This window comes from sulfur-oxidizing endosymbiont of Gigantopelta aegis, from assembly GCF_016097415.1.
Classification (GTDB): Bacteria; Pseudomonadota; Gammaproteobacteria; order GRL18; family GRL18; genus GRL18.
In genome coordinates, this window is record NZ_JAEHGE010000001.1 from 4,146,629 (window position 1) to 4,204,299 (window position 57,671).

The window sequence follows — 57,671 nt, forward strand, 5'->3', positions numbered from 1 at the left end:
TCAATTTCATTATGTGTTTCAAGACGTTCCGATAGTGTCACCACATCGCAGGGCTTGCCCTCTTCGATTTGCTCACGAATAGCCTTAAAGATAATGCGGTGATCACGGCGATAAAAATCATCTTCATTAACGATACTGGCAATGTGATCCCAGGATTCATTATTGATCAGCAAACCGCCTAAAATAGATTGTTCTGCATCAATGGAGTGAGGGGGTAACTTAAGGGCGTCTGTTAATTGATCCATGTTTTACTCTAAAATCTTCAAATCCAGTCATAGCCTGCCAAGCACTTACAAAAACCATTCACGCAAACTATTCACGTACACTATTTACGCATAAAAAGAGGCAGCTAAATCCAAACGATGAAAAATTGAAAAGTTCTATTATCGGTTACTCAGACATTTTTACAAGAAATTTTACGGACGAGTTGATATAATCAGACAAAAATAATCCTAAAATAATCAGTTGAATCGTAGCGAGAGCGACTTAGGTGCTAAAGATTAAGGGTTTTACAGGTTATTTTGGCTTTATTCGTAGTCACCCTACGGGTGAAGTCAAAATGTTCTGGAAAATCCTTAAGATTCAGTGCATAAGGCGGTCGCAGTAGGTTCAACTGATTTTTTTAGGATAATACAACATAGAGTAAAGCTCTTCTATTTGATTTAGATTACTGGCTATTAACCCATTGAAAATAAAATATTTATTCAAAAACAACAAAGGACGTGATTTCGTCTTTGGCGATCTACATGGTTGTTTTGGGCTATTGGAAAAAAAGCTCGCAGAGGTTAATCTTGATAGCGCTCAGGATCGGCTATTCAGCGTCGGCGATATCATTGATCGCGGTCCAGAATCAACCAGAGCACTGGACTATCTGAATAGTAGCTGGTTCTATTGTATTCGTGGCAATCATGAGCAAATGTTTCTTGACTGGTGCTCTGAAAACACCCCCATTTATCGCAATGATGCTTTCCGCTTTCACATGCACAATGGCGGGCTCTGGGTGGCCAATTATCTGGGTATACACATCCAAAAACTAGCCGATGACATTCAACACGAAGACCCCATTACTGAAATTTATCCCGCCTTAAAACGCTGGGTAAATGCCATTGAAAAACTGCCCTATGCCATTGAGATTAAATCACCGACAAAAACCATTGGCATCGTACACGCTGAAATCCCTGAGCAAGTAAAATGGCCCTCATTGGAAGCCGAATTAAACAAAACCAATGTGTTATATAGTATTCTATTCTCACGCAAGTATATTTTTTCATCCAAGCGCAAAAAATACCGCATCGATGGTGTCGATGAAATCTATTGTGGTCATACCATTGTCGATATGCCGCAAAAAAAAGGCAATATCAATTACATTGACACCGGTGCTTATTCGCATCAAAATTTGACCTTGATAGAATTACCTTCTTAAAATAAACGGGCACGGAAGCATGAAGATAAATAGTCAGTATTTAAAAAAATTCATCATTAGCACGCTCAGCCTCTTTTTTCTCCTACCGAGTATCAATATGGCCGAAATACATCACCAAAAAACAGCCTCACCACCCTCATTAGACCAACAACTCCCCCCCTGTCCAGACAAACCTAATTGCATTAATAGTGAATACCCTGATGATAAAGCGCATTATCTTGCTCCTCTAAATTATCCTGAAGCAAACAAGGCGCAAGTCATGACCTTGGCAGAAACCATCATCAAAAAAATGGGTGGCGAAATTGTTTTTGCAGATCAGCATTATCTTAAAGCCCTGTTTAGCTCACGCATATTCGGCTTTATTGATGACTTTGAACTCCGCTTAGAGAGTGCTAGCAAACAAGTGCATATACGCTCTGCATCACGCACAGGCTATAGTGATTTTGGTGTCAACAAACGTCGCGTCAAAGAATTTTCTCAACAGTTTAAGCAACAAATAACCCCATAAGAGCCCTATCTCATGAATAAAAAAAGCATCCAGGAAACCATTGAAACAGTCATTAATCTCATGGCGGCCTCAGCCATGACTGCGCCCAAAACTGGCGGCAAAGACTGTCTGGAAATTGTTGCTCTCACTGATCCCGATGACTTAAAACGTGTCGCTGATGAAATGCGCAACTATGCTCACAATAGTTCCAAAGAGAATTATTGGCATCGTGATGCAGCCAATACTGAAAATGCTCAAGGGGTTTTATTAATTGGCCTTGCTGGCCCTGTGACGGCCGGATATGACTGTGGTGGTTGCGGCTTTCGCACTTGCAAAGAGTTTGAAAATGAACGCGAGTTAAAAGAATTTGAAATGGGTTATACCGGCCCGCACTGCATTATGCGCATGATGGATATTGGTGTTGCTCTGGCCTCTGCCGCCAAACAAGCCAGCCTGTTCAATGTTGACAATCGCGTACAACAACGCGTGGGTGCAGCAGCCCGTGCTTTGGGCTATATTGATTGCGAAGTTGCCATGGGTATTCCTGTCAGCATCAGTGGCAAAAGTATTTTCTATGATCGTAAAACCCTCAGCAAGAAAAACCTAGCTGATATGAAAGCAAATGCTTAATTATTCTTAACCCTAAACTCCATAACCCCATAACAGCCCATGCACAATCCACTGAAACGGCCTATTCTTGACTTGCTCAAAGCATCATCGGCACCGGTCAAGGAATATGAATTACATAGTCTGCTCAAGGCCGGTGAACAAGGCTCAGCCTTTGCCCAGTTTATCACCAATTGCAGTAATGAATTACGCCTGTTTCGACAACACTTTCTGGTCATGAATGCTCTTTATCAATTGCATGATGAACTCTTAAGTGAGGGCTTTTATTTACAAATATCCGCCTTGGAAATCCAACTACAAGCCCTGCCTGAAAACACCACACAGGCAAATGAGATCAGTAAGGAGAGTGGATTTCAAAAACTCAGTGCTTATTATCAAGACTGGCAACACTTTAATCGCACTGATGATCAGGAAGTTGCCAATTTATTACAGCAATTCTGGACAAAATATCTGGCCAATGATGAAAAATCCCAGGCACTAGCCTGTCTTGACTTAGCAGAGGATAGCAGCTGGCCTGAGATTCAAAAAAAATATCGCCAGCTCTGCCAACAACACCATCCCGATAAAGGTGGCGATAGTCTTTATTTTTTATCCATTCGTCAGGCTTATGATAATCTCAAGTGCTTATTTAATGGCTTATAAAGACTCTTTATTGATGCACTTCGTGCCTCAATCATACCCTGAAAATGACACTCCAAGTAGGATGCTGCTGAGGCACGAAGCACATCAATTCCATTAATTATTAGCACCAAAATGAGCTAAGAAATGACTACAATAGAACAACCCTTGCAACAATCTCTAAAACAATCCCTACAAGAGCACTTTGGCTTCACATCACTACGCCCCGGACAACAGGAAGTCATTCAGGCCATAATGAAGGGTCAATCAGCCGCCGCTATTTTTCCAACGGGTTCAGGCAAGTCATTATGCTATCAACTGCCCGCATTAATGCTACCCAAGCTAACGCTGGTTATTTCCCCCTTACTGGCACTTATGAAAGATCAAATTGAATTTTTAAAAGCACATAATATCAATGCTGCCAGCATCGATTCATCACAAAATCGGGAAGATGCTAATCAGATCATGCAGGGCGTGCGTAATGGACAAGTAAAAATACTCATGATTTCTGTCGAGCGGCTCAAAAATGAGCGCTTTAGAGAGTTCATTAAACACATTCCAATTTCATTACTCGTCATTGACGAAGCACATTGTATTTCCGAATGGGGTCATAACTTTCGGCCAGACTACATGAAGTTACCCATTTATCAAAAAGAATTTAACATCCCTCAAGTGTTACTATTGACCGCCACAGCAACCACCCATGTGATCGAAGACATGTCACGTGAATTTCAAATTTCTCCCGACAATATTATCAGCACCGGCTTTTATCGCAATAATCTCAAGCTACTGGTGCAGCCCTGTGAGCAACAAGATAAACTCAAATTTTTGGCACAATACCTCAATCAACATCAGGGCGAAGCCAGTATTGTTTATGTCACCTTACAAAAAACAGCCGAAGATATCAGTCAATGGCTCAAGCAACAGAACATCAATGCCGAAGCTTATCATGCAGGCTTGAAAAGTGATGTGCGCGAAAACATTCAAGAACGTTTTATGCAGTCTTCTGAACAACAAACAGGACAATGCATTATTGCCACCATCGCCTTTGGCATGGGTATTGATAAAAATAATATACGCCATATTATTCATTATGACTTACCTAAATCCATCGAAAATTATGCCCAGGAAATCGGTCGTGCAGGACGTGATGGTCAGCCTGCCAATTGTCTTTTATTAGGTAATTTAAGCGGCCTGAATATTCTGGAAAATTTTGTTTATGGCGATACGCCCGAGCTAGCCGGTATCAAAGTTATTCTTCATGACATCCAGCAAGCCGACCAACAAACACCCGGGGTATGGGAAGTCCTAGCCTATCCCCTTTCAGGGCAAAGTAATATTCGCCAATTGGCTTTAAAAACACTGATTGTGTATTTAGAAATTGCCGGAATTCTTAAAGCAAAATACAGTTTTTTTGCTGAGTATAAATTTAAATTACTCCTCCCCGAAGAACAATTATTAGACCAGTTCAAAGGTGAACGGCAAACTTTTTTACAAGCGATTTTAAACAATAGTCAACATTCAAGAGTCTGGTCAACATTGGACTTAGAAAAACTACAAAGCAATTATCCAAGCGATAGGCAACGGGTGATTGTCGCCTTGGATTATTTGCATGAAAAAGGCTGGCTTGAACTAGAAAGCAAGCAAATGACCGATGTTTATCAAATTTTAAATAGTCAGTTTGATATCAATGAATTAGCCGAACAATTAAGCCAAAAGTTCAAACAAAAAGAACAGAATCAGATACACCGCCTTAAGGAAATGCTGGCACTTTTTCAGTCATCTCAATGTATCAGTCAACAATTGGCCGTCTATTTTTCTGATCAACAACTCAGCCAGCCCTGTGGACATTGCTCAGTTTGTCTTGGCCAACATCAGCCCTGGCCTGAAGCCGCAGCATTACCTGAACTAGCCATTGAACAATTACAAAGCATCGCTAAGGATCTGAATCATCTCGTACAGGAACACTTCAAACAGGATGCTTCAATTGATTTGCTCAGCCGCTATCTCTGTGGCATCACCGTCCCTTGGCTGACGAAAATAAAAGCACGTAAGCTGGGGTATTTTGGTCGTTATGAACAGTATTCGTATGAAGCTATTCGTGCCAGCCTGAACCAACTTGAGCGTTTATGATGCTTTGAGCCATCCATTATACTTGGAAATAGCCATACGCCCCATAACCCCTGCCACCTCTTTTAATTGGTAACGTTGTTTCATATTGCAGTCATTGCATAGCTCTGGACGCAAGACCATTTTTTCACGTTGAGCTAACACCTCATCAATGGATAAATCATTAATGTGACCAATCGCATGTTGATGAGTAATATTATTATAGCAATAAAGATACTCACCACTGGAGCTGATAAACAAATCACTATTTCGCGGAATACATTTGAATTTATTTTTCACATATTGCTTGGCAATGTCTTTGATCGAAGGTACAAAGTCCAACTCCTGTGAGTGCAATGAATATTGCTTGATGAGTTGACGTAAACGCTGGCTATCTTGCTGATGTTCGACATGATCATCTTCAGCACGATTGTAGAGTGTAGGCGACATGGTTAATAATTTAACCCCCTGCGCTTTTAACCATGCGATGGTTTCCGGCAAGGTGTCCAAACATTCACTCATTGGGGTCAGGCTAATGCCTAGTTGAGTTTTTTTAAAGGTTTTTTGAGCAAGCGTAATATTCGCTTTCACCCGTTCATGATCGAGCTTGGCATGCACACGGTTATAAACCTCTTTATTGATACTTGAAAAAGAAATGACCAACAACTCAATGCGACCATCAAGGTGTTTTAAACGGGCTTCATCTAATTGCTGACCATTAGAGACCATATCAAAGCGGCCGGGATGTTCACCTATCTGAGTAACAAAATGCATAAACTCTGGATGTGTCGTTGGCTCACCATAACCGGCAATCACCGTACGAAACACTCTGTCTGGTGATATTCGCCTCAACGCCTGAGCGAAGTTCTCACGCGTCATGAGCTGAGGGTGTGCAATTAAATGTTGTGGACACATTAAACAACGCGCATTACACTTGCTGGTCCACTCCATATTCACAGCCAATTGATAAGGCTTCACAATTAATCTCCTATTCCATCAGATACTATGCCGATATAGCTTTAATATTTAGCATTGTAAATAGTGTACTGGGCAAAGATTAAAATAACCTTAAATAAACTGGGAATTTAACAAAAAAAGTAACTATTTGGTATAAACCCGTATCCGGTCGAGCTGTTTGTCTTTACTGGGTCGCTCAAGCACATCCATGTGACGCTTTAAGAAAACATCCTGTTTTCAAAACCCTGTAAAGACAAACAGCTCAACCGGATACTCTATACATGCTTTAAAATTTACTGAATAGTTACCAAAAATATTTACTCAGGTAAAAATCGATGTTTTAAATGAGCAATATAATATTGAGAATTTAACTTTTCGCCCGTTGCATGCACCATCAAGCCATCAATATCAAAAAAACTTCCCTGCGACCAGATCTTATCTTGCTGCCATTGATTCAAGGTAGTAAATTTTCCTGCCGCGATGTTTTGGCTTAAATCCGGTATTGCCTTATCAGCCGCTGCATACATTTGTGCGGCATTCATTGCCCCTAAGGTATAAGAGGGAAAATATCCCAAGCTACCATCCGTCCAATGAATATCCTGCATACAGCCATCCTTATCATTACCTGCTGTTGAGATACCGAGGTAATGTTGCATTTTTTCATCCCAGATCTCCGGTAATTCTTTCACCGTGAGCGTTTCATTGATCAAAGCCTTTTCAATCTCATAACGCAAAATAACATGTAGCGGATAAGTCACTTCATCTGCATTCACTCGAATAAAATCAGGCTTCACACGATTGTTCAGTTTAAATAAATTCTCCGCAGTCCAACATTGCTTATCGCCTTGCTCATGGGCAAGAAACTGTTGAATAATCGGCGCAGCAAACTGTAAAAACGGCTGACTTCGGGCAATTTGCATTTCTTGAAACAAACTCTGGCTTTCATGAATGCCCATGCCTCTGGCAGCACCCACAGGCTGATTAAGCCATTGCTTGGGTAAGCCCTGTTCATATTTCGCATGACCCGTCTCATGTAATACGCCCATTAAACTTTCACTGAAATCAGTTTCACAATAGCGGGTGGTAATACGCACGTCTTCTGGCACACCACCACAAAAAGGGTGATGGCTCACATCCAGTCGTCCATGGTCGAAGTTAAACCCCACTTCTGACATTAATCTCAAGCCCAGTTTGCGCTGTGACTCAATGGAAAATGAACCATCGATTTGAATCAGTGGCTCATCCGCCTGCCTAGCCACGACCTGTTGAATAAAATCCGGTAGAAAGTCCACCAGTTCAGAAAAAATCAGATCAATTGCTGCGCTACGTTGTCCCGGCTCATATAAATCCAGCAGCGCATCATAGGGTGATAATGAAGTGGCTGCCGCCCGTTGCTGTGACTCCTCTATTGTGAGGCGAATAACGGCTTGCAAGAGTGGTTGAAAATCCTGCCAGTTATTTTCGCCACGCAAACTACGCCATGCCTGTTCACATTCTGACCCCGCCAATGCTTTTGCCTTAACCAAATCACTGCTGATGCTGGTGGCATTGAGCCATAAACGGTGCATCTCGCGTAAATTGGCCTGTTGCCAGTCAGACAAAGCCGTTTGTTGTTCCTGTGCCAGATGAATAAGATCACCGGTACGAGATTCACTGAGCAACTCATTCATCATGACACTGACTTCTGCTAGGGCTTCGCCACGTGCCTGACTACCACCCGCAGGCATCATTGCCGCCATATCCCAATGAGCTATAGAGGCCAGATGTTGTAATTGATAAATGCGGTTAAATAAATGTTCTAATTGTGTATAAGGTAATTGACTCATATTCTGTGCTCTGGTCATTTTGTGAACGGATATTTCTTAATGAAAACATCATAACATACACTACTCATTTTGATGATATTTTTAAATCATATTGAAAACCATCCAACATTTCGCTATGATTGAACTTAAACCGATATTGCTTTTTTGTAGGATGTGGTGAGGCACGAACCGCATCGGAGAAGTCTGTTTAAAGCCATTGATGCGGTTCGTGCCTCACCACATCCTACATTTTAAGTATAAAACCAATTTTATCTGTCCCAAATTTTAAAGCAAACAAAATTAGATGAACAAAAAACAACAAGAACAAGCACTCTCTGAACTGAGCCAGATCCAAAAAGAACGCTTATCCCATATTGATTTTCGCTTGATGTTTCTGGGGGTGATGCAACGCAGTGATCTCATCCAGCGTTTTGGTATGAAAGAAGCGGCAGCTACTCGCGACATAGCCCTGTATCGTAAACTGGCTGAAGACAATATCACCTATGTCACCAAACAACGTTCCTATTTTTATAATCCCGACTTCAGACCTTTGTTTGCCTATACACCTGAGCGAGCATTGGCAGCATTATCCAGTGGCTTTGGTGATGATTATGTGGGTGAACAGGGCAAGTCAATGCTCACCTGTGATACTCCCACACAATTAAACCAGACTCAACTGACCACCTTAGCGGTGTTAACCCGTGCCATTCACCAGCAACAAGTCGTAAAAATAACGTATTATTCGCTCTCCAGTGGCGCTTCAAAACGAGAAATAATCCCTTTTGCCCTAGTGGACAATGGGCTGCGCTGGCATATTCGAGCTTATGATCGCAAGCATAATCGCTTTGCCGATTTTGTGGTGAATAGAATCAAGAATCCCACCATCATAGCATCAGTGATTGAAGAGTCGGAAAAACAAGCAGCCGACAATCAGTGGAATCGTATTGTCGAATTAGCCATTGTGCCTCATCCTTCACTGGCACATCCGGAAACCATTGCAATGGATTATTGCATGTCATCAGATGATACATTGAGCATCAATGTCCGCGCCGCAGTGGCCGGTTATTTATTACGCCGCTGGAACATTGACTGTTCTGAAAAACATTCTCTCAAAGGCAATGAATACCATTTATGGCTAAAAAATTACCCGACCCTCTATGGCGTTGAGAATATTGTTATTGCTCCGGGCTATTCTTCGCCTCAGCACTAAACAATTCACCTGAGCCTGCACCACAGGCAATGACCGTGCGCATGGCTGAATCCAAAGGCACATCAGGACAGAGTGTCACCTGAGAAGGTAGCACATGATAAATATTACCCGATGTCGGATTAGGCCCCGTAGGCATAAAAACCGTATAGCGACCATCGGGATGTTGATCAGTGACTAAGGCCGTCACCTCAGTAGGACAGTCTTCGCCAAAAATCCGCACCTTGGCAACTTGCCCATTGGCAAAGGGTGAATTTTCAGACTGCCCGAAAATCTGCACCACCACTTCTTTGACCATACGATAACCCGGTGCGAGTTTTGATAACATATCATCAAACAAATTATGCAAAAAATTGCCGATGGAAGTCTGCACCATAAAACCGACCACAAAGCAGGTCAGGATAATAAGCGTCACCACCAATAAGTCTGCTACAATTTCTGGAAGCTGATATGTCGTCAGAGCATAGTGGCTCAATGGCTGTATTAAATTGGTAATCATTTTAAATAGCCACTTTAGAAAGAAAGCAAAAATAGCCACTGGCAAAATCACCACAATGCCACCAAACAAAGCGGCTTTAAAAAATTTCTTTAGACTGAAAGCTTCAATCATTTATGGTTTTCCTTAGATTTTGAGCGACAATAATCAACTCACACATTCAATGTTTTAAAACTAAAATCCCGGCCATCAAATAAGCCCTTATCACTTAATTTTAATTCCGGTATCACCAACAAGGCCAAAAAAGACAGTGTCATAAAAGGTGCTGTCAGTGTAAAGCCCAGCGATTTGGCTAAATGATCAATCTGCTCATACTCCCTAGCCACATTTTCACCCGTATCCAATGACATCAAACCGGCAACTGGCAAAGCTAAGGTATGCACCCGTTCTTTATCAACCACACAAATCCCGCCTTTTATATCAATCAGCGTATTAATGGCTTTTTGAATCGCAACAATATCACAACCAATGGCAATGATATTGTGTGAATCATGCGCAACCGTTGATGCTATAGCCCCCGATTGAATCCCCGTGCCCGTGACAAAAGCATTTGCCGGCAGTGCATTTTCTTGATAACGGTTTAACACGGTTAATTGCGCAATATCGTTATCAGGCTTGGCACTTAAAATAAGCTTATCCGGGGTCACTATCTGTTGCTTAAAATCATCACTATGGCATAATTTTTCCTGAGTAAAAAGTTTGCCTTCACAGACATCAATGACGCGAATTTGACCTATAGATGCGGTGATTTCCAGTGTCTCCAAAGCAACCTTTTTTGCCTTAAAGCAATTGGGGGCGCTTTCACTGACAGATGCTAATAGCGTCTGCCCCTGCTGTGCCACTTTTTCACCACCAAGCCAGGTGCTTTTGACAGTAAAATCCTTTAAATTATCCACTAGCACCGCATCCATAGCCTGCCCTGTCTGCAAGCAAGCTAAGGGCAATTGATAATGCTCAACGGGGGTAATACAAGCACAAGTGAGCACATCAAACACATTATGTCCCAATGCAACTGCCGCAATGACTAATTCATTAATATGCCCATGATAAAGTTGATCAGGATGTTTATCATCACTGCAAAACATGACCTTGTCTGGATATTCACTGATCAGGGGATGCAAAGTAGTAAAATCTCTGGCCGCCGATCCCTCACGAATCAGGATTTTCATCCCTGCAGCAATTTTGTCTCGCGCTTCAGCTAAGCTGGTACATTCATGATCAGTGGAAATACCCGCCTGTGCATATTGAGCAGCCTTATCTGACACTAAGCCCGGCGCATGACCATCAATGGGAAAACCATATTTTTTCGCCAGTGCCAGCTTCGCCATGACCTCTGGCGAAGACGACAGGACACCGGGGAAATTCATCATTTCGGATAAATATTTCACCTTTGAAGATGCGAAGAGTGTTTCAATATCAGCCAATGAAATTTCTGCACCCGCCGTTTCAAACGGTGTGGCTGGCACACAAGAAGGCGCACCAAAAAACACGTTAAAGGGTGTTTTATCTGCGTTGGACAACATAAATTCCACCCCTTGAATGCCCAGCACATTGGCAATTTCATGAGGGTCAGACACCGTGGCAATCGTGCCATGACGTACAGCCAGCCTAGCAAACTCTGACGGCAATAACATCGAACTTTCGATATGCACATGAGCATCGATAAAGCCGGGCAAGAGATAATCCAAACCTGGGTCTTCAGCGCCTAAAGTCTCAATATGGCTAATAATTCCCTGTTGCCAGGACAACTTATTAGATGAGATAGTTCTAGACGAAAAATCCAATAAATTAACTTTTAATTCAAATACTTGTTCATTTGGCATTATTACAACTCATGGTATTCAGTGAGGGCAGAATTTTTGTGATCGCTCATGGTACATTTTATATAAATCTTAGAATTAAAATATCATAATTTTCCATGAATTGATTGAAAAACATCTATAAGTTTCCTATCCTAAGTTAACGATATTAATATTTTAGGATACAGGAATATGTCCTCCCTCAAATTCACTTTTCACTATTCATTCTTTTTTATCCTGTTTATCAACCTTATAAACAGCTCCGCATGGGCTGAACCCGTCATTGTTTTTTCATCGGGCAAGGCTGATCCTTTTGTGACTACCGCACATGATGGTTTCTATGACTTAATTTTAAAAGAAATGTTTCAGCGCATTGGCTTATCTGCAAAAGCAGAGCTACAGCCATCCGAACGTTCACTCATTAATGCCAACTCAGGCATTAATGATGGCAATGTAGCACGAATTATTGGCCTGGAGAAAAAATATAAAAACTTAATTCGAGTCCCCGAAAAGATGGTTGACTATGAATTTGTTGCTTTCACAAAAAATAAAAATATCACGATTAAAAACTGGGATAGTCTTGAAGCTTACAATATCGCCTATATCACTGGCTGGAAAATTTTTGAAAAAAACGTCAAACACTATAAGTCATTAGTCAGAACACAAAATATTGAGCAACTTTTTCAATTACTTGAAAAAAATAGAATTGATATCGCCTTATATGACCGCTGGAGTGGTGCTTGGAAAGTGAAACAGCTAAAAAGTGATATTTTTCACCTTCAACCACCCATTGTTAGTAAAAAAATGTATCTTTATGTCCATAAAAAACATAAGGCTCTAATCCCGTCACTGACTAAAAGTCTGCAATCAATGAAAGAAGACGGTACCTATCAACAAATCTTCAAAAAAACATTACATCATTAACCTGAAACCATTAATCTAGAACAGGTAATATCAATGGCAATTAAAGCCGCCATCTACAAAGTTAAGCTGGCAATCAGTGACTGTGATAGGAATTATTTCCAGAGCCATGAATTAACCCTTTCCTGCCACCCTTCTGAAACTGAATCACGCATGATGGTACGTCTATTGGCTTTTGCTTTATATGCCAGTGATGAACTAACTTTCACCAAGGGCCTATGTGCTGACGATGAACCTGACTTGTGGAATAAAAACCTCAGTGGTGAAATTGAACAATGGATCAGTTTAGGACAAATTGACGAAAAACAGTTGAGAAAATCACTGGGGCGTTCAAAGCAAGTCATTATTGTGACTTATAACGGCCATAAGTCATCTCTTTGGTGGGAAAAAAATCAGTCCAAATACCAACAATTAAATCACTTACAAATCATTAATATCAACGCAGATGAAGTCGCTGCAATGCTAGATTTAGTCTCTAGAAATATGGATTTACAGGTGACCATTCAGGATAGTATCCTTTGGTTGAGTGACTCTAAAAATATTGATAGCCAAACACTTATCATCGAACCGGAAGTTTGGTTAAGAAGCAAATAAAAAAAGATTAAAACTACAATTTGGCAACCAAATATTTTTATTTTATCGATATGCGGGCACAATCGGGCATCAAATACCTTTCAGATATCTGTTGTTAAGCACACAATCAACTACCCAGAATATCCTTTTTTACACTTGCTAGAGCACTCTCAATCGCAGCAAAGATAATCTTATCTGACTTTTTATTATCATTTTCAGGGATATCCCAATCCATTGCCCGGCGATATTTTTCAATCAATTGTTTGACGTCGTCTACTATTTCACTATGGTAACGATTAATTTCTATGTGCTGCATATCGCTCATATATTTCTCCTGAAATAAAGAAACCTAACAGATGATAATAAACCATCTATTATCATAAAAAAGTGGTTATATACTACTAGGACTGAATATAACATAAGAAGTTCTGTATAAACTAAATTAATTATTAATCAGTGATTTATTGTGGGTTAATAGTGGACAACAATATTACTATTTTTTATTCTTGATCTATATTTTAAAAACTATACTTTGAGTAATACCAGAGCATCCATAGATTGATATTCCGCTGAAGTGTCAGTATATTCTATGGTAGCATTAGATAATATTTTACTGGCGGCAAAGGAACTAATATTGGCATTACAACAGAATAACTCAGGAAACAAATATTCCGAACCGAAAAAACCTGATAGCAATAACCTTGCTCTGGATAGAACGGTCCTAGCCAATGAAAGAACCTATCAGGCCTGGATTCGAACTGGTCTGGCAGCTCTAATTTCCGCTTTGGGTATTGAAAAATTTATGAATGATGTAGAGCCTGTCTGGCCACTTATGATGGTAACTATTATACTGCTTATCTTCAGTGCGGCCGCATTTTTGTTATCAGCCTGGCGTTATGAACATCTGCATGTAAAAATATCGCATCTTGAAGTCGATTTACTACCCGTCAAAATTGTCAAAGTGTTAAGTATATTACTGGCCAGTTGTTCTGTGCTTGCCATTATTGATTTATTAATAACAACATCCAAATAAAACATTAGCAGGATAGATACCCTATGGAGCAGACAAAAATAGAGATTAGAATTATTGCGAGCAGTCTGGTTTATGGAGTTTAAAAAAAAACCACTTAAAGGCATTCAGTCAATATGGGTACCCGTTTCTTTATTAAGCGGCTTATTACTGCTGTCACTTATTATTCAACTGACATTATCCTGGTTGTCCTATAACCGCATCACTCCGGTAAATCAGCATGCTGAACAGCTGGGGGAAATTCAGGCTTTTTTGTATCAAGTAGAAACCACCTTAGCCAGTCAACTACCGGCAAATGAACGCTTAAAAGATACAGAGCGAATTGCTCTGAAAAATTATTTACAAAGCCTGCTGGATCAAAAAAATAATGGCTCTTCTCCGCTTTGATGAGTGAACAACTTATCCATTTCAGCCTATAGAGCTCATCTTTATTTGGCTGAGCAACATAAGCAAGGTTATGTGTATAGGTAAAACTATAAAAAGCCTTCTTGATAAGAAAAGTTTTTATGTATCAATGCTTAACAGGGTTTTGAATGTGAATTTACACTCATCAAAGCGGAGAAGAACCAAAATATAAAAAAGAGTAAAAAAACAGCTATATTTAAGCATTTAAGTTGAACTATTAGGCGTTCAAATGATCAGATCAAGTAGACCAATACTTATAGCGAACTGATCAAATGAACAAAATCTATATTAAACAACTTGGAAATAAATGCAAAAAGTTTTTTTCAGAAAAGACATTAAATGATTTGGGGAAATCCTTAAAACTGGCATCACGCTGTAGGCAAATAACACCTTACCGATTGGGCATGGCTTTTATAACGGTTCTTTCACAACATGAGATAAAAACAATAGCAGATCTTCATCGAGGATTTAATAATCTGTTTGGGATCAATATTGCTTATAAGCCATTTCATAACCAACTACGAAAGAAGCAATTCCCTGTTTTTATGCGTCATATGTTAGAACATTTACTCAATGAGTTTGCCTATCAATCACTGGCATTTAACAAAGGTAGTCCATTTGAAATATTTAAGAAAATCCTATTACAGGATGGTTCTTCTTTTGCTGTTAATCCCAAATTAAAAGACAAGCTTCCTGGTCGTTTCAGCCACTATAACCCAGCGGCAGTTGAGTTGCATGTTGCATTGGATTTATATTCAGAAACACCTGAGACGATTATATTAACTCCCGACACAAATGCTGAAGCCCAATATTTACCAAAGCCTGAGCAATTAGAAGACACTTTAATTATGGGAGACAGAGGCTATTTTAAAAAGGATTACATGTATCGTGTATTACAACAAAGCAGTGTTTATTGCATCATTAAAGCGACTTCAGCAATAAACCCTAATGTTAAAAAAGTACTGATCGATGATAAACAGCTTAAGAAATTTTCAAATAAAAAGCTCAAAGACATAAAAGAAAAATTATCTAAAACTGATGTAATTGATATGGATATTCAATGGGAAGAAAAAGATAAAATAATTAATTGCCGAATGATTGTTAGTTGGAACCCCGTGGCCAATTACTTTCAATATTTAACGACAAATTTGCCACGAGATACATTTTCACCAGAACATATTATTGAAGCGTACCGACTTCGCTGGCAAATTGAGTTGATGTTTAAAGAATGGAAATCATTTGCCAATCTGAGGACATTTGTCACTGAAAAAGAAGCCATTGTTGAGGGGCTGATTTGGGCTTCCTTATGTGCGGCCATTTTAAAAGGTTTATTGCCCATGTTGCTCAAAAGGCGACAGGCGTTGCCATTTCAACACACAAAGTGGCTAAATCTGCTTGTTACTTTATGGGTGATATTATGAATTCAATAATACATGACCCCGATAAAATCAGAATGGCTCTTGAAAAAGCGATTCTATTTTTAAAAAACAATACTCGGCGTGATAGTATAAAGCGAGATAAAAAATCTGGGCGATCAAAACTGGGGCTAAACCCTCTATATGGAGCGTAAATTTATGATGTTAAAAATTCATAATTCCTTAAGGTCCAGCCTATGAGAAAATATTAAATTTTAAAATATAGCAGAAAGAAGTCAGTCATTATCAGAATACACCTAATTTCTTAACCAATAATTAAATCTATAGAGTTTAATCAATAATTCTTTAATTGATTCAAATTCTTCTGCTCTAATCGACTCATCATTGGAAAGGTTAAAGCTAAGTTTATTTAATCGTTTAGATATCTGCCAAGATAACGAATCCCCTTTTGATTCAACCCATGCATCAAGTGATTGTTTGTGATCCATGTCCAATAATAGATGTCGTAACACATGAGGTTGCTTGCTTAACTTTATTTTTTGACAAAACCGTATCCATTCATTGATTTTTTTTATTCCAATAAATAATATCAATATCATCAGTAAGCACAGAATTAATAAAATAACATAGAATAAATATTGCCAATTTTGTGGAATGTAAGTTGCAGTAGGTAAACGTTTACTCAATAATTTCATTTTTCCTTCCTGCACATCAAAATATTGCAATTCAATTACTGGAGACTGCTTTAAACTCCACGCTGGTACTGGAAATCGGAAAACTTGCTTATTATCATACTTACTTACTTAGTTGAATGTCAGCTAATAATACACCCATTTTTTTGGCTATTTGTGTACGTATGCCATAGACTTCTTCCATTAGTAAGCTAGAGTTTTTAATTTCAACTAACCAAAATGGCCGATTGTTTTTGTCATCAAGGTAAGCACTAAGACTAAGATGACCAACAGGTACCGTGGGTGGTATATAGCTTGGTAATGGTTTAACATTGATAGTAATATAAGGTAAATGAAAACGCCATCGCCCCCTACCACGTTGTATGATTTTTGGGGGTTCGAGTGATATAAATCCTGATTTCTGTGCAGTTAATAACCACCGAATTTTTACTTCATCCGGAGTTTTTTCTTGTGCTAAACTTTTCACAACAAAACTAGGGAAGTTTACTTTTTCAACAGTCACTTGATTAGAGGTCTGAAGTAGTTTCTGAACAATACTAATTTGTATTGTTTCACCCTGCCATATAGGTTTATCCGGTACGCCCTGCCAGATAGGCGTACCATTAATTCCTTTTCTAATGGCATCTGTGACTTTAATGCTAATAGGACGTGCAATTGCACCACCTAAGGCTAACGCATGCAGTACAAGATTGCCACTGCGCCTTGGATATAGATGTACAATTTCGGTTTGTTTTAGTAAGCCATTAGTCAAGTTTTCATCATCAATACTTTGATGATTAACAAAAAATTCGCGATACCAGCCTTGAAGATTTGCTTTTCCAGGAAGTTCATCACCGGTATAAACAAGTTTAACTGATAGGAATTTGCCCATTTCAATCGTTGTTTTAGAGGGTATGATTTTAAAATTGGAATTGCTTGCACTATAACAGGGAGATATCATTGATAACAATAACAATAATAGAGAGAGATTAAAAAAAAATTTCACCATGGTCGAACACCTTCAATGATGATAGGCTCATCCGGTAGATAATGAATTCCTGCTTCAATAGGCATTAATTGATTTAATAATTGCGCGGTTTGATAAGGTGAATTAAGCTGTTTGGAAGAAACCCAAAAATCTTTACTTTTAGACTCATAATCTCCAATGTTTCCATTTAAAGAATTGTTATACCGTTTCAAACCACGTTCTAATAATTGGCTAAACATTTTTTGTTGTTCAGCACCTTTAAAACTAGCAATGAAATTTTGTTTAAGCTTTGTTTGTTTTAAATAGAGACCATCCGCTATTAATTCATTAAATTCCTCAGGTATTTTTCGTGCCGCAGCAAACCATTCAGCCCGTTGCTGCGTTTTAGTAATGTCTGCAATACGACGATGTACTGCAATGCTCATACTATCAGAAAAGCTTTTGTTTAAGCGTGTTTTATTCTTATCGACACCTAATAATTGTGCATCATTAAAAAGTATAGTAATCTTCATCTATTTAAAGTTAACATGAGAAACTAAAATGATAGGAAATACAAAATGACAAAAATCACTTGAAACAGCCAAAAAAATATTTAGAAAACTGTCCGGAAAAGTGTTGACACATCATTTTTTGAGCGAGCAATTGGTAAAGAGGTACGTACACATGCGGCATAAGTTGTGGAAAAGAGTAAGACAATTAGCATGTTTATTAAAAAAAGTTTGTTTATCATGTTGTCTTTTCTTGTTTAGGTCTGCGAATGGTGCTAATTAAAAAGATTTGATATTTTTACACCTGTTTTTTGAAAATCATTAACATTTCTTGTCACCAATGTTAATTCATTTATAATTGCAGTCGCTGAAATCTGCTTATCAAGTACATGTTCATGGTGTGGTACTCTAAGTTTACACCAAAGTTGAGCGATTTCTTCATCTATATTTAATTGGTTACCCTGGTATTCATCTAAAATTAAATTTAGCCATTCTTCTAACTGATACGCTTTTTAATATCACTACGATGAAAAAGACGCTTAATACCTCTGTGGATCTCACTAATCACATTGATATCAATTAAATACATCATTTCCTTCAGAGTCAAAATATTTTATCGACAATTAATCGGTCACGTACTTATGACTTAAGCTCAGGCTTCAGTCATATTTTAATTTCATCGTGAGTCAGATGAGTTACCTCAGCAATAAAGTTGATGGCAGCGCCTGCCTGGTACATATTTAGGGCGTTTTTTTACCTCCAACGCCCTTTATCCTAAAAAAATCAGTTGAACCTACTGCGACGTAACTTCTCAATAAGTCTGTGCATTTAAACAGCACAAACTTTACCTTTCAGCAACTCAGGCAGATATGGGATCAAATTTCTCTTGCTGATCCGGTCATTAATAAAATCCCAGAATGAAATTCCTTGTTTCAAACAAGTTTTCTTTAAACTGACAAAGGTATCTCTGCAAAGTTGCCCATCCTTTGAGCGTGTACTACCACTAATTTTACGCTTAATAACATATTCTCGAATATCATTTTCACTCAAATTATTATGAAGAGGAATATCAGGCCGTTCCAATACCAGCAGTAATTCTGTTTTATTTCTTGCCAATCGTTTCAGTGCCTGATTCAACGTTTCAAAGCTTGTTTTAGTCCGGCACAATTCATCAAAATGTTCAGCAATCGCTGACTTCAACGGATCATCTGGCTCAAGTTTATATTGTTTGAGATCATAAAATAGTTCCCAAATCTGAGTATGTACCCAGTTCAGTTCTTTATCATGTCGCTCATTGAGTGGTAGTATCCGCTGAAACACTCTGTCTGCATGTATCCAACATAATGCGTGCAACAAAATATCAAATTGTCCTGCATCATCACTCACAATCACCAAATCACTTGGAAAGCCACTGTTAATTAATGCCCCCAGTAAAGCGCCTTCTGTGGCAATGCGAACATGCCGTTGTGTTATGATACTATTGTTCTGCAGATAGTATTTCCAGGCTTCTTCATTATCAAAGCAAGTCTGATGACTTTGTTCAATAACGCTCAATGGCTTGTGAGGTAATTTTTCTGCTCTCATATAATCAAGTGCTGCATCGTTGAGCGTATAATCAACAGCAGCACCTCGTAACAATTAAATTAATCCGGCTCTTATATCGAGTACTTGAAAACCAGGCAAAGGTTTCATTGCCAACGTGAGTACAATAACCATTCTTTCCATCATGACGACTACCCGTATCATCAACATGGATATAAGTACTATTGTTGATACCGGCAGTTAGCAATGTATTTTTTTCAGTATGAAAATGGTCTTTGTCATGGATTAAAATCTCATTGATCTGACCCGTTGAAATATCAAAACCTAATTCTGTTAATTGTTGTATTATCAATGGCTGAGTCACTCTCTGGTGATAATATTGATAAACGATATAACTCTGTAATGTATGGCCAAAAATGTCCTATATGTGTATCAAAGCTCAATTTTCCTATACAGGTATCACCATCGGGTGTTTTATAGCGAGCCAATCGATAACGAGTATTGAAAGGCTTAATCAGCAGCTCCTGAACAAAATAATCCTGATACCCTAAAAAACGTGAATGTTCTGGCAGGTTATCTGGTTTGATAACGGTGGTTTTATGAATAGCCAATTTCTTCTTTCGTTTACGACTTTTACTAGTCCCATTTCCTGAGTTGTTTTTCTTGCTTCCTGAATGACCTGTCGGATTATCATTGTCATCATCCTTTGGCAATTTACTGGCTCTTATTTTAGGCTTTGGAGGTAGCTTTTTAAGCTTAGCAACTTCTGTTTTAAGGGCATCGATTTCAACCTGTTGGTTTTGAATGATTTCCTGTTGTTGCTCCATGAAAGCAAGGAGTAATCGGACTACCGGTGTCTTTTCTTCTTCAGGTATCTCTGGAATTGGAGGTAATTTTTTCACTATAATCAATACAGGTTGTTTTCAATAAAACAATTGTATCATGGCTTTTAAGGCTCTTTAGTTTGCCCTGTGTTGATCAAACTCCTCTCAGTTAAGATAATATTCAAAAATATTCTATTTCGATCTGAGACAGATCGACAGGATCATTTATAGGGATAAATTACATGGGGCAGTGAAAATGCAATTTTTGTCCTAAATGCTGTCAAGACTTTTTTTGTTTTTATTTCAAGTTTTGCACAGACTTATTGAGAAGTTACACTGCGACCGCCTTATGCATTGAATCTTAAGGATTTTCCAGAACATTTTGACTTCACCCGTAGGGTGACTACGAATAAAGCCCAAATAACCTGTAAAACCCTTAATTTTCAGCACCTAAGTCGCTCTCGCTACGATTCAACTGATTATTTTAGGTTTATTGTTATATATTTTTCATCATGATATTATGTGTATATATTACATAAATATACACCTGAGGTATCAAATGAGAACTAATATTGTTATTGATGACCAGCTAATGGAAGATGCTTTGAAGGCTACAGGCTTAGGCACAAAGAAAGAAGCTGTTGAACTTGGGCTTAAAATGCTAGTAAGACTCAATAAACAACAAGAAATCCGGAAACTTCGAGGGGAACTTAAATGGGAAGGTGACTTGAACGAAATGAGAGGCGGAAAGTGATACTGGTTGACACCAGTATTTGGATTGATTATTTCAATGGTATTGAGAGTAAAGAAACCAACATCCTAGATCTTGCGCTCATCGATGGCATGGTAGTTATCGGCGATATAATAGCAATGGAAATACTTCAAGGATTTAGAAGTGATACAGATTATAATAAAGCAAAAAGTCACTAGCAACTTTGGAACAGTATGAAATGTTTGGTCAAAGTATGAGTATTAAATGTGCGGATAATTATCGTGCATTGAGAAAGAAAGGAGTCACCATTAGAAAAACTGCAGATGTGATTATTGCTAGTTTTTGCATTGAAAATAAAATCCCTTGCTCTTTTCAGATAGAGATTTTATGCCATTCGTTACACACCTCAACTTACTTTCAGTGTCAGACTAGTTGCGCCTCTAAATTTTAACCTAAAATAATCAGTTGAATCGTAGCGAGAGCGACTTAGGTGCTGAAGATTAAGGGTTTTACAGGTTATTTTGGCTTTATTCGTAGTCACCCTACGGGTGAAGTCAAATGTTCTGGAAAATCCTTAAGATTCAGTGCATAAGGCGGTCGCAGTAGGTTCAACTGATTTTTTAGGTTTAATCATTAGAAGCAAAAAATGAAGACTGTGCTCGCCAGTTTGTATGCTGTCTGCCCCACTTATACACTATTAGCCCGAATATAAGGCTTCAAATTGCGCCAGCATTTGTTGCACTTCAAAGTGCTCTAAAAACGCTGTTGTCCTGCTCGGCCATAGCGTTTTCGGCATGGTTCGTCGGCGATTAATGTTTCACAGGCTTGGCTTAATGCGACTTGATCTTCATTCGGAATAACGATGCCTGTTTCACCATCAATGACGATTTCGGGATTGCCGCCCACTGCCGTGACGATACAGGGTTTTGAGAAGGACATTGCTTCAAGCAAGGTCATGGAGGTACCTTCGCTCAATGAGGGCAGTAAAAAATATCCATGATACTTAAATATTGCTGTGGTTCAATGATAAAACCGGTAAAAATAACTTGTTCTGTGATCTGTAGTGTCTGGCACTGCGTTCTTAATGTTTCATTGAGGGGGCCATCACCAACAATGAGTAGGCGGGCATTGGGAAAACGAGCAACAATGTCTTTAAATGCCGCCAATATCATTGAGTGATTTTTGATGGGATCAAAGCGTGAAATAGTGCCTAACACAATCGCGTCATCGGCTAATTGTAATGCTGCACGCAGTTTTTTTCATCCTTTTTGAGTCATAGTCCCGTGTGCTTATGATGTGTCAACACTTTTCCGGACAGTTTTCTAAATATTTTTTGGCTGTTTCAAGTGATTTTTGTCATTTTGTATTTCCTATCATTTTAGTTTCTCATGTTAACTTTAAACAGATGAAGAGAAAGGGCTTTGCCCTCTGGAACGATAGAGCCGTTCCATTCACCCAAGGTATTTTCACAACGGTAATGATCCTGTTACAATATCTTCACGGCACAGGCTGAGGAGCCGATGGCCGTCAACGGTAATGGGCGGCATTTATGTCGCCTTTTACCCCTCTTCAATCAATCGATTTAAGCTATTTCCTGCTGTATTTCATAATCGACTGGTGACAAATAATCATTAGCCGAATGAAGTCGCTCCCGATTATAAAATACCTCAATATATTCAAATGTTGCCTGCTTTGCTTCTACTCTGGTTTTGAATCGACAATGGTGCGTCAATTCAGTTTTCAAACTATGAAAGAAGCTCTGATACAGCATTGTCCCAGCAATTTCCTTTGCGGCTCATAGACTGAATTATGTTATGATCCGACAATATTTTTCTATGACTATCAGAGGCATATTGGCTACCTCGGTCAGTATGCCAAAGCAATCCATCCATTGGTTTACGCTTCCATATGGCCATCAGTAAAGCATCATTGACTAGCTTGGCTTTCATTCGCTCATCCATCGACCAGCCAACAATTTGCCTAGAGAATAAGTCAATGACAACCGCTAAATATAACCAGCCTTCCTTGGTGGCAATATAGGTAATATCACCCACATATAGTAGCGATCAGGTTGAGAGACAGTAAACTCTCTTTCCAGTAAATTTGGAGATATACGCTTATTATGCTTGGAATTAGTCGTCGCTTTAAAGCGTCTCTTCGTTTTACAAAACAAACCGGCTTTTTTCATTAATCGACCAATTCTCCGGCGGCTTATATGAACGCCTTTTTCAGCCAGTTTTCTTTTTAAGACGACGGGTTCCATAAGTCTTGCGACTGTCTTCAAACAGTTTTTTAGCTGCTCAGTAAGCGCTTCATTTTCTTTCTCTCTATCCGTTTTAGGAGAGCTAACCCAATCATAATAGCAACTACGGGAAACATCCATAAAACGGCACAGAATCGTTACCGGGTAATCTTTAGCCTGATCAGTTATCCATGCGTACTTCACAAAGTTTCCCTTGCAAAGTACGCTGTGGCCTTTTTAATAAATCACGCTCCTGAATCACTTTTGCCAATTCTTTTTTCAGACGTTTTACTTCATCATAAATGTGTTCATCACAACAGGTTGATCCGTCTCATTAGCTAATTTGACAGCTGATTCTTTAAATTCTGATGTATAGCTTTTATTCGGTTTTTTTGTTTGATCATTCATTTTAGGTCACACTTTTTATCTTTTAGTTATTTTAAGTTGTGTGTCCGGTTAAGTATAGCCACATTAAGTTTGTGCTGTTTAAATGCACAGACTTATTGAGAAGTTACCAACTCTTAGCCCTTTTTTACTCTCGTTTGCCAGACTCCACCCCGTAATAAAAACAAAAAAAGCAACCCCTATTTGTTTAGTATAAACTGGCTGTGATATTAAATTGAATATATTGAGTGGGTTACCGACCACATGGCCATAGACAATTAAAAACATGCCTAATGCTTTCATCCAATCGACAAAATGTTGATGTTTTACAGGGGGCGTCATAGTAGCATCTTAATCAAGTATTATTATCATCGAGTTTTTTCACAAACCGCGCGGGATTTCCCGCCATAATCACATGTGAGCAAATATTCGTGGTTACGACAGAACCTGCCCCTACCATACTCCCCTCTCCAACATCTGCCGCAATAATAGCACCCTCTCCAATCCAAACATTGTCTGCTAATTTTACCTGACTCAAGCGATCAGCGGAATAGGGCGTCCACGTACCATCATCTCCCCGTACATGTAATGCTTTACCGCTTAATATGCTTACACGGCTTCCAATTAAACAATGATCACCTAATTCAGACGAGCCAATGATTGAATAGCTACCAATATAGACATGCTTGCCCACTTTGCTATAACGATGGGAAAAAATAGTACCAAAACCAATATGACAATGCGCTGAGCATTCGTCCAAAATAAGAGAATAAAATCCTCGACGCAAAAAAGCCCCCGGAACGCCTGGTTGTAAGGCTAGAATATGCGTACAAATATTAAAAATGAATTCCACGTCTTTAGAGAATAATATTTCTTCCAGTTTACAAAGAGCAACCAGAGGAAACACAAGCAACTGGGATAACAGATTTAATAAATATTTTAAGCTTTGTTTTATCATATTATTTAGTCCAGTTCTTTTTTTATACGTCTCATACGCTTAAAACGCTCATTGTAGATAGTTTCATCCGTTATAATGATTTTACCCGGCACTTTATACGATTGGAGTTTACTTCTACAAAAAACCAACATACGTGCCTTCAGTTCCCTTAAGGTTTCAGGAGTCAGTAATTTAATCTTGGCAACAACTATTTTTCCTGTCAGCATATGATCCTGGCCAAACACAACCACATCTTCAACATTTTCCATTTCTAACAACACACTTTCAACTTCGGCTGGAAAAACTTTATAGCCACCGACATTGATAATCTCGCTGGCACGACCCAGGATGCGAATCCAGTCACCGTCTTGTTCGACCAAGTCTCCAGTATCTAAAAAGCCCTCTTCATCAAATGGGTTGGGGGCATTGAGGTAACCTAACATAGCAGAATCTGATTTGATCCATAATGTATCATTGACAATTTTCGTGGTAAATTCTTCACCGCCTACTTTTAACCAAAGTGAGTCAGATGAGCGTGATTTTGAACGAAGTATGCCTACTTCTGAAAGTCCATAGGTTTGCTGTAATATCGTACCCGGTAAAATACTTGTTAACCTTTTCAGAGTACTTTCCTGCATAGGCTCGGTACCATAAGTGATCAATTTCAATGATGACAAATCATAGTCTTGGTAAACTTTAGAGAGCATCAGCAAATTTAAGAAGGTAGGCGACGTAGGCAAAAGCTCGGCTTTAAAAGCTTCAACCGCTCGACAAACACCTGCTGAACTTCTGTCATCCGACACAATAATCATGCCATTGTTCGCTAACGAATAAAGCAATGAATTAATGCCGCCAATATGATCTAATTGTAGAAAAATAAGCATTCTAAGTGATTTTCTGGGCGTAGTAAATTTACCCATCAGTTTATTAAGATCTTGAACGATGGCTTTACTCTTGCCGGTTGAACCTGATGAAAATAACACTAAGCCAGGATGTTGCTGCTCTCTCAATTTTTGGTATATTGAATGGTCTGCTATTCTTTGTGTTTTGCTCAATACGGGTTGTCCATTTTCCAATGAGATGTCATATTCTGTACTGGCAATATCCCTAAACTCACTAAAATGATTTTTTGAATCTAATGACAAAGGAACGATAATATTGTTATTTTTTATCAATGATAAAAACAGTGCAATGGACAAGGGCGAATAATCACCATCAAAGGAGACAACGGCACCAGGAAGAATGTTTTTTTCTTTAATCCAAAGAGAAAACTTTTCAAAAGACTCCAGTAAACCTTGATATGTTGCTGAAAATTGAAACGAAACTAAAGCCTGATGCGCTGGAGTATCTCGCATTTTTTGCAAAAAAAAGTCAATCATTAGGATACGCCACCAAGATAAATAACCTGGCTGCTAATCATTTTGCTTTCTGGACGCAGGTAAAAATCTGCCAGATTAATAATATCATCTGGTGTAGCCATTTTTTGCACTGCTTGACGCTTTATCAGTTCAACAATTTTCTCTTTTGCCACACCTTTAATAAGAGCTGTATCAATGGGTGATGGACCAATAGTATTACAGGTAATACCAAAACTACCATACTCTTTGGCAATGATTCGAGTTAAGGTTTCAACTGCACTTTTACTCGCAGCATAGGTTGCTTCGCCCTCTAGTTGCAATGGCACTGCAACGGTAGACATATTGATGATTCTAGGATTGGCGGCTCTTTTCAAAAGTCCAAAGGCTTTTTGACAGAATAAAAATGTACCCTGTACATTAATATCAAATATTTTTTGATAGGATTCTATTGGTGTTAGAGCAAAGGCATTCATACTTGCCACACCGGCATTATTGATAAGTACGTCTAATAATTTCGCCTCGTTGTAAAAAGTGCTCCGATAATTTTTACCTAATCCTCGGCTAGTCCCCGTTATCAGAATGTTTCTTGATGAGCTCATATCAGCACCCTAAACTAAATCTTCGATATAAGTAGTAAGAGATGCTACATTTTTAAATGGACTGTTTGATTGTGACATTGCACGCTCATCACTCAGTGAGATGTTAACATCTTGATCCATCATAGATTCTTCAATATCAATAAGAAAAGCGACCAAGCCCATTGAATCTAAATAACCATTTTTGCCATAGAGCTCTGTCTCATTTGACACAGGAATTTTCTCACTCTCTTCTTTGGAATTATTAACCATCTCCAAAGCATCAAATATAACTTGTTGAATATCATTTTTTTTCATAAAAATTACTTCCTTTTTGATTCAAGGTAAAGCTTAATTTTTAATTGCTGAGAATCTCAACTTAAACCATCTGATTTCTTTTTTAATAGATAGTTTTAATAAACGTTTTCCTAAATCGGTGCCTAACTGATAAAATATTCCGCCTAATGTGTAATGTTCGGGTTCACCATAAGTCATTTTTTCCTGCTGATAAGCTTGTTTTCTATGCAAAGCCTGAAAAAAACCTGTCTGTTCAAGGTCGATTTGATTTTGCATTAAAAGAACCAAAATACGTGTATAGGTACGTGTCTCTTCATCCTTTAAATTATCAATTACATAGGACATATAAAAGTAACTTCTCAATAAGTCTGTGCAAAACTTGAAATAAAAACAAAAAAAGTCTTGACAGCATTTTAGAGGACAAAAATTGCATTTTCACTGCCCCATGTAATTTATCCCTATAAATGATCCTGTCGATCTGTCTCAGATCGAAATAGAATATTTTTGAATATTATCTTAACTGAGAGGGAGTTTGATCAACACAGGAACTAAAAAGAGCCTTAAAAAGCCATGATACAATTGTTTTATTGAAAACAACCTGTATTGATTATAGTGAAAAAATTACCTCCAATTCCAGAGATACCTGAAGAAGAAAAGACACCGGTAGTCCGATTACTCCTTGCTTTCATGGAGCAACAACAGGAAATCATTCAAAACCAACAGGTTGAAATCGATGCCCTTAAAACAGAAGTTGCTAAGCTTAAAAAGCTACCTCCAAAGCCTAAAATAAGAGCCAGTAAATTGCCAAAGGATGATGACAATGATAATCCGACAGGTCATTCAGGAAGCAAGAAAAACAACTCAGGAAATGGGACTAGTAAAAGTCGTAAACGAAAGAAGAAATTGGCTATTCATAAAACCACCGTTATCAAACCAGATAACCTGCCAGAACATTCACGTTTTTTAGGGTATCAGGATTATTTTGTTCAGGAGCTGCTGATTAAGCCTTTCAATACTCGTTATCGATTGGCTCGCTATAAAACACCCGATGGTGGTGATACCTGTATAGGAAAATTGAGCTTTGATACACATATAGGACATTTTGGCCATACATTACAGAGTTATATCGTTTATCAATATTATCACCAGAGAGTGACTCAGCCATTGATAATACAACAATTAACAGAATTAGGTTTTGATATTTCAACGGGTCAGATCAATGAGATTTTAATCCATGACAAAGACCATTTTCATACTGAAAAAATACATTGCTAACTGCCGGTATCAACAATAGTACTTATATCCATGTTGATGATACGGGTAGTCGTCATGATGGAAAGAATGGTTATTGTACTCACGTTGGCAATGAAACCTTTGCCTGGTTTTCAAGTGCTCGATATAAGAGCCGGATTAATTTTCTACAATTGTTACGAGGTGCTGCTGTTGATTATACGCTCAACGATGCAGCACTTGATTATATGAGAGCAGAAAAATTACCTCACAAGCCATTGAGCGTTATTGAACAAAGTCATCAGACTTGCTTTGATAATGAAGAAGCCTGGAAATACTATCTGCAGAACAATAGTATCATAACACAACGGCATGTTCGCATTGCCACAGAAGGCGCTTTACTGGGGGCATTAATTAACAGTGGCTTTCCAAGTGATTTGGTGATTGTGATGTGTCAACACTTTTCCGGACAGTTTTCTAAATATTTTTTTGGCTGTTTCAAGTGATTTTTGTCATTTTGTATTTCCTATCATTTTAGTTTCTCATGTTAACTTTAAACAGATGAAGAGAAAGGGCTTTTGCCCTCTGGAACGATAGAGCCGTTCCATTCACCCAAGGTATTTTCACAACGGTAATGATCCTGTTACAATATCTTCACGGCACAGGCTGAGGAGCCGATGGCCGTCAACGGTAATGGGCGGCATTTATGTCGCCTTTACCCCCAATTCAGTTTTCAAACTATGAAAGAAGCTCTCTGATACAGCATTGTCCCAGCAATTTCCTTTGCGGCTCATAGACTGAATTATGTTATGATCCGACAATATTTTTCTATGACTATCAGAGGCATATTGGCTACCTCGGTCAGTATGCCAAAGCAATCCATCCATTGGTTTACGCTTCCATATGGCCATCAGTAAAGCATCATTGACTAGCTTGGCTTTCATTCGCTCATCCATCGACCAGCCAACAATTTGCCTAGAGAATAAGTCAATGACAACCGCTAAATATAACCAGCCTTCCTTGGTGGCAATATAGGTAATATCACCCACATAGTAGCGATCAGGTTGAGAGACAGTAAACTCTCTTTCCAGTAAATTTGGAGATATACGCTTATTATGCTTGGAATTAGTCGTCGCTTTAAAGCGTCTCTTCGTTTTACAAAACAAACCGGCTTTTTTCATTAATCGACCAATTCTCCGGCGGCTTATATGAACGCCTTTTTCAGCCAGTTTTCTTTTTAAGACGACGGGTTCCATAAGTCTTGCGACTGTCTTCAAACAGTTTTTTAGCTGCTCAGTAAGCGCTTCATTTTCTTTCTCTCTATCCGTTTTAGGAGAGCTAACCCAATCATAATAGCAACTACGGAAACATCCATAAAACGGCACAGAATCGTTACCGGGTAATCTTTAGCCTGATCAGTTATCCATGCGTACTTCACAAAGTTTCCCTTGCAAAGTACGCTGTGGCCTTTTTAATAAATCACGCTCCTGAATCACTTTTGCCAATTCTTTTTTCAGACGTTTTACTTCATCATAAATGTGTTCATCACTTCTATTGGCTACCGTCTTCACCGGTTTGGAATATTTACTGATCCAGGTATGTAGAGTATTTACATTAACACCTAGCTCCCTGGCAGTCTGAGAAACAGGTTGATCCGTCTCATTAGCTAATTTGACAGCTGATTCTTTAAATTCTGATGTATAGCTTTTATTCGGTTTTTTTGTTTGATCATTCATTTTAGGTCACACTTTTTATCTTTTAGTTATTTTAAGTTGTGTGTCCGGTTAAGTATAGCCACATTATTGTGAGTGATGATGCAGGACAATTTGATATTTTGTTGCACGCATTATGTTGGATACATGCAGACAGAGTGTTTCAGCGGATACTACCACTCAATGAGCGACATGATAAAGAACTGAACTGGGTACATACTCAGATTTGGGAACTATTTTATGATCTCAAACAATATAAACTTGAGCCAGATGATCCGTTGAAGTCAGCGATTGCTGAACATTTTGATGAATTGTGCCGGACTAAAACAAGCTTTGAAACGTTGAATCAGGCACTGAAACGATTGGCAAGAAATAAAACAGAATTACTGCTGGTATTGGAACGGCCTGATATTCCTCTTCATAATAATTTGAGTGAAAATGATATTCGAGAATATGTTATTAAGCGTAAAATTAGTGGTAGTACACGCTCAAAGGATGGGCAACTTTGCAGAGATACCTTTGTCAGTTTAAAGAAAACTTAATGTGGCTATACTTAACCGGACACACAACTTAAAATAACTAAAAGATAAAAAGTGTGACCTAAAATGAATGATCAAACAAAAAAACCGAATAAAAGCTATACATCAGAATTTAAAGAATCAGCTGTCAAATTAGCTAATGAGACGGATCAACCCGTTTCTCAGACTGCCAGGGAGCTAGGTGTTAATGTAAATACTCTACATACCTGGATCAGTAAATATTCCAAACCGGTGAAGACGGTAGCCAATAGAAGTGATGAACACATTTATGATGAAGTAAAACGTCTGAAAAAGAATTGGCAAAAGTGATTCAGGAGCGTGATTTATTAAAAAGGCCACAGCGTACTTTGCAAGGGAAACTTTGTGAAGTACGCATGGATAACTGATCAGGCTAAAGATTACCCGGTAACGATTCTGTGCCGTTTTATGGATGTTTCCCGTAGTTGCTATTATGATTGGGTTAGCTCTCCTAAAACGGATAGAGAGAAAGAAAATGAAGCGCTTACTGAGCAGCTAAAAAACTGTTTGAAGACAGTCGCAAGACTTATGGAACCCGTCGTCTTAAAAGAAAACTGGCTGAAAAAGGCGTTCATATAAGCCGCCGGAGAATTGGTCGATTAATGAAAAAAGCCGGTTTGTTTTGTAAAACGAAGAGACGCTTTAAAGCGACGACTAATTCCAAGCATAATAAGCGTATATCTCCAAATTTACTGGAAAGAGAGTTTACTGTCTCTCAACCTGATCGCTACTATGTGGGTGATATTACCTATATTGCCACCAAGGAAGGCTGGTTATATTTAGCGGTTGTCATTGACTTATTCTCTAGGCAAATTGTTGGCTGGTCGATGGATGAGCGAATGAAAGCCAAGCTAGTCAATGATGCTTTACTGATGGCCATATGGAAGCGTAAACCAATGGATGGATTGCTTTGGCATACTGACCGAGGTAGCCAATATGCCTCTGATAGTCATAGAAAAATATTGTCGGATCATAACATAATTCAGTCTATGAGCCGCAAAGGAAATTGCTGGGACAATGCTGTATCAGAGAGCTTCTTTCATAGTTTGAAAACTGAATTGACGCACCATTGTCGATTCAAAACCAGAGTAGAAGCAAAGCAGGCAATATTTGAATATATTGAGGTATTTTATAATCGGGAGCGACTTCATTCGGCTAATGATTATTTGTCACCAGTCGATTATGAAATACAGCAGGAAATAGCTTAAATCGATTGATTGAAGAGGGTAAAAGGCGACATAAATGCCGCCCATTACCGTTGACGGCCATCGGCTCCTCAGCCTGTGCCGTGAAGATATTGTAACAGGATCATTACCGTTGTGAAAACACCTTGGGTGAATGGAACGGCTCTATCGTTCCAGAGGGCAAAGCCCTTTCTCTTCATCTGTTTAAAGTTAACATGAGAAACTAAAATGATAGGAAATACAAAATGACAAAAATCACTTGAAACAGCCAAAAAAATATTTAGAAAACTGTCCGGAAAAGTGTTGACACATCAATACGAATAGGTTCTGAATTTCTATCAATGCCATTGCTTTCTCGAATTGTGATGGGTACGTTTATCATGGTTGCTACGGAATATTTTTGACAATGGCAGGGCCAATGAGTTTGGTCAACGGCAGTGGTAATTTCTGCCAGATTTTAATGGCCATTTGGTATTTTGGGTTGTTAGGGTTCACCTCGGGTATTGACTGGCCTGCTTGTAGCAGGTAATACCAATGTAATGTTTTTTCTTGACCGCCCCATTGTTTTTTGAATCGATAGGTGCCGCTGTCTTTGCTGCAGCGGCCGAAGTCAAATACGCTACAGTTTTGTGACATGGCATATTTTAATACTTCAAAATAGAGCAACATATTGGGGCTGAGTTTATCGTATTTTCTTAGCGTGGCAGCCCAAGGAATTTCCATCCTGCCTTTGTAGTGGATAATAAAGGCAGTGCCTACCGGAGTATGGTCTTCTGCAAAGACGACTACGATTCGGGCTTGTTCAGGTAGTTCGGTAAAAATGGTGCTAAAAAAATCTTTGGCATAAACGGGTGTGCCTAATTCACGCATTTTTATTGCGAAAATTTCATAAAAAAGGTCAATACCGTCTTGTGTAAATACTTTGGCATACATGCCTGCTTTAATGGGTCTACGTATCTGGCTTCTCAGTTTGGCTTTAAATTGTTTCATTAAAGCCTCTTCATTATCGGGCAAGTCCAGATAATAGGTAACTTTTTTTGATTTCACGGGCAGATCAAATTCATTTTCTTGCATGGAACGCAATTCAATAAATTCTGCCTTGGATGCAGTGAGTGTTTTTTCTGCCGCAGACAATAAGGCTGTTTTAGCTTGTTCATTTGAATATAGCATGCCGCCATAATTCACATAGGGAAAGGAGATGATGAATTCGCCAAATAGTGCTGACTTGAATAAAACCAGTGGCAAGATAGCTTCTATTGAGTCATTATTTTCAATATAAAGATAGGTGGTTTGTTTTTTAAAATGTTTTTCAACGATGTTTTTCCAGGCGAGAGTATGATAAATCGTCCCTGCCGGGTGTTGTTCAACGTAATGATCCCATCTTGAATCTTGACCGTCTAAATGATTTACTTGCACTGTTTACACTTTCCCGTTGTCATGCCTGATGTTGAGGTTGAGGTTGAGGTTGAAATTTAGGGGTTAAAGTCTGCCGTCAACTTCGTGTTTTTTTAATAGGTGTTTAATGTCATAGAGAACATGACTCGCCTTACCTAATTGGTGTATTTTCTCTGCACCCATGGTTGCAAATTCTTCATGTGCCACCGCTAAAAGAATGGCATCATATTGCTCATTTTTGAGTTCGTTAATTAATTTAAGCTGGTACTCTTTATCCGCCTCTTGACTATCAGCCCAGGGGTCGTAAACATCTACGATGGCGCCATAAGTATGTAATTCGGCGATCATGTCGATAACACGGGTGTTTCTTAAGTCGGGGCAGTTTTCTTTAAAGGTTAAGCCCATAATGAGTATTTTTGACTCACTGATATGAATACGCTTTTTGAGCATCAAGCGGATCATGTCATTGACGATGTGGTTACCCATGCTGTCATTGATGCGGCGACTCGCACGAATGATTTCTGGATTATACCCCACTTCTTGTGCTTTATGTACTAAGTAATAGGGATCGATGCCAATACAGTGGCCACCGACTAGGCCCGGGCGAAAAGGTAAAAAGTTCCACTTGGTCCCTGCGGCTTTTAGTACGTCTTCGGTATCAATGTCCAGACGTGAAAATATGTGTGAGAGCTCATTCATTAGGGCGATATTGACATCACGCTGGGTGTTTTCAATCACCTTGGAGGCTTCGGCCACTTTGATACTACTGGCTTTATGGGTGCCGGCAATAATAATGCTTTGGTATAAGTCATCGACATAGTCTGCTACTTCGGGGGTTGAGCCTGAGGTCACTTTTAAGATATTAATGACTCGATGTTTTTTGTCTCCGGGGTTGATTCGTTCAGGACTATAACCTGCGTAGAAATCCTGGTTGAATGTGAGGCCGGATGATTGTTCTATGGCGGGGATGCACATTTCTTCGGTGGCACCCGGATAGACGGTGGATTCGTAGATGACAATATCGCCGAGTGAAATAAGCTCGCCGATCATTTCGCTGGCTTTGATCAGGGGTGAAAGGTCTGGATTTTTATGTTTATCTACCGGAGTGGGCACGGTGACGATGTATACATTGCATGATTTTAGATCATCGACATTGCTGGTATATTGTAATTGGCCGGTTTGTGTTAATTCATCTGAGGTCAGTTCTAAAGTGGTGTCTTTGCCTGATTTGAGTTCTGTTATGCGGGATGTGTTGATATCGAAACCGATAACCGGGTATTTTTTCGCGAATTCAACGGCGAGGGGTAAACCCACGTAGCCCAGGCCGATAATGGCTAGTTTTGTATTTCCCAGTGTTATCATGTGAGCCTCGTGTAATATGATATTTTAAGCAATTGTTGATTTTGTGCCCCAATCAGGTTTGGGCAGACACGTAGGGGCGAACCTATGTGTTCGCCCTGTTGTTTATGGCACCATCGTTAATTTTGTGCCTCAATCGGGTTTGGGCAGACACATAGGTCTGCCCCTACGGGGTATGGTGGTGCCGGGTTCCGTAGGTTTGGGATTTTAATCAATTTTGTAATAATCTTTATACCATGCGGCAAAATTTTTAATTCCTTCATCGACTGTTGTTGATGGTTTGTAATCAACGTCTCTGACAAGATCCGCTACATCGGCAAAGGTGTCAGGCACATCACCCGGTTGTAGGGGCAAGAGATTTTTTTCTGCGCTTTTCCCCAGATGTTTTTCTAGTGTTTCAATATAGGTCAGCAATTCTACGGGTTGTTGGTTGCCGATATTGTAAATACGCCAGGGTGCGGGGCTGGTCGCTGAATCAGGGTTTTTACCGCTCCATTCTGGATTGGGTGTGGCAACATTGTCCAGCACACGTATGATGCCCTCTACAATGTCATCAATGTAGGTAAAATCACGACGATGTTTGCTATAATTATAGACATCGATGGCTTTGTCTTCAAAAATGGCTTTGGCAAATTTTTGCAGCGCCATATCAGGGCGATCCCAAGGACCATAAACGGTAAAGAATCTTAAACCTGTCGTCGGTAGTCGATATAAATGACTATAGGTATGTGCCATTAGTTCACCAGATTTCTTTGAGGCAGCGTAAAGTGAAATCGGGTGATCGACATTGTCATGAATGGAAAAAGGCATACTTTCATTGAGGCCGTAGACTGAACTGGATGAGGCATAGACAAGGTGTTTGACTTTGTTATGACGACAGCCTTCTAAAATATGGGCGAAGCCTACTATGTTGCTATCGACGTAGGCTAGAGGATTTTCAATGGAGTAACGTACACCAGCTTGGGCGGCTAGATTCATGACTTTGTCAAATTGCTCAACTTTGAATAACTCTTCCATTGCCTGGCGATCAGCGAGATCCATTTTAATGAAACGGAAGGTGCCTTTTTTGTCGGCATCTGTAGCAGCCAAGGTATCTTCGATACGTTGAAGTCGGGCTTCTTTGAGGCGTACGTCGTAGTAGTCGTTAATAATGTCGATACCCACTACATCATCGCCACGGCTAACGAGTTCTTCGGATAGTTTTGAGCCTATAAAACCGGCAGCACCGGTGACTAATATTTTCATTAAATTACCTATTTGTCTGTATTATATTGGTATATATTTTGTGTTATGTATTCATCATCTGGTTTGGGCAGACACGTAGGTCTGCCCCTACGGTACGGGGGCTGGGCGGATTCCGTAGGGGCGAACCTATGTGTTCGCCCTGTTGTTTATGCCCTCAGCGCCAATTTTGTGCCTCAATCTGGTTTGGGCAGACACGTAGGTCTGCCCCTACGGTACGGAGGCGGGGCGGATTCCGTAGGGGCGAACCTATGTGTTCGCCCTATTGTTTATGCCCTCAGCGCCAATTTTGTGCCTCAATCTGGTTTGGGCAGACACGTAGGTCTGCCCCTACGGTACGGGGGCGGGGCGGATTCCGTAGGGGTGAACCTATGTGTTCGCCCTATTGTTTATGCCCTCAGCGCCAATTTTGTGCCTCAATCTGGTTTGGGCAGACACGTAGGTCTGCCCCTACGGTACGGAGGCGGGCGGATTCCGTAGGGGCGAACCTATGTGTTCGCCCTATTGTTTATGCCCTCAGCGCCAATTTTGTGCCTCAATCTGGTTTGGGCAGACACGTAGGTCTGCCCCTACGGTACGGGGCTGGGCGGATTCCGTAGGGGTGAACCTATGTGTTCGCCCTGTTGTTTATGCCCTCAGCGCCAATTTTGTGCCCCAATCGGGTTTGGGCAGACACATAGGTCTGCCCCTACGGTACGGAGGCGGGGCGGATTCCGTAGGGGCGAACCTATGTGTTCGCCCTGTTGTTTATGCCCTCAGCGCCAATTTTGTGCCCCAATCGGGTTTGGGCAGACACGTAGGTCTGCCCCTACGGTACGGTACGGGGCTGGGCTGGGCTGGGCTGTATATTATTTTGCTACAATTTTTGTACTGTCATTATTCAATTTGTCATCGGTCCAGGAAATGGGGTTGTTTTTTATGTAATGGAAAAATGATATAATCTTCTTCATTACGAATAATATGATCCCAATAATTTCGTTGCCAAAGTCGTTTGTTAAAACGCGGCCACCCCTGTTGCTTCACACCACGAATATATTCATTGCTGGTCATGGTTTTAAACCACTGCACTAGATACACTGCTCAACTGCTCAAAGCTGAAACTTGAAAGTAATCTTCCACGTCAACCGTCATTGCGTTTTTTATAACTTGAGTTTTGCCCATCGTCTTCTTTTGCTTGAATTATTTATCTAAAGATTTTTTAAATGCAGCAATTTCTTGTTCTACTCGGCTTTCAAAATCTTTAATCGTATCTTCGATATTAACAAAATCTGATGATAATGACTCCGGGTTTTTCTTGGTAATTTTCATTGCTGTATCAACTTTTGTGTTATTCCTAAGTTTGGAGCTGCTGTCTTATTATTTTTTCAGAGCTTTCCTGACGATGTGCTTTTTGTAATTCATTCAAATAAGCACTGATTTCTTCATGCTTTTCAGCTTTGATTGGACTGGTGATTTCTTCTGAGAGTTCATCAGCCACTGTACGAATATGTTCGGTAGTGAACAAATTGATTTCTTCTAAATAACCAAAGAGCATAATACGATCACAAAATACATTTAAACGTCTAGGCACACCTTCTGTCAGCTCATAAATTAGCTGTATTGCATCTTTATCAAAAAGCTCTCCGCCAGTCCAACCAGCTTCACCTAAGCGATAATTAATATAAAATTCAGTTTCTTCTGCTTTGAGTGGACCCAGGTGGCATGATGCAATGACTCGTTGTCTTAGCTGCTCCATGGACTTGGCTTTTAAGGTATCAATGAATTCTTTTTGACCGACTAGAAAGCTTTGAATCAACGGTTTATTATCAACCTGAAAATTTGACAACATTCGCAACTCTTCGACTGTTTTTGCTGGTAAATTCTGAACTTCATCAATAACCAATACCACACTGATGTGTCTTCACGGCACAGGCTGAGGAGCCGATGGCCGTCAACGGTAATGGGCGGCATTTATGTCGCCTTTTACCCCTCTTCAATCAATCGATTTAAGCTATTTCCTGCTGTATTTCATAATCGACTGGTGACAAATAATCATTAGCCGAATGAAGTCGCTCCCGATTATAAAATACCTCAATATATTCAAATATTGCCTGCTTTGCTTCTACTCTGGTTTTGAATCGACAATGGTGCGTCAATTCAGTTTTCAAACTATGAAAGAAGCTCTCTGATACAGCATTGTCCCAGCAATTTCCTTTGCGGCTCATAGACTGAATTATGTTATGATCCGACAATATTTTTCTATGACTATCAGAGGCATATTGGCTACCTCGGTCAGTATGCCAAAGCAATCCATCCATTGGTTTACGCTTCCATATGGCCATCAGTAAAGCATCATTGACTAGCTTGGCTTTCATTCGCTCATCCATCGACCAGCCAACAATTTGCCTAGAGAATAAGTCAATGACAACCGCTAAATATAACCAGCCTTCCTTGGTGGCAATATAGGTAATATCACCCACATAGTAGCGATCAGGTTGAGAGACAGTAAACTCTCTTTCCAGTAAATTTGGAGATATACGCTTATTATGCTTGGAATTAGTCGTCGCTTTAAAGCGTCTCTTCGTTTTACAAAACAAACCGGCTTTTTTCATTAATCGACCAATTCTCCGGCGGCTTATATGAACGCCTTTTTCAGCCAGTTTTCTTTTTAAGACGACGGGTTCCATAAGTCTTGCGACTGTCTTCAAACAGTTTTTTAGCTGCTCAGTAAGCGCTTCATTTTCTTTCTCTCTATCCGTTTTAGGAGAGCTAACCCAATCATAATAGCAACTACGGGAAACATCCATAAAACGGCACAGAATCGTTACCGGGTAATCTTTAGCCTGATCAGTTATCCATGCGTACTTCACAAAGTTTCCCTTGCAAAGTACGCTGTGGCCTTTTTAATAAATCACGCTTGAGAAACGGATTGATCCGTCTCATTAGCTAATTTGACAGCTGATTCTTTAAATTCTGATGTATAGCTTTTATTCGGTTTTTTTGTTTGATCATTCATTTTAGGTCACACTTTTTATCTTTTAGTTATTTTAAGTTGTGTGTCCGGTTAAGTATAGCCACATTAAAGCCACTATTACCAGTTACACATAAACTGATAGGATAAAATTCCTCTTCAAGCATATTGCTGTCAATTGACACTTTTTTTACAAGATGACTGCTTACTGAATAACTGCAATATTTTACTTATGATCCATAATTTCACCAATATTTAGATCAGGCTGAACTTGAGAAAAATAGACTAATTTAGAACTTGGTAGAGTTCGTTACAATAATAAGCAAACTCAAGTGTATTTTTTTGCTTATTTTGCACAGCTGGATTCTCATTAATATTTTGATTCGTAAACCCATGCCACCAATTTTTAACTAAGGTGTCATTTTCATGATTCTGTTGGTGAAGAACTTTGTGCCAGTTGAAAAACCATACTCTATCTTTAGAGTATTTATTTGATTCCTTAAATGGAGCTATAAAGTTTTGAGATTTCTCAGAGCAATTATTCTGCTGAATAATAAGGTGCGTTGTAGTTAGTAATTGTTTTATCGTTGGGTGATGGTGATTTTCATAATGGGGTAGAAATAGACAACCCCCCATCCAATCCAAAGATTTCTCCAGATTTTGTAATGCATTCCATCCTGTTCCTGTAATTGAAAGGCCGCTCTGACCTGCATTAATTATTTTAATATCCCCTTGTGTGATTGAAATTCTTAGTGGTATTGACTGACATAATGATAATGCTAATAAATTAATTGCGTTTTTGATCATTATTGCCAATAAATCTGTATCTTTAGTTTCAGAATAAAAAACATAGCCATCACCATAACGTATCCAATGAACACCTCCACCATTATATTTTTCTACTTGGGTATCTAAAGAGCTATATAGTCTTCCGAATATCTGAGAAGATGCTTCAGTGCCATATTGGTCAATGCAGTGCTCAGCATTCGTGTATCCTAAAATATCAACTATACCGATGAAGACAGATACAGTGGACCCCATTGTCAAGACAGCTTTCTCAAATATTAAGATATAATTCTGTTGGTTATTTATAGTATTAGTCTTATCCACATATCCACAGGTCTGCCAGTAGTCCAGAGACGCTTGCGATATATCTCAGGGCTACTGGCTTGGCCTGTGGATATGTGGACAAGGCGGTTGCCAGTAAAGTTGATTATCCTCTCATCATGCTGCCCGTTTTAAGTCTGGAACAACTTCTTTCATCACGCCATAGATCTCTGCAGGCGTTTTTCCACCGTGTGTACTGTGTGGTCGTTCATGGTTGTAAAACTCAAAATATTCCTTTAATGAGCTCTTTAGCTCATCAATACTTTGGTAATCCTTGAGGTAAATTTCCTCATATTTTACACTTCGCCGTATACGTCAAAACTTCCCACGTTGACGTATCATTCCACTTTATTTAAAGGCTGAATTTTTTCAGTCAAATTCCATGGCAACAATTGCTCTAAAGCCTCATCATCATAATGCCTGCCCAGCTTAGGTAACTCAGTCAGAATGTGTGTTAAAAAGGCAAAGGGCTCTAGGTTGTTTGCTTTCGCTGTTTGCACGATTGAATATAAAATAGCACTGGCCTCAGCACCACGAGGATTTTGGTTCATGACCCAGTTTTTGCGCCCAATCACAAAGGGTTTGATCCGCCGCTCTGCCATATTATTATCAATCTGGAGGTTGCCCTCTTCAAGATAGACAGTCAGATACTTCCATTGATTGATCACATAACGAATAGCGACACCCAACTTACTGTCTTTTGTTGTTTTAGTCACTTTATCATCACACCACTTTTTAAAGTCATCCAGTAGTGGTTTGCTTTTTTCCTGACGGATCAGGTAACGTTGTTCAGCATTGAGCGGTTTGATTTGTTTTTCAATCGCATACAATTTAGCAATTTTACTGATCGCCATTTGTACCATGCCAGGCTTTTTCTGACTGTTCTTGGGTAATGCTTTTAAGGCATCATGGAACTTGCGACGAGCATGTGCCATGCAGCCTAATAAAGTGACTTCACTGTTCTCATTTTCGAATATATGATAACCGGGAAAGCCATCCGTTTGCAGGTAACCTGAAAACCCCGTTAAAAAGGTTTTGGCATGTTGGCCTGCACGAGTAGGCTGATACTCATACAAAACAATGGGACACTTGGAATGATAGCCGCCACTTTGATAGAGCCACATATAAGATTTAGGGCAATTCTCACGTCCATCATGGATCACTCGCATCGTTGTTTCATCGGCCTGGATGATTTTCTGCCTAATGAGATAATACAACAACCGATTATAAAAGGGTTTGAGTAATTCAGCTGATTTAAGCACCCAGTTGGACATACTGGCTCTGGAAAGTGTTATCTTATAGCGTTTAAATATCGCTTCCTGTCGATAGAGAGGCAAGCTGTCTAGAATTTAGAAACAATGATATAGGCCAGCAGGCTGGGTGATGCAAAACTTCTAGGAATGGGCTGTGCAGGCTTAGGAGCAGTTTTAACGCCTTCCTCACAAGCACGACAGGCATATTTAACCTGAACATGTTCTACAACATATACCTGAGCAGGAACAATTTCCAGTTGCTCTGAGGTCTCTTCACCAATTTCATGCAAGTGATGACCGCAGTCACAGACTTGTTCTGCTTCAGATAACTCATGACGAACAACTTTACGAGGTAGGTCTTTAGGTAAAGGCTTACGACCGGGCTTTTTACGCTCATAAGTAATGGTTTCACGGACTTCCGGTGCTTCTTCGGCGAACGTTTCTGCCTCATTAAAGAAGTCGGGGTGGGCTTCTTTTCACTGGAAGTACCAAACCGTTTGTGTTGCAACAGACGAAATTGTTCCTCATACCAGTCCACTTTTGACTGGAGTTCAAGCACCCTGTTTTTGAGCGTTGGTATCTCTTCTGGTAGTATTTTGTCTGTTGAACTCATGCGTTATATTATACTAAAAATGAGCGTTAAATGCTTGTATTTATTCTGTTTAATGCGCATCTAAAGGGACTTTTTTTAGTTGTTTTCCAGACCATGAATTTCAGGGTGAGCATGGTGTTGTGTGCAAGATAAACCATCCAGTAACCACTGTAATTCTCTCAGTGTTAACGAAAGAGTGGGTTGTTCTTTTTCCATCGGCCACTGGAATTTCCCTTTTCAAGTGTACGATAGTAAAGCCAGAAACCATTACGCTCCCAGTACAGTATTTTAAGTTTATCTCGCTGACGATTACAAAAAACAAAGACACTGCCATCAAAGGGATTGTGTTCCAATTGCTCTGAGACAATCAGTGATAGCCCATTGGTTGCTTTTCTCATATCGGTAACACCAGAAACCAGATAAACCTGATTGACTGTGATGCCCGTTATCATGAAACAGTCCTGAGCAAATCCAGAATGGACTTGAGCTGATTCAGGTTCGTATCAGAATTGATTTCCAAACTGAAACCATTGGTATGGCTTACTTTAATTGCATTGCTTGTGGGGGAATTGGCCAGTAAATTAATGGGAATGAGTTGATTGTTGGTGTTGACCTGTTTTGATGAGCTAACATAACCCAACTTCTTTCGATAATAGCTAAAAATATGAGAGGGTATCTTATGTTGTTGACAATAAACTGCCTGGCTTAAGTTACTGGCTTGGCAGGCCTCTATGTGTTGCTTCATCGAAGCATCTTTTGAATGGTTGCTCATTTGTATCTCCAAATTACGAATTGAAGATCATAGTTTGAGCTAACTGAAGCTTATTGTGAACGTGGGTTTTAATTGACGTTTACACTTCGCCAGAGTCGTTCAATCATAATGTTATCCATTGCTCTGCCTTTGCCGTCCATGCTGATTTTTATATCATTGGCCTTTAGAACACCTGTAAATGCTCTGCTAGTATATTGAGCACCTTGATCCGTATTGAAGATTTCTGGCTTTCCATATCGTCGCAGTGCTGTTTCCAGACTACTGATACAAAAGCTTTCTTCCATGCTGGTTGACACTTCCCAGGACAGCACAAAACGGCTACTCCAGTCCATAACAGCACTTAGGTAGACAAATCCATGTGGCATCCGTAAATACGTGATATCTGTGCACCAAACCTGGTTATTCCTATTAATATCAATTCCTTTGAGCAAATATGGATAGAGGTTATTTACTTTGCAAGGCTTGCTGGTATTGGGTTTTGGTGCCACTGAAACCAATCCCATGATCCGCATAAGCCGTTGAACTTTTTACGATTAATTTTATAACATTTCAATCTTAATGCATTACGAATTTGACGACTGCCATAGAATGGATGTTTTATGTACAACTCATCAATCAAATTCATTAATGTTAAATCTTTATTTTGCAGAGGCTTTTTAGGTTGATAGTAATAGCTTGAACGGTTCAGGCCGATAAGCTCACATTGTTTTTTGATGCTCAACTGAGGGTGCTCTTTTCTATGCAACACCGCTTTTCTGCTCTACTCAGTTGAACATCTTCAACTTTTTTGACAGCCAGTCAGCCTCTACTTTTAGTTGACCTATTTGGCTGTACAGGTGTTCTTTTTTCCTTTTCATGTTCAGCATCTTTATTCTCTAATTTTTTTTTGAAAAAGTATCGGCTGCACCATCAAGCATCTGCTTTTTCCAGCTATTGACCTGGGTGGTGTGCACTTCAAATTCTGACGCAATTTCTGCGACTGTTTTTGACCTTTCAAAGCCTCAATGGCTACTTTTGCTTTAAATTTGTTGTTGAATGTTTTTCTTTTTGTGCTCATTTCCCCCCGTTAGGTTAGCTCTGATGTGTCTTATATCTTAACCTATTGTCCAGTTTTCGGGGTCCACTATAAGAAGATAAATTTTTCATTATTAATTTAACACCTTAATGTCCATTTTGGTTTAGAGGCTATAACTATTGCTTCCTTCAGGAGACAATGGTTAATTTACCCAGCCTTACATCTCTCTCAAATTTTACAGCGTCAAAATCGAAGCGATTCTCATTATCTGGGTATTTATCAATCATCATGAATACGTTATGGAGTTGTTTTAATTTTAGTGCTTGAGGGCCGTTTAATTCTTTTTTCAATAATTTTCTTGCTTTTTTATCGGAATTTTTATGCTCTCCAAGACTTGCGTAAGTACATCTTCAAGGCGATTTTTTCGACCGTCTCCCATACAATGCTGCTTAATATAGTTGTAAGCCGCCTTTTTAAAAAGAAGCTGAGAGAAGATCAGTGAATAGTCTTTGACATTTGTTGCATCTGCAAAGGAATTAAATGCATCATTTAGGCTTTCATTAACTACTAGACTTTTATAAAACGCAATAAACCCATCAAGGACATCTCCTGCACTTACTTTTTGCTCTGGTGCTAATAAACCAAAGACTGGTGATGGTTGTGTGATAGTAGCGGCTTTGAATGCGTAAGCAGATTGACATGCACCACTAGAAAAAAAAATAAGTTGTTTTTACATAGAATATTTATCTCTCTAAAATGATTAAATACTATTTCCCATTCAATGGCTGAACTATCAGGTAAATCTAAACTTTCTTTAGAGCTATGACCTTCTATATGGATATATGGAATTTCACCTTTCTCTTTCAATTGTTTTTTATCTGATTAAATTTTTCAATCAAATCATTTTTTGTATTACATCTTATTAGGCGACAATTAACTTGTCCGGTCGGCGACAACTAGCTTGGCCGGTTTGATACACTCCAGACACATTAATCGAGAAGGATTTTTATGTCTGGAAAATCAATTACCCAAGAACAGGTCAAGTTATACATGTCACATCGAAAACAACCGAATCACACTCAAGCTTCATCAGCAGCCAAAGCAGGATTTTCAGAAAGATCAGCGCGACGCATTGATACAGGTAAGCACCCCGGCGGCACCACACAGCCCAGACAGTACAAAACTCGAAAAGATCCCTTAAATGGTGCTTTTGAACAACATTTAGTGCCCTTACTTGAGATTGAGCCCAAACTACAGCCCATTACCTTATTAGAAGCACTGGAAGAGCTAGAACCCGGTCAATTTGACAACACTCACCTAAGAACACTGCAACGCCGAGTCAAACGCTGGCGTGCTCAGGAAGGACCGGAGCAAGAAGTTATTTTTCAACAAAAACACATTGCCGGTGATATGGGTATTTCAGATTACACCTGGGCTAATGAGCTTAAAATCACGATTGACGGAGAAGATTTTAAACACAAACTTTATCACTACCGATTGGTTTATAGTGGCTGGACTTATGTTCAAGTTGTCTTAGGTGGAGAGAGCTTTGAATCTCTTTCTTCAGGCTTACAAAATGCGCTATGGCAATCAGGCGGTGTCCCTGTAAGCCACCGAACCGATAGCCTAAGTGCTGCATTTAACAATCATTATGAACAAGAAAAGCTGACCGAGCGTTATGAAAAATTATGTCAATACTATGGTATAAAAGCCACTCGAAACAATAAAGGCATTGCCCATGAAAATGGAGCCATTGAATCCCCTAATGGTCATTTAAAACGCCGAATCGAACAAAAGCTACTCCTTCGTGGCAGTCGAGATTTTACCGCCTTATTGGATTATGAAGCCTTTATTGATGACATCGTTCGCCAAATAAACATACGCTGTAAAACACGATTTAATGAAGAAAAAGCACACTTAAAACCGCTTCCCAGCCGCCGCACCAATGGCTTTAGTGAGCTCTATGTTAAAGTCACCACAAGGAGTACCATTTCAGTTAAACGAGTCACTTATACCGTACCCTCCCGATTGATTGGTACCTATTGATCCATATTTATGATCAACATTTAGATTGTTTCTATGGTCATGAATTGACCTTAAGTTTAAAGCGTATTTATGCACACCGCCATATCCGTTCGCGTTCAATCAATTATAAACATATCATTCACTCGTTAGCCAAAAAGCCCAATGCCTTTAAATCATCGGCTTACCGAGATGATATTGTCCCAGAAGGTGATTTCACCCTGATTTGGGAAAATCTCAAACAAACGGGCATTCATGATGATGATTGCCGTTACATGGTGAGCTTGCTGTCCATTGCCGATGCCTATGATTGTGAAGCAGCGCTGGGTCGTTTTGTCTTAGCTTCGTTAGAAGCCGGCAGTCGAGTTTCCATCAAAGCGTGCCGTGACTTTTTTGCGCCCATGTCGGTTGATAGACCTCAGTACACCAGTCAGCAACATGACTTATCGACCTACAATGTATTACTGGGGAATTAATATGGCCAATGCACAAAGTTTACCGTTTTTACTCAAAGTACGTTTAACGACCGTAACTTCTCAATAAGTCTGTGCAAAACTTGAAATAAAAACAAAAAAGTCTTGACAGCATTTTAGAGGACAAAAATTGCATTTTCACTGCCCCATGTAATTTATCCCTATAAATGATCCTGTCGATCTGTCTCAGATCGAAATAGAATATTTTTGAATATTATCTTAACTGAGAGGGAGTTTGATCAACACAGGGCAAACTAAAGAGCCTTAAAAAGCCATGATACAATTGTTTTATTGAAAACAACCTGTATTGATTATAGTGAAAAAATTACCTCCAATTCCAGAGATACCTGAAGAAGAAAAGACACCGGTAGTCCGATTACTCCTTGCTTTCATGGAGCAACAACAGGAAATCATTCAAAACCAACAGGTTGAAATCGATGCCCTTAAAACAGAAGTTGCTAAGCTTAAAAAGCTACCTCCAAAGCCTAAAATAAGAGCCAGTAAATTGCCAAAGGATGATGACAATGATAATCCGACAGGTCATTCAGGAAGCAAGAAAAACAACTCAGGAAATGGGACTAGTAAAAGTCGTAAACGAAAGAAGAAATTGGCTATTCATAAAACCACCGTTATCAAACCAGATAACCTGCCAGAACATTCACGTTTTTTAGGGTATCAGGATTATTTTGTTCAGGAGCTGCTGATTAAGCCTTTCAATACTCGTTATCGATTGGCTCGCTATAAAACACCCGATGGTGATACCTGTATAGGAAAATTGAGCTTTGATACACATATAGGACATTTTGGCCATACATTACAGAGTTATATCGTTTATCAATATTATCACCAGAGTAATGTGGCTATACTTAACCGGACACACAACTTAAAATAACTAAAAGATAAAAAGTGTGACCTAAAATGAATGATCAAACAAAAAAACCGAATAAAAGCTATACATCAGAATTTAAAGAATCAGCTGTCAAATTAGCTAATGAGACGGATCAACCCGTTTCTCAGACTGCCAGGGAGCTAGGTGTTAATGTAAATACTCTACATACCTGGATCAGTAAATATTCCAAACCGGTGAAGACGGTAGCCAATAGAAGTGATGAACACATTTATGATGAAGTAAAACGTCTGAAAAAAGAATTGGCAAAAGTGATTCAGGAGCGTGATTTATTAAAAAGGCCACAGCGTACTTTGCAAGGGAAACTTTGTGAAGTACGCATGGATAACTGATCAGGCTAAAGATTACCCGGTAACGATTCTGTGCCGTTTTATGGATGTTTTCCGTAGTTGCTATTATGATTGGGTTAGCTCTCCTAAAACGGATAGAGAGAAAGAAAATGAAGCGCTTACTGAGCAGCTAAAAAACTGTTTGAAGACAGTCGCAAGACTTATGGAACCCGTCGTCTTAAAAGAAAACTGGCTGAAAAAGGCGTTCATATAAGCCGCCGGAGAATTGGTCGATTAATGAAAAAAGCCGGTTTGTTTTGTAAAACGAAGAGACGCTTTAAAGCGACGACTAATTCCAAGCATAATAAGCGTATATCTCCAAATTTACTGGAAAGAGAGTTTACTGTCTCTCAACCTGATCGCTACTATGTGGGTGATATTACCTATATTGCCACCAAGGAAGGCTGGTTATATTTAGCGGTTGTCATTGACTTATTCTCTAGGCAAATTGTTGGCTGGTCGATGGATGAGCGAATGAAAGCCAAGCTAGTCAATGATGCTTTACTGATGGCCATATGGAAGCGTAAACCAATGGATGGATTGCTTTGGCATACTGACCGAGGTAGCCAATATGCCTCTGATAGTCATAGAAAAATATTGTCGGATCATAACATAATTCAGTCTATGAGCCGCAAAGGAAATTGCTGGGACAATGCTGTATCAGAGAGCTTCTTTCATAGTTTGAAAACTGAATTGACGCACCATTGTCGATTCAAAACCAGAGTAGAAGCAAAGCAGGCAATATTTGAATATATTGAGGTATTTTATAATCGGGAGCGACTTCATTCGGCTAATGATTATTTGTCACCAGTCGATTATGAAATACAGCAGGAAATAGCTTAAATCGATTGATTGAAGAGGGGTAAAAGGCGACATAAATGCCGCCCATTACCGTTGACGGCCATCGGCTCCTCAGCCTGTGCCGTGAAGATATTGTAACAGGATCATTACCGTTGTGAAAATACCTTGGGTGAATGGAACGGCTCTATCGTTCCAGAGGGCAAAGCCCTTTCTCTTCATCTGTTTAAAGTTAACATGAGAAACTAAAATGATAGGAAATACAAAATGACAAAAATCACTTGAAACAGCCAAAAAAATATTTAGAAAACTGTCCGGAAAAGTGTTGACACATCAGAGAGTGACTCAGCCATTGATAATACAACAATTAACAGAATTAGGTTTTGATATTTCAACGGGTCAGATCAATGAGATTTTAATCCATGACAAAGACCATTTTCATACTGAAAAAATACATTGCTAACTGCCGGTATCAACAATAGTACTTATATCCATGTTGATGATACGGGTAGTCGTCATGATGGAAAGAATGGTTATTGTACTCACGTTGGCAATGAAACCTTTGCCTGGTTTTCAAGTACTCGATATAAGAGCCGGATTAATTTTCTACAATTGTTACGAGGTGCTGCTGTTGATTATACGCTCAACGATGCAGCACTTGATTATATGAGAGCAGAAAAATTACCTCACAAGCCATTGAGCGTTATTGAACAAAGTCATCAGACTTGCTTTGATAATGAAGAAGCCTGGAAATACTATCTGCAGAACAATAGTATCATAACACAACGGCATGTTCGCATTGCCACAGAAGGCGCTTTACTGGGGGCATTAATTAACAGTGGCTTTCCAAGTGATTTGGTGATTGTGAGTGATGATGCAGGACAATTTGATATTTTGTTGCACGCATTATGTTGGATACATGCAGACAGAGTGTTTCAGCGGATACTACCACTCAATGAGCGACATGATAAAGAACTGAACTGGGTACATACTCAGATTTGGGAACTATTTTATGATCTCAAACAATATAAACTTGAGCCAGATGATCCGTTGAAGTCAGCGATTGCTGAACATTTTGATGAATTGTGCCGGACTAAAACAAGCTTTGAAACGTTGAATCAGGCACTGAAACGATTGGCAAGAAATAAAACAGAATTACTGCTGGTATTGGAACGGCCTGATATTCCTCTTCATAATAATTTGAGTGAAAATGATATTCGAGAATATGTTATTAAGCGTAAAATTAGTGGTAGTACACGCTCAAAGGATGGGCAACTTTGCAGAGATACCTTTGTCAGTTTGATGTGTCAACACTTTTCCGGACAGTTTTCTAAATATTTTTTTGGCTGTTTCAAGTGATTTTTGTCATTTTGTATTTCCTATCATTTTAGTTTCTCATGTTAACTTTAAACAGATGAAGAGAAAGGGCTTTGCCCTCTGGAACGATAGAGCCGTTCCATTCACCCAAGGTATTTTCACAACGGTAATGATCCTGTTACAATATCTTCACGGCACAGGCTGAGGAGTCGATGGCCGTCAACGGTAATGGGCGGCATTTATGTCGCCTTTTACCCCTCTTCAATCAATCGATTTAAGCTATTTCCTGCTGTATTTCATAATCGACTGGTGACAAATAATCATTAGCCGAATGAAGTCGCTCCCGATTATAAAATACCTCAATATATTCAAATATTGCCTGCTTTGCTTCTACTCTGGTTTTGAATCGACAATGGTGCGTCAATTCAGTTTTCAAACTATGAAAGAAGCTCTCTGATACAGCATTGTCCCAGCAATTTCCTTTGCGGCTCATAGACTGAATTATGTTATGATCCGACAATATTTTTCTATGACTATCAGAGGCATATTGGCTACCTCGGTCAGTATGCCAAAGCAATCCATCCATTGGTTTACGCTTCCATATGGCCATCAGTAAAGCATCATTGACTAGCTTGGCTTTCATTCGCTCATCCATCGACCAGCCAACAATTTGCCTAGAGAATAAGTCAATGACAACCGCTAAATATAACCAGCCTTCCTTGGTGGCAATATAGGTAATATCACCCACATAGTAGCGATCAGGTTGAGAGACAGTAAACTCTCTTTCCAGTAAATTTGGAGATATACGCTTATTATGCTTGGAATTAGTCGTCGCTTTAAAGCGTCTCTTCGTTTTACAAAACAAACCGGCTTTTTTCATTAATCGACCAATTCTCCGGCGGCTTATATGAACGCCTTTTTCAGCCAGTTTTCTTTTAAGACGACGGGTTCCATAAGTCTTGCGACTGTCTTCAAACAGTTTTTTAGCTGCTCAGTAAGCGCTTCATTTTCTTTCTCTCTATCCGTTTTAGGAGAGCTAACCCAATCATAATAGCAACTACGGAAACATCCATAAAACGGCACAGAATCGTTACCGGGTAATCTTTAGCCTGATCAGTTATCCATGCGTACTTCACAAAGTTTCCCTTGCAAAGTACGCTGTGGCCTTTTTAATAAATCACGCTCCTGAATGTCACACTTTTTATCTTTTAGTTATTTTAAAAGTAAGCCACATTAGTTTAAAGAAACAAGGAATTTCATTCTGGGATTTTATTAATGACCGGATCAGCAAGAGAAATTTGATCCCATATCTGCCTGAGTTGCTGAAAGGTAAAGTTTGTGCTGTTTAAATGCACAGACTTATTGAGAAGTTACTAACGACCATGGTCAAACAATGGCAGCAGGTTTCACAAAAAGCCATTGAATTAGATTGGGAGCCTGAATTATTTTTAGCCCATTTATGTGAATTAGAAACCAGTTACCGGCATGACAACAAATTAAAGCGCTTATTAAGAGAAAGCAAACTACCCATTGGTAAACAGTTATCACAGTATGACTTTAATGAAATAACCGGTGTGACAGCCCAACAGCTCAAACAAAAAATCACTCAGTTAGACTGGCTCAGGCAAGGACATAATCTGCTTTTATTTGGTGCCAGTGGTCTGGGGAAAACGCATTTAGCCGCCGCTATTGGTTACGCACTCATCGAGCAATCAGTGCGGGTTAAATTCATGAGCAGCACTTCATTGGTGCAAATGCTTCAAAAGGCAAAAGAAGCGTTATCTCTGGAATTTGAACTGAAAAAGCTGGATAAATATGAGTTACTTATTCTTGATGATATTGGCTATGTCAAAAAAACCAATAGTGAAAGCCAGGTACTATTTGAATTAATTGCGCACCGATATGAACGCAATAGCTTGCTCATTACCTCAAACCAGGCTTTCAGTGAATGGGATAGTATCTTCACTGACAATATGATGACAGTGGCTGCCATTGACCGACTCATTCATCATGCGTCTATTTATCAAATTGAAGGCGACAGTTATCGTAGAAAACAAGCGATGAAAGGCTTAGATTAATGGCTAACTCATTGATCGCTGAACATTTTAAAAGCAAGATAAAAAGCATAGAGCGGGCGAAAAGCCAAAAAGCTCAAAGTGGCCTCGTGCAAGAGCAAAAGCCGCACATCGGTCGCTTTTCGCCCTAGAGCCAGATCAAGAGCAGCGACTAAAGAAAAATCAAGTTAAAAAGAAGAGCAGACAATTAAAGGAGAATAATCGATTGTAAAAACTCACTATGAATAAAATAATAAATTAGAAACCGGCCAAGCTAATTGTCGCCAACCGGACAAGGTAGTTGACGCCAGATAGCGGAGCGTATGATTAATTCGGTCGCTGCACTATCAAAGGTATTAAGTCCCATGCGAACCGATTCTAATTCCTTGACAATATAATGCTCTAAATCATTATCATTCAGTGGCAGGATATTTTCAGAATAAGTAATTCGGCTTTTAATGTCCTCATTCACATTGAGACTTAGATAATGCAATAAATCGCGTTGCCCAAACAACACCTATGACCGCAAAGGCCGCTTGGCTCTGACAATGGATGTTGATGATTGGATTGATATACAAATCTTCTATTGAATGTGTTCGTTTTGTGCCAATAGATAATAATATTGCTATTCGATCAGTTCGTTTACTTGGTGGGTTTCATCCTGATCCAGCCGATAGAATAATCACTGCATTAGCAAGATATTTATCAGTTGTATTAGTATCCTGTGATGAAAAAATCAGAGCATACAAACACGTTAAAACTATTTGGTAGGAAAATTAAAATAGAATAAAAAATGTATTTGACAAGCAATATCATCAATTAATGAATCACTGGGGGCAGAGTAAATTGGTATTGGACTCAAGGTTCAGAATAATTGATTTTCTATTTTTCCTGAGATATTTAATTTTAGTCAATTTCAATAATCCCAGATTACTTCATCTTCTGATTCATCTAGCTTTATATTCATTACATGAGTAGAATTTGGAAATATATCACTCAGTCTTTTAACCTAAAATAATCAGTTGAATCGTAGCGAGAGCGACTTAGGTGCTGAAGATTAAGGGTTTTACAGGTTATTTTGGCTTTATTCGTAGTCACTCCTACGGGTGAAGTCAAAATGTGGCTCCTCTCCGCTTTGATGAGTGAACAACTTATTCATTTTTAGTCTATAGAGCTCATCTTTATTTGGCTGAGCAACATAAGCAAGGTTATGTGTATAGGTAAAACTATAAAAAGCCTTCTTGATAAGAAAAGCTTTTATGTATCAATGCTTAACAGGGTTTTGAATGTGAATTTACACTCATCAAAGTGGAGAAGAATCCAAAATGTTCTGGAAAATCCTTAAGATTCAGTGCATAAGGCGGTCACAGTAGGTTCAACTGATTTTTTTAGGTTTAACCAGTTTGTGTGAAAGATTATTGTCAAATAATAACTTCATGCACTCAGCCGTGTAATAGAGTTCTCTCTCTCAGCAGCAAATGCTAAACAAGCTAAAATATCTTCTTGAGTAAGTTTTGGGAAATCATCGATGATTTCATCATAACTCATTCCATCTGCCAACATATTTAAAACATCATAGACAGTAATTCTTAGCCCACGAATACAAGGTCTTCCAGACCTTTTTCCTGGCTCAATAGTAATATATTCTTTGTAATTTACCATGTTATTACCCTTCAGTTTTATTACTAAACAACTAAATTTCGAGCCCTATAAAATACTGTTTAATCTATTTGTTACGTAAGTTAGAATTTTAATTATTGAGGACTACTTCAAAATCGTCTTACGATAATAAAGCATCTCTTCAATTGACTCACGAATATCATCCAATGCCAAATGAGCGCCCTTCTTTTGATAGCCGTCCATGACTTCAGGATACCAGCGTTTGGCTAGCTCTTTGAGTGTGCTGACATCAAAATTGCGGTAATGAAAATATTCTTCAAGCGCTGGCATCCATTTCGCCATAAAGCGGCGATCCTGACAGATACTATTGCCACACATGGGAGAAACACCCTTGCCAATATATTGTCCTAAAAATTCAATGGTTTTGGCGATAGCATCGGCTTCACTATTTTGGCTCTTATTGACACGCTCAGTGAGACCGGAATTACCATGATGGGTGGTATTCCATTCATCCATTTTAGCCATAGTCTCAGGCGTTTGATGAATAGCGATCACTGGCCCTTCAGCCAGTATATTTAACTCGGCATCGGTGACAATGGTGGCAATTTCAATAATACGGTCTGTTTCAGGTTCCAGTCCGGTCATTTCGAGATCAACCCATATTAAATTTCTTTGGTCTTGTGACATTCAATACTCTTTATTTTGATGTGCTTGTTAAAATCAGTCCAGTGAATTATCCGCTACTTTTGCTTCACTCAATTTTGCGATTGCTCGATTTTTCTATAAAGCACAACGATTAATCGCTGTTTCCGGATGGACACTAACTAAGGTATAATTATAGTCCCTTATTTAGAATTTTGGAATTTTATGTCTTTGTTTAGCATTTTGTTCATTATTATGGTTATTTTATCTGCCATAACGCATCTCTGGTTGTCCATTCGTCAGGTAAAACACGTCACAGAGCATCGTAGTCAGACACCTGAAGACTTTGCTGAGAAAATAAGCCTAGAAGAACACCAAAAAGCGGCCGACTATACTATTGCCAAAGAAAAATTGGGTAATATTGAGCTCATTATTGGCACCACCTTGCTCTTTATCTGGACATTGGGCGGTGGTCTGGAATTATTAGATCAATATGTGCGAGGCTATGAATTAAGTCCGCTGTTTTCAGGGGTGCTTTTTATTCTCTTAATGGGTTTTATTTCCTCAATCATTGATATTCCCATGGGGCTTTATAATACCTTCGTTTTAGAAGAAAAATTTGGCTTTAATCGCACTACGTTTAAAGTCTGGAGTGTTGATTTTATCAAACAAACCACCCTTGGTTTAGTCATCGGTATTCCTCTGATCATGGTCATTCTCTGGCTCATGGAGAGTGCAGGCCCCTATTGGTGGGTTTATGCCTGGGCAGTATGGATGGGCTTTGGCTTTCTCATGATGTGGGCTTATCCAGCCTTTATTGCTCCCCTATTTAATAAGTTTTCTGAACTTGAAGATGAATCCCTAAAAAATCGCATTGAACAATTAATGACCCGCTGTGGCTTCCTGAGCAAGGGTATTTTAGTCATGGATGGTTCTAAGCGTTCCAGTCATGGCAATGCATATTTCACTGGCTTGGGCAATAATAAACAGATTGTTTTTTATGACAACCTGTTAGAATCGTTAGATGAAGAAGAAGTTGAAGCGGTTTTAGCCCATGAATTAGGCCACTTTAAGAAAAAGCATATTGTCAAACGTCTGGTCAGCATGACCTTTATCACTTTTGCCGGCTTTGCAGTGCTTGGCTGGATCATGCAACAACAGTGGTTTTATGAAGGGCTGGGCATGTCAACGCCATCCATTTATGCTGCTTTAGTCTTGTTTAGTATCGCATCGGGCGCATTTACCTTTTTTCTTAGCCCTATTAGCGCTATGATGAGCCGTAAACATGAGTTTGAAGCCGACGAATATGCGGCACAACAAGCGGATGCCAATAAACTGATCGATGCACTGGTTAAGTTGTATAAAGAAAACGCGAACACTTTAACACCTGATCCACTGCATTCAGCTTATTATGATTCACACCCGCCTGCGCCGGTTAGAATCGCTCATTTGAAACAACATGCTTAAAGTTAAACTTGAAACAATAAGGAAAACACTCACATGAATGTTCAATTCGCTTTGAAAACAGCTTTGAAAACAACTTCAATAACAATCCTATTAGGTCTATTTTTAAGTGCGCAAAATGTTATGGCGGCTAATCCTGCTCATGGTAAGGATCTGCATGATGCCAATTGCCAGTCATGTCATTCCTCCTTAATGGGTGGTGATCCAGACCGTATTTATACCCGTTCTGATCGTCGTGTAACGTCGATTGATGGCTTACGTAAGCAAGTGACACGCTGCAAAACAACGGTTGGCGTCGCCTGGCCTGAAGATCAAATTGAAGATGTGGTGGATTATCTTAATACGAGTTTCTACAAACTTTAATGGCCAAACGTAAGCTTAATCGTAGGCAAGAGTGGCGCATCCAGAAAATACAGGATGAACGTCTTGCCAGATCTAAAAATAAACAGCAAAAAATCTCAGATAAATACGGGCAATTAGAGGCGGACTTACATCGTGGCACCATAGTCAGTCATTTTGGTGCCACCCTGGATATTGAAGATGAAGCCACCGGGGAAATTGTTCGCTGTGCATTAAGACAAAACATCGATGCCATTGTCTGTGGTGATAAAATTGTCTGGCAAGCACTCACTCAGTTAACGGATGATGAACAACTAAAAGGCGTGATCACCGCTTTAGAAAAACGTAAAACAGTGCTAGCCCGCCCTGATTTTACTGGCCAGATGAAACCCGTTGCAGCCAATATTGATCAATTATTAATCGTGACCTCTCCCGTCCCCGAACTCAATGAAGGGCTTGTTGATCGCTATCTGGTTGCTGCTGAATTATCCCATATAAAACCGGTGTTATTACTCAACAAGGTAGATACTTTATCTGCTAAACAGCAAGCGGTCTTACAGCAACGTCTTCAGGTTTATGAGGATATTGGTTATCCCATTATTTATACCAGCGCCAAAAGCCAACACGGCATGGATACCTTGCTCAGCCAATTAGAAAACAAAGTCAGTGTCTTTGTAGGCCAATCTGGCGTTGGTAAATCATCATTGATCAATGCCCTGCTTCCCGATGCGAACATTAAAGAAGGTGAAGTCTCACTAGCAACGAATAAGGGCACTCATACCACCAGTGTTTCCCGACTCTATCATATTAAAAATGCCAATCATCAACAGGCCAGCCTAATTGACTCCCCTGGGGTACGTGAGTTTGGCTTATGGGATATTAATAAAGAAGATGTCATTCACGGCTTTATTGAGTTGCATGATCATGCTCAATATTGTCATTTTAGAGACTGCAAACACCTCAACGAACCCAATTGCGGTCTACTTAAGGGATTGGAAGATGGCACGATCAGTGAACAACGTCTTGATAGTTACCATCGTATCGTTGACTCCGTTGAAGATAAATAATCATTCAAAATAAAGCCGATTATTTGAAACTTTTTCATGTGATTCAAGGTCTATAGTAATATAGTTTATTCACGAAAAGGCTACCCATGCAATTGACTACTCGCTTTATTTCCCTATTCTTTATCACTTTGATTTTAACCCTAATTTCAAGTCCAACTTTTGCCGGACATGCTCATCATGCCTCTGCATCAAAGGCTCAGATAACATGGCATGACTGGTCAGATCAAACCTTTGCCCTAGCGGCCTCAGAAAACAAACTCATACTCTTGGATGTCAGTGCACAATGGTGTCAGTTTTGTAAAAAAATGAAAGCCGTGACCTATCAAGATCCAGAAGTCGTTAAGATTATTAATGATAATTATATTGCTATTTTTGCAGACATCGAAGCAACACCTGTGGTCGGTAAACGCTATGCACAATTGGGTGTGCCCGGCACGGTGATTCTCACTGCGGACAAAAAAGAATTGAATAAACGTCGTGGTTATATCGCGCCTCAACAAATGCAGTGGCATCTACTGGGTAATTTACAAGATGCCTCTATGGAGACGGCCTCAAAGGACAAACACTAATGGATAGAAGAACCTTTATATGCCGCAGTGGCAGTACGTTTGCATCGGGAGCGGTAGCAGGCGCATTAGTTTCCACCCCCATACCGGCTTCAGCAGTGGTACAAGCAGTTATCTCGAAAAAAAGCACTGACTTAGAACAATTCTCTACAGCCATTGATAACTTTACTGAAAAAGATTGGCTCACCATTGCTACGGTCCAGAACCATTTATTTCCTTCTGAGCCAGACGCGCCCGGCTCTGTAGAAATCAAAGCGCTGAGTTATTTGCATGATTTTTTAAGCAATACTCAAACCGCTCCTGAAACGGTGCAATTTATTTTATCTGGCAGCCGTTTATTACAAGTTTTCACTCAACAAACTTTCACTCCATCAAATGTTAGCAATGCAGCTCTTTTTACTGACTTATCCACTGAGCAAAGAGAAAAATTATTACGCCAATTTGAACAACAGCCTGAAGGCCGCCGTTGGTTGGTGAATATTTTAAATTACGTATTAGAAGCCTTATTAACCGATCCGGTTTACGGTGGCAATCCCGATGGCATTGGCTGGAAATGGCTGGAACATACTGCTGGCAATCCCCGCCCACCGGCCAATAAACGTTATTGGTTATTGTAAAGTAATTATTCCCGTACCAAGTTAAAGAGCTTGTCTTTACAGGGTCGCTCAAGCACATCCCTGTGACGCTTTATGAAAACATCCCTATTTTCAAAACCCTGTAAAGACAAGCCCTTCAACCTGATACTCTACAATACGCTGCATAGCTACGTTGTAAGCTTGTAACAAATAAGATTAAGAGAATTTCTATGAGTCATGATTATGATATTTGCATTGTCGGCAGTGGCGCTGGCGCCG

At 39.4% G+C, this 57,671-nt stretch carries 63 protein-coding genes and 8 pseudogenes (2 of these 71 running past the window's edge); 30 read left to right on the top strand and 41 right to left on the bottom strand.

All coding sequences use genetic code 11. The features are described from left to right. Window positions 1-245, bottom strand: the 5' end (the start) of a protein-coding gene (gene dnaB, locus JEU79_RS21600; RefSeq protein WP_198265715.1) for a replicative DNA helicase. 1,111 nt of this gene lie to the left of the window's left edge; the window shows 245 of its 1,356 coding nt (coding positions 1-245); its start codon is at window positions 243-245; its stop codon lies beyond the left edge, outside the window. A 440-nt stretch (window positions 246-685) separates the two neighbouring features. Between dnaB and JEU79_RS21605 the strand changes: the two genes are divergently transcribed. From JEU79_RS21605 to JEU79_RS21625, 5 genes are all read left to right on the top strand, one after another. Next, the gene (locus tag JEU79_RS21605) at window positions 686-1,423 is read left to right on the top strand and encodes a metallophosphoesterase (RefSeq protein ID WP_198265716.1); all 738 of its coding nucleotides are present in this window, start codon (window positions 686-688) and stop codon (window positions 1,421-1,423) included. 19 nt (window positions 1,424-1,442) lie between these two features. Continuing rightward, on the top strand, window positions 1,443-1,931 hold the full coding sequence (locus tag JEU79_RS21610) for a DUF1499 domain-containing protein (protein ID WP_198265717.1): 489 nt from the start codon (window positions 1,443-1,445) through the stop codon (window positions 1,929-1,931). Window positions 1,932-1,943: 12 nt separating this feature from the next. Next, window positions 1,944-2,540: a ferredoxin domain-containing protein gene (locus JEU79_RS21615; protein WP_198265718.1), complete on the top strand. Its 597-nt coding sequence runs from the start codon at window positions 1,944-1,946 to the stop codon at window positions 2,538-2,540. A gap of 39 nt (window positions 2,541-2,579) precedes the next feature. Continuing rightward, window positions 2,580-3,179: a DNA-J related domain-containing protein gene (locus JEU79_RS21620; protein ID WP_198265719.1), complete on the top strand. Its 600-nt coding sequence runs from the start codon at window positions 2,580-2,582 to the stop codon at window positions 3,177-3,179. 123 nt (window positions 3,180-3,302) lie between these two features. Then, window positions 3,303-5,288 (top strand): RecQ family ATP-dependent DNA helicase, encoded by a 1,986-nt coding sequence (locus JEU79_RS21625; protein ID WP_198265720.1) that lies wholly within the window; start codon window positions 3,303-3,305, stop codon window positions 5,286-5,288. On the opposite strand, the gene JEU79_RS21630 is transcribed toward JEU79_RS21625, so the two are convergent. Continuing rightward, complete coding sequence (locus JEU79_RS21630) at window positions 5,283-6,242, bottom strand: radical SAM protein (RefSeq protein ID WP_246540454.1); 960 nt, start codon at window positions 6,240-6,242, stop codon at window positions 5,283-5,285. The two genes, JEU79_RS21625 and JEU79_RS21630, sit on opposite strands and share 6 nt — an antisense overlap. 296 nt (window positions 6,243-6,538) lie before the next feature. Next, entirely contained in the window at window positions 6,539-8,047 is a 1,509-nt protein-coding gene (locus tag JEU79_RS21635; RefSeq protein ID WP_198266119.1) for a carboxypeptidase M32, read from the bottom strand. 283 nt (window positions 8,048-8,330) lie between these two features. On the opposite strand from JEU79_RS21635, the gene JEU79_RS21640 reads away from it, so the two are divergent. Then, on the top strand, window positions 8,331-9,236 hold the full coding sequence (locus JEU79_RS21640) for a helix-turn-helix transcriptional regulator (protein ID WP_198265721.1): 906 nt from the start codon (window positions 8,331-8,333) through the stop codon (window positions 9,234-9,236). Here the strand turns inward: JEU79_RS21640 and JEU79_RS21645 are convergent. Both JEU79_RS21645 and ade read right to left on the bottom strand, forming a co-directional pair. Next, window positions 9,202-9,843, bottom strand: coding sequence for a DUF502 domain-containing protein (locus tag JEU79_RS21645; protein WP_198265722.1), 642 nt, complete (start codon window positions 9,841-9,843; stop codon window positions 9,202-9,204). The two genes, JEU79_RS21640 and JEU79_RS21645, sit on opposite strands and share 35 nt — an antisense overlap. 38 nt (window positions 9,844-9,881) lie before the next feature. Further along, window positions 9,882-11,552, bottom strand: coding sequence for an adenine deaminase (gene ade, locus JEU79_RS21650; RefSeq protein WP_198265723.1), 1,671 nt, complete (start codon window positions 11,550-11,552; stop codon window positions 9,882-9,884). Between the two features lie 168 nt (window positions 11,553-11,720). On the opposite strand from ade, the gene JEU79_RS21655 reads away from it, so the two are divergent. Together JEU79_RS21655 and JEU79_RS21660 are read left to right on the top strand one after the other, a co-directional pair. After that, window positions 11,721-12,452 (top strand): substrate-binding periplasmic protein, encoded by a 732-nt coding sequence (locus tag JEU79_RS21655; RefSeq protein WP_198265724.1) that lies wholly within the window; start codon window positions 11,721-11,723, stop codon window positions 12,450-12,452. A 33-nt stretch (window positions 12,453-12,485) separates the two neighbouring features. Continuing rightward, window positions 12,486-13,043: a YaeQ family protein gene (locus tag JEU79_RS21660; RefSeq protein ID WP_198265725.1), complete on the top strand. Its 558-nt coding sequence runs from the start codon at window positions 12,486-12,488 to the stop codon at window positions 13,041-13,043. A gap of 106 nt (window positions 13,044-13,149) precedes the next feature. Here JEU79_RS21660 and JEU79_RS21665 read toward each other — a convergent pair whose 3' ends face one another. Beyond that, window positions 13,150-13,347, bottom strand: coding sequence for a hypothetical protein (locus JEU79_RS21665; RefSeq protein WP_198265726.1), 198 nt, complete (start codon window positions 13,345-13,347; stop codon window positions 13,150-13,152). Window positions 13,348-13,596: 249 nt separating this feature from the next. Here JEU79_RS21665 and JEU79_RS21670 point away from each other — a divergent pair, with 249 nt between their 5' ends. The 3 genes from JEU79_RS21670 to JEU79_RS21680 all read left to right on the top strand — a co-directional run bounded on the left by JEU79_RS21670 (window position 13,597) and on the right by JEU79_RS21680 (window position 15,878). Next, window positions 13,597-14,055, top strand: coding sequence for a YidH family protein (locus JEU79_RS21670; protein ID WP_214660648.1), 459 nt, complete (start codon window positions 13,597-13,599; stop codon window positions 14,053-14,055). A gap of 72 nt (window positions 14,056-14,127) precedes the next feature. Then, complete coding sequence (locus JEU79_RS21675; RefSeq protein WP_214660649.1) at window positions 14,128-14,439, top strand: hypothetical protein; 312 nt, start codon at window positions 14,128-14,130, stop codon at window positions 14,437-14,439. 290 nt (window positions 14,440-14,729) lie between these two features. Further along, complete coding sequence (locus JEU79_RS21680) at window positions 14,730-15,878, top strand: IS4 family transposase (protein ID WP_198265729.1); 1,149 nt, start codon at window positions 14,730-14,732, stop codon at window positions 15,876-15,878. Window positions 15,879-16,129: 251 nt separating this feature from the next. Here JEU79_RS21680 and JEU79_RS21685 read toward each other — a convergent pair whose 3' ends face one another. From JEU79_RS21685 to JEU79_RS27055, 6 genes are all read right to left on the bottom strand, one after another. Then, window positions 16,130-16,528 (bottom strand): hypothetical protein, encoded by a 399-nt coding sequence (locus tag JEU79_RS21685; protein WP_198265730.1) that lies wholly within the window; start codon window positions 16,526-16,528, stop codon window positions 16,130-16,132. Between the two features lie 100 nt (window positions 16,529-16,628). Continuing rightward, window positions 16,629-17,513, bottom strand: coding sequence for a BatD family protein (locus JEU79_RS21690; RefSeq protein ID WP_198265731.1), 885 nt, complete (start codon window positions 17,511-17,513; stop codon window positions 16,629-16,631). Continuing rightward, window positions 17,507-18,004 (bottom strand): hypothetical protein, encoded by a 498-nt coding sequence (locus JEU79_RS21695; RefSeq protein ID WP_198265732.1) that lies wholly within the window; start codon window positions 18,002-18,004, stop codon window positions 17,507-17,509. The genes JEU79_RS21690 and JEU79_RS21695 overlap by 7 nt, the downstream gene beginning before the upstream one ends. 804 nt (window positions 18,005-18,808) lie before the next feature. Next, window positions 18,809-19,618, bottom strand: coding sequence for an IS66 family transposase (locus JEU79_RS27045; protein WP_198262761.1), 810 nt, complete (start codon window positions 19,616-19,618; stop codon window positions 18,809-18,811). Continuing rightward, complete coding sequence (locus JEU79_RS27050) at window positions 19,596-19,874, bottom strand: hypothetical protein (protein ID WP_343074995.1); 279 nt, start codon at window positions 19,872-19,874, stop codon at window positions 19,596-19,598. Before JEU79_RS27050 ends, JEU79_RS27045 begins: the two co-directional genes overlap by 23 nt. Continuing rightward, a complete protein-coding gene (locus JEU79_RS27055; RefSeq protein ID WP_246540457.1) occupies window positions 19,840-20,424 on the bottom strand; it encodes a hypothetical protein in 585 nt (194 codons plus the stop codon). Before JEU79_RS27055 ends, JEU79_RS27050 begins: the two co-directional genes overlap by 35 nt. A gap of 481 nt (window positions 20,425-20,905) precedes the next feature. On the opposite strand from JEU79_RS27055, the gene JEU79_RS21705 reads away from it, so the two are divergent. Beyond that, window positions 20,906-21,100: a type II toxin-antitoxin system VapB family antitoxin gene (locus tag JEU79_RS21705; protein ID WP_198265733.1), complete on the top strand. Its 195-nt coding sequence runs from the start codon at window positions 20,906-20,908 to the stop codon at window positions 21,098-21,100. Beyond that, window positions 21,097-21,490: pseudogene (gene vapC / locus JEU79_RS21710) on the top strand (type II toxin-antitoxin system VapC family toxin). The gene JEU79_RS21705 and the pseudogene vapC overlap by 4 nt, the downstream one beginning before the upstream one ends. Before the next feature lie 321 nt (window positions 21,491-21,811). Here the strand turns inward: vapC and JEU79_RS28995 are convergent. The 8 genes and pseudogenes from JEU79_RS28995 to JEU79_RS21765 form a co-directional block, all read right to left on the bottom strand. Then, window positions 21,812-22,275 (bottom strand): annotated as a pseudogene (locus JEU79_RS28995) (glycosyltransferase). 365 nt (window positions 22,276-22,640) lie between these two features. Then, a pseudogene (locus JEU79_RS29000) lies at window positions 22,641-23,708 on the bottom strand (IS3 family transposase). A gap of 78 nt (window positions 23,709-23,786) precedes the next feature. Further along, a complete protein-coding gene (locus JEU79_RS28185) occupies window positions 23,787-24,026 on the bottom strand; it encodes an acyltransferase family protein (protein WP_343074996.1) in 240 nt (79 codons plus the stop codon). A 13-nt stretch (window positions 24,027-24,039) separates the two neighbouring features. Continuing rightward, entirely contained in the window at window positions 24,040-24,642 is a 603-nt protein-coding gene (locus tag JEU79_RS21745; RefSeq protein ID WP_198265739.1) for an acyltransferase, read from the bottom strand. A gap of 5 nt (window positions 24,643-24,647) precedes the next feature. Continuing rightward, window positions 24,648-26,000 (bottom strand): ANL family adenylate-forming protein, encoded by a 1,353-nt coding sequence (locus JEU79_RS21750; RefSeq protein ID WP_198265740.1) that lies wholly within the window; start codon window positions 25,998-26,000, stop codon window positions 24,648-24,650. Next, window positions 26,000-26,578: an SDR family NAD(P)-dependent oxidoreductase gene (locus JEU79_RS21755; protein ID WP_198265741.1), complete on the bottom strand. Its 579-nt coding sequence runs from the start codon at window positions 26,576-26,578 to the stop codon at window positions 26,000-26,002. The genes JEU79_RS21750 and JEU79_RS21755 overlap by 1 nt, the downstream gene beginning before the upstream one ends. A 9-nt stretch (window positions 26,579-26,587) precedes the next feature. After that, a complete protein-coding gene (locus JEU79_RS21760; RefSeq protein ID WP_198265742.1) occupies window positions 26,588-26,872 on the bottom strand; it encodes a hypothetical protein in 285 nt (94 codons plus the stop codon). A 33-nt stretch (window positions 26,873-26,905) separates the two neighbouring features. Next, a complete protein-coding gene (locus tag JEU79_RS21765; protein ID WP_198265743.1) occupies window positions 26,906-27,196 on the bottom strand; it encodes a hypothetical protein in 291 nt (96 codons plus the stop codon). 267 nt (window positions 27,197-27,463) lie between these two features. Between JEU79_RS21765 and JEU79_RS21770 the strand changes: the two genes are divergently transcribed. Together JEU79_RS21770 and JEU79_RS21775 are read left to right on the top strand one after the other, a co-directional pair. Beyond that, complete coding sequence (locus tag JEU79_RS21770; protein WP_198265744.1) at window positions 27,464-28,126, top strand: hypothetical protein; 663 nt, start codon at window positions 27,464-27,466, stop codon at window positions 28,124-28,126. Next, window positions 28,120-28,587, top strand: a complete 468-nt coding sequence (locus JEU79_RS21775) for a hypothetical protein (protein WP_198265745.1) — start codon at window positions 28,120-28,122, stop codon at window positions 28,585-28,587. The genes JEU79_RS21770 and JEU79_RS21775 overlap by 7 nt, the downstream gene beginning before the upstream one ends. A gap of 198 nt (window positions 28,588-28,785) precedes the next feature. Here JEU79_RS21775 and JEU79_RS21780 read toward each other — a convergent pair whose 3' ends face one another. Together JEU79_RS21780 and JEU79_RS21785 are read right to left on the bottom strand one after the other, a co-directional pair. After that, complete coding sequence (locus JEU79_RS21780) at window positions 28,786-29,466, bottom strand: IS3 family transposase (protein WP_198265746.1); 681 nt, start codon at window positions 29,464-29,466, stop codon at window positions 28,786-28,788. A gap of 30 nt (window positions 29,467-29,496) precedes the next feature. Further along, entirely contained in the window at window positions 29,497-29,817 is a 321-nt protein-coding gene (locus JEU79_RS21785) for a transposase (RefSeq protein ID WP_198263033.1), read from the bottom strand. A 68-nt stretch (window positions 29,818-29,885) separates the two neighbouring features. On the opposite strand from JEU79_RS21785, the gene JEU79_RS21790 reads away from it, so the two are divergent. Next, window positions 29,886-30,335: an IS66 family transposase gene (locus tag JEU79_RS21790; RefSeq protein ID WP_214660650.1), complete on the top strand. Its 450-nt coding sequence runs from the start codon at window positions 29,886-29,888 to the stop codon at window positions 30,333-30,335. 63 nt (window positions 30,336-30,398) lie between these two features. Further along, window positions 30,399-31,558 (top strand): annotated as a pseudogene (locus JEU79_RS29005) (IS3 family transposase). Between the two features lie 363 nt (window positions 31,559-31,921). On the opposite strand, the gene JEU79_RS21810 reads toward JEU79_RS29005, so the two are convergent. The 15 genes and pseudogenes from JEU79_RS21810 to JEU79_RS21880 form a co-directional block, all read right to left on the bottom strand. Further along, window positions 31,922-32,950, bottom strand: a complete 1,029-nt coding sequence (locus JEU79_RS21810) for a FemAB family XrtA/PEP-CTERM system-associated protein (protein WP_198265748.1) — start codon at window positions 32,948-32,950, stop codon at window positions 31,922-31,924. Window positions 32,951-33,013: 63 nt separating this feature from the next. Next, window positions 33,014-34,291, bottom strand: a complete 1,278-nt coding sequence (gene tviB, locus JEU79_RS21815) for a Vi polysaccharide biosynthesis UDP-N-acetylglucosamine C-6 dehydrogenase TviB (protein WP_198265749.1) — start codon at window positions 34,289-34,291, stop codon at window positions 33,014-33,016. Window positions 34,292-34,495: 204 nt separating this feature from the next. Then, window positions 34,496-35,533, bottom strand: a complete 1,038-nt coding sequence (locus JEU79_RS21820) for an NAD-dependent epimerase (protein WP_198265750.1) — start codon at window positions 35,531-35,533, stop codon at window positions 34,496-34,498. Between the two features lie 885 nt (window positions 35,534-36,418). Then, on the bottom strand, window positions 36,419-36,607 hold the full coding sequence (locus tag JEU79_RS21825; RefSeq protein ID WP_198265751.1) for a transposase: 189 nt from the start codon (window positions 36,605-36,607) through the stop codon (window positions 36,419-36,421). Window positions 36,608-36,709: 102 nt separating this feature from the next. Beyond that, the gene (locus tag JEU79_RS27815; RefSeq protein WP_281401018.1) at window positions 36,710-36,838 is read right to left on the bottom strand and encodes a hypothetical protein; all 129 of its coding nucleotides are present in this window, start codon (window positions 36,836-36,838) and stop codon (window positions 36,710-36,712) included. Window positions 36,839-36,863: 25 nt separating this feature from the next. After that, window positions 36,864-37,418 (bottom strand): AAA family ATPase, encoded by a 555-nt coding sequence (locus JEU79_RS21830; RefSeq protein WP_198265752.1) that lies wholly within the window; start codon window positions 37,416-37,418, stop codon window positions 36,864-36,866. 97 nt (window positions 37,419-37,515) lie between these two features. Continuing rightward, on the bottom strand, window positions 37,516-38,379 hold the full coding sequence (locus JEU79_RS21835; RefSeq protein WP_198263029.1) for an IS3 family transposase: 864 nt from the start codon (window positions 38,377-38,379) through the stop codon (window positions 37,516-37,518). 386 nt (window positions 38,380-38,765) lie between these two features. After that, window positions 38,766-39,590 (bottom strand): hypothetical protein, encoded by an 825-nt coding sequence (locus JEU79_RS21840; RefSeq protein WP_198265753.1) that lies wholly within the window; start codon window positions 39,588-39,590, stop codon window positions 38,766-38,768. A 114-nt stretch (window positions 39,591-39,704) separates the two neighbouring features. Then, on the bottom strand, window positions 39,705-39,899 hold the full coding sequence (locus JEU79_RS27820) for an integrase core domain-containing protein (RefSeq protein WP_198266120.1): 195 nt from the start codon (window positions 39,897-39,899) through the stop codon (window positions 39,705-39,707). A gap of 26 nt (window positions 39,900-39,925) precedes the next feature. Further along, window positions 39,926-41,453: pseudogene (gene tnpC / locus JEU79_RS21850) on the bottom strand (IS66 family transposase). Window positions 41,454-41,617: 164 nt separating this feature from the next. Then, window positions 41,618-41,884 carry an IS66 family insertion sequence element accessory protein TnpB gene (gene tnpB / locus JEU79_RS21860; RefSeq protein ID WP_198263387.1) on the bottom strand — a complete coding sequence of 89 codons (267 nt, stop codon included), beginning with the start codon at window positions 41,882-41,884 and terminating at the stop codon, window positions 41,618-41,620. Continuing rightward, complete coding sequence (tnpA, locus tag JEU79_RS21865) at window positions 41,881-42,204, bottom strand: IS66 family insertion sequence element accessory protein TnpA (protein ID WP_198262602.1); 324 nt, start codon at window positions 42,202-42,204, stop codon at window positions 41,881-41,883. Before tnpA ends, tnpB begins: the two co-directional genes overlap by 4 nt. A 68-nt stretch (window positions 42,205-42,272) precedes the next feature. Further along, the gene (locus JEU79_RS21870; RefSeq protein ID WP_198265755.1) at window positions 42,273-42,692 is read right to left on the bottom strand and encodes a DDE-type integrase/transposase/recombinase; all 420 of its coding nucleotides are present in this window, start codon (window positions 42,690-42,692) and stop codon (window positions 42,273-42,275) included. Then, complete coding sequence (locus tag JEU79_RS21875; protein ID WP_214660651.1) at window positions 42,653-42,952, bottom strand: IS3 family transposase; 300 nt, start codon at window positions 42,950-42,952, stop codon at window positions 42,653-42,655. Before JEU79_RS21875 ends, JEU79_RS21870 begins: the two co-directional genes overlap by 40 nt. Window positions 42,953-43,407: 455 nt before the next feature. Further along, window positions 43,408-43,569, bottom strand: a complete 162-nt coding sequence (locus JEU79_RS21880) for a hypothetical protein (protein ID WP_198265757.1) — start codon at window positions 43,567-43,569, stop codon at window positions 43,408-43,410. Window positions 43,570-44,227: 658 nt separating this feature from the next. Here JEU79_RS21880 and istA point away from each other — a divergent pair. The 5 genes and pseudogenes from istA (at window position 44,228) to JEU79_RS21905 (ending at window position 49,107) form a co-directional block, all read left to right on the top strand. Beyond that, window positions 44,228-45,717: pseudogene (gene istA, locus JEU79_RS21885) on the top strand (IS21 family transposase). Window positions 45,718-46,030: 313 nt separating this feature from the next. Next, window positions 46,031-46,606, top strand: a complete 576-nt coding sequence (locus tag JEU79_RS21890) for a hypothetical protein (RefSeq protein WP_198265758.1) — start codon at window positions 46,031-46,033, stop codon at window positions 46,604-46,606. 26 nt (window positions 46,607-46,632) lie between these two features. Then, window positions 46,633-47,793 (top strand): annotated as a pseudogene (locus JEU79_RS21895) (IS3 family transposase). Window positions 47,794-48,070: 277 nt separating this feature from the next. Further along, on the top strand, window positions 48,071-48,211 hold the full coding sequence (locus JEU79_RS21900; RefSeq protein WP_198265759.1) for a hypothetical protein: 141 nt from the start codon (window positions 48,071-48,073) through the stop codon (window positions 48,209-48,211). After that, window positions 48,205-49,107, top strand: a complete 903-nt coding sequence (locus JEU79_RS21905) for an IS66 family transposase (protein ID WP_198265760.1) — start codon at window positions 48,205-48,207, stop codon at window positions 49,105-49,107. The genes JEU79_RS21900 and JEU79_RS21905 overlap by 7 nt, the downstream gene beginning before the upstream one ends. A gap of 232 nt (window positions 49,108-49,339) precedes the next feature. On the opposite strand, the pseudogene JEU79_RS21910 reads toward JEU79_RS21905, so the two are convergent. After that, a pseudogene (locus JEU79_RS21910) lies at window positions 49,340-50,253 on the bottom strand (IS3 family transposase); the annotation flags it as partial. 161 nt (window positions 50,254-50,414) lie between these two features. Between JEU79_RS21910 and istB the strand changes: the two are divergent. Continuing rightward, window positions 50,415-51,143 carry an IS21-like element helper ATPase IstB gene (gene istB, locus JEU79_RS21920; RefSeq protein WP_198265761.1) on the top strand — a complete coding sequence of 243 codons (729 nt, stop codon included), beginning with the start codon at window positions 50,415-50,417 and terminating at the stop codon, window positions 51,141-51,143. Window positions 51,144-51,393: 250 nt separating this feature from the next. Here istB and JEU79_RS21925 read toward each other — a convergent pair whose 3' ends face one another. Beyond that, window positions 51,394-51,591, bottom strand: a complete 198-nt coding sequence (locus tag JEU79_RS21925; RefSeq protein WP_198265762.1) for a hypothetical protein — start codon at window positions 51,589-51,591, stop codon at window positions 51,394-51,396. A gap of 80 nt (window positions 51,592-51,671) precedes the next feature. On the opposite strand from JEU79_RS21925, the gene JEU79_RS25820 reads away from it, so the two are divergent. Beyond that, window positions 51,672-51,890, top strand: coding sequence for a type II toxin-antitoxin system VapC family toxin (locus JEU79_RS25820; protein ID WP_214660652.1), 219 nt, complete (start codon window positions 51,672-51,674; stop codon window positions 51,888-51,890). A gap of 663 nt (window positions 51,891-52,553) precedes the next feature. Here JEU79_RS25820 and JEU79_RS21930 read toward each other — a convergent pair. Beyond that, the gene (locus tag JEU79_RS21930) at window positions 52,554-52,781 is read right to left on the bottom strand and encodes a DUF433 domain-containing protein (protein ID WP_198265763.1); all 228 of its coding nucleotides are present in this window, start codon (window positions 52,779-52,781) and stop codon (window positions 52,554-52,556) included. 102 nt (window positions 52,782-52,883) lie between these two features. Beyond that, on the bottom strand, window positions 52,884-53,426 hold the full coding sequence (orn, locus tag JEU79_RS21935) for an oligoribonuclease (RefSeq protein ID WP_198265764.1): 543 nt from the start codon (window positions 53,424-53,426) through the stop codon (window positions 52,884-52,886). 180 nt (window positions 53,427-53,606) lie between these two features. Here orn and JEU79_RS21940 point away from each other — a divergent pair, with 180 nt between their 5' ends. The 6 genes from JEU79_RS21940 to JEU79_RS21965 form a co-directional block, all read left to right on the top strand. Continuing rightward, window positions 53,607-54,848, top strand: a complete 1,242-nt coding sequence (locus JEU79_RS21940; protein WP_198265765.1) for a M48 family metallopeptidase — start codon at window positions 53,607-53,609, stop codon at window positions 54,846-54,848. A gap of 33 nt (window positions 54,849-54,881) precedes the next feature. After that, window positions 54,882-55,208 carry a cytochrome c family protein gene (locus JEU79_RS21945; protein WP_198265766.1) on the top strand — a complete coding sequence of 109 codons (327 nt, stop codon included), beginning with the start codon at window positions 54,882-54,884 and terminating at the stop codon, window positions 55,206-55,208. Beyond that, window positions 55,208-56,251, top strand: a complete 1,044-nt coding sequence (gene rsgA, locus JEU79_RS21950; RefSeq protein WP_198265767.1) for a small ribosomal subunit biogenesis GTPase RsgA — start codon at window positions 55,208-55,210, stop codon at window positions 56,249-56,251. Before JEU79_RS21945 ends, rsgA begins: the two co-directional genes overlap by 1 nt. A gap of 86 nt (window positions 56,252-56,337) precedes the next feature. Then, complete coding sequence (locus JEU79_RS21955; protein WP_198265768.1) at window positions 56,338-56,820, top strand: thioredoxin family protein; 483 nt, start codon at window positions 56,338-56,340, stop codon at window positions 56,818-56,820. After that, entirely contained in the window at window positions 56,820-57,434 is a 615-nt protein-coding gene (locus tag JEU79_RS21960; RefSeq protein ID WP_198265769.1) for a gluconate 2-dehydrogenase subunit 3 family protein, read from the top strand. Before JEU79_RS21955 ends, JEU79_RS21960 begins: the two co-directional genes overlap by 1 nt. 188 nt (window positions 57,435-57,622) lie before the next feature. After that, window positions 57,623-57,671, top strand: partial view of a GMC family oxidoreductase gene (locus tag JEU79_RS21965; protein ID WP_198265770.1) — the beginning only. It continues 1,664 nt past the right edge of the window; 49 of the gene's 1,713 nt are visible here — the first part of the coding sequence; it begins with the start codon at window positions 57,623-57,625; its stop codon lies off the right edge, out of view.

Excerpts from the sequence above, each read along its gene's own strand:
- JEU79_RS21760 (WP_198265742.1), bottom strand. The coding sequence starts at position 26,872 with ATGAAAAAAAATGATATTCAACAAGTTATATTTGATGCTTTGGAGATG.
- JEU79_RS21945 (WP_198265766.1), top strand. The coding sequence starts at position 54,882 with ATGAATGTTCAATTCGCTTTGAAAACAGCTTTGAAAACAACTTCAATA.
- JEU79_RS21645 (WP_198265722.1), bottom strand. The coding sequence starts at position 9,843 with ATGATTGAAGCTTTCAGTCTAAAGAAATTTTTTAAAGCCGCTTTGTTT.
- JEU79_RS21785 (WP_198263033.1), bottom strand. The coding sequence starts at position 29,817 with ATGAATGATCAAACAAAAAAACCGAATAAAAGCTATACATCAGAATTT.
- rsgA (WP_198265767.1), top strand. The coding sequence starts at position 55,208 with ATGGCCAAACGTAAGCTTAATCGTAGGCAAGAGTGGCGCATCCAGAAA.
- JEU79_RS21745 (WP_198265739.1), bottom strand. The coding sequence starts at position 24,642 with ATGATAAAACAAAGCTTAAAATATTTATTAAATCTGTTATCCCAGTTG.
- JEU79_RS21680 (WP_198265729.1), top strand. The coding sequence starts at position 14,730 with ATGAACAAAATCTATATTAAACAACTTGGAAATAAATGCAAAAAGTTT.
- JEU79_RS21695 (WP_198265732.1), bottom strand. The coding sequence starts at position 18,004 with ATGAAGATTACTATACTTTTTAATGATGCACAATTATTAGGTGTCGAT.
- JEU79_RS21640 (WP_198265721.1), top strand. The coding sequence starts at position 8,331 with ATGAACAAAAAACAACAAGAACAAGCACTCTCTGAACTGAGCCAGATC.
- JEU79_RS21655 (WP_198265724.1), top strand. The coding sequence starts at position 11,721 with ATGTCCTCCCTCAAATTCACTTTTCACTATTCATTCTTTTTTATCCTG.
- JEU79_RS21620 (WP_198265719.1), top strand. The coding sequence starts at position 2,580 with ATGCACAATCCACTGAAACGGCCTATTCTTGACTTGCTCAAAGCATCA.
- JEU79_RS21765 (WP_198265743.1), bottom strand. The coding sequence starts at position 27,196 with ATGTCCTATGTAATTGATAATTTAAAGGATGAAGAGACACGTACCTAT.
- JEU79_RS21685 (WP_198265730.1), bottom strand. The coding sequence starts at position 16,528 with ATGAAATTATTGAGTAAACGTTTACCTACTGCAACTTACATTCCACAA.
- JEU79_RS21625 (WP_198265720.1), top strand. The coding sequence starts at position 3,303 with ATGACTACAATAGAACAACCCTTGCAACAATCTCTAAAACAATCCCTA.
- JEU79_RS21750 (WP_198265740.1), bottom strand. The coding sequence starts at position 26,000 with ATGATTGACTTTTTTTTGCAAAAAATGCGAGATACTCCAGCGCATCAG.
- JEU79_RS21635 (WP_198266119.1), bottom strand. The coding sequence starts at position 8,047 with ATGAGTCAATTACCTTATACACAATTAGAACATTTATTTAACCGCATT.
- JEU79_RS21660 (WP_198265725.1), top strand. The coding sequence starts at position 12,486 with ATGGCAATTAAAGCCGCCATCTACAAAGTTAAGCTGGCAATCAGTGAC.
- JEU79_RS21820 (WP_198265750.1), bottom strand. The coding sequence starts at position 35,533 with ATGAAAATATTAGTCACCGGTGCTGCCGGTTTTATAGGCTCAAAACTA.
- JEU79_RS21665 (WP_198265726.1), bottom strand. The coding sequence starts at position 13,347 with ATGAGCGATATGCAGCACATAGAAATTAATCGTTACCATAGTGAAATA.
- tnpB (WP_198263387.1), bottom strand. The coding sequence starts at position 41,884 with ATGATAACGGGCATCACAGTCAATCAGGTTTATCTGGTTTCTGGTGTT.
- JEU79_RS28185 (WP_343074996.1), bottom strand. The coding sequence starts at position 24,026 with ATGACGCCCCCTGTAAAACATCAACATTTTGTCGATTGGATGAAAGCA.
- JEU79_RS21610 (WP_198265717.1), top strand. The coding sequence starts at position 1,443 with ATGAAGATAAATAGTCAGTATTTAAAAAAATTCATCATTAGCACGCTC.
- istB (WP_198265761.1), top strand. The coding sequence starts at position 50,415 with ATGCACAGACTTATTGAGAAGTTACTAACGACCATGGTCAAACAATGG.
- JEU79_RS21755 (WP_198265741.1), bottom strand. The coding sequence starts at position 26,578 with ATGAGCTCATCAAGAAACATTCTGATAACGGGGACTAGCCGAGGATTA.
- ade (WP_198265723.1), bottom strand. The coding sequence starts at position 11,552 with ATGCCAAATGAACAAGTATTTGAATTAAAAGTTAATTTATTGGATTTT.
- JEU79_RS21960 (WP_198265769.1), top strand. The coding sequence starts at position 56,820 with ATGGATAGAAGAACCTTTATATGCCGCAGTGGCAGTACGTTTGCATCG.
- JEU79_RS21955 (WP_198265768.1), top strand. The coding sequence starts at position 56,338 with ATGCAATTGACTACTCGCTTTATTTCCCTATTCTTTATCACTTTGATT.
- tviB (WP_198265749.1), bottom strand. The coding sequence starts at position 34,291 with ATGATAACACTGGGAAATACAAAACTAGCCATTATCGGCCTGGGCTAC.
- JEU79_RS21940 (WP_198265765.1), top strand. The coding sequence starts at position 53,607 with ATGTCTTTGTTTAGCATTTTGTTCATTATTATGGTTATTTTATCTGCC.
- JEU79_RS25820 (WP_214660652.1), top strand. The coding sequence starts at position 51,672 with ATGTTGATGATTGGATTGATATACAAATCTTCTATTGAATGTGTTCGT.
- orn (WP_198265764.1), bottom strand. The coding sequence starts at position 53,426 with ATGTCACAAGACCAAAGAAATTTAATATGGGTTGATCTCGAAATGACC.
- JEU79_RS21930 (WP_198265763.1), bottom strand. The coding sequence starts at position 52,781 with ATGGTAAATTACAAAGAATATATTACTATTGAGCCAGGAAAAAGGTCT.
- JEU79_RS21675 (WP_214660649.1), top strand. The coding sequence starts at position 14,128 with ATGGAGTTTAAAAAAAAACCACTTAAAGGCATTCAGTCAATATGGGTA.
- JEU79_RS21705 (WP_198265733.1), top strand. The coding sequence starts at position 20,906 with ATGAGAACTAATATTGTTATTGATGACCAGCTAATGGAAGATGCTTTG.
- JEU79_RS21615 (WP_198265718.1), top strand. The coding sequence starts at position 1,944 with ATGAATAAAAAAAGCATCCAGGAAACCATTGAAACAGTCATTAATCTC.
- JEU79_RS21690 (WP_198265731.1), bottom strand. The coding sequence starts at position 17,513 with ATGGTGAAATTTTTTTTTAATCTCTCTCTATTATTGTTATTGTTATCA.
- JEU79_RS27815 (WP_281401018.1), bottom strand. The coding sequence starts at position 36,838 with ATGAAAATTACCAAGAAAAACCCGGAGTCATTATCATCAGATTTTGTT.
- tnpA (WP_198262602.1), bottom strand. The coding sequence starts at position 42,204 with ATGAGCAACCATTCAAAAGATGCTTCGATGAAGCAACACATAGAGGCC.